General features: G+C 71.8%; 43 protein-coding genes (1 of these 43 cut by a window edge). 18 read left to right on the plus strand and 25 right to left on the minus strand.

Going from position 1 to position 51,227, the window contains the following annotated elements:
• The 3 genes from ACIBX3_RS15745 to ACIBX3_RS15755 form a co-directional block, all read right to left on the minus strand.
• Nucleotides 1-739 carry the start of a glycoside hydrolase family 6 protein gene (locus tag ACIBX3_RS15745; protein ID WP_397117300.1) on the minus strand. The gene continues 1,670 nt to the left of window position 1, outside the view, so 739 of the gene's 2,409 nt are visible here — the first part of the coding sequence; the start codon lies at nucleotides 737-739; the stop codon falls past the left edge of the window.
• A gap of 104 nt (nucleotides 740-843) precedes the next feature.
• A complete protein-coding gene (locus ACIBX3_RS15750) occupies nucleotides 844-1,938 on the minus strand; it encodes a TetR/AcrR family transcriptional regulator (RefSeq protein ID WP_397117302.1) in 1,095 nt (364 codons plus the stop codon).
• 33 nt (nucleotides 1,939-1,971) lie between these two features.
• Entirely contained in the window at nucleotides 1,972-3,765 is a 1,794-nt protein-coding gene (locus ACIBX3_RS15755; protein ID WP_397117304.1) for a prolyl oligopeptidase family serine peptidase, read from the minus strand.
• 168 nt (nucleotides 3,766-3,933) lie between these two features.
• On the opposite strand from ACIBX3_RS15755, the gene ACIBX3_RS15760 reads away from it, so the two are divergent.
• The 5 genes from ACIBX3_RS15760 (at nucleotide 3,934) to ACIBX3_RS15780 (ending at nucleotide 9,998) form a co-directional block, all read left to right on the plus strand.
• Nucleotides 3,934-4,668 (plus strand): GntR family transcriptional regulator, encoded by a 735-nt coding sequence (locus tag ACIBX3_RS15760; protein ID WP_397117306.1) that lies wholly within the window; start codon nucleotides 3,934-3,936, stop codon nucleotides 4,666-4,668.
• A gap of 195 nt (nucleotides 4,669-4,863) precedes the next feature.
• Nucleotides 4,864-7,218 (plus strand): aldehyde dehydrogenase family protein, encoded by a 2,355-nt coding sequence (locus ACIBX3_RS15765; protein WP_397117308.1) that lies wholly within the window; start codon nucleotides 4,864-4,866, stop codon nucleotides 7,216-7,218.
• A gap of 11 nt (nucleotides 7,219-7,229) precedes the next feature.
• Nucleotides 7,230-7,415, plus strand: coding sequence for a 4-oxalocrotonate tautomerase family protein (locus ACIBX3_RS15770; RefSeq protein WP_397117310.1), 186 nt, complete (start codon nucleotides 7,230-7,232; stop codon nucleotides 7,413-7,415).
• 118 nt (nucleotides 7,416-7,533) lie between these two features.
• On the plus strand, nucleotides 7,534-9,183 hold the full coding sequence (locus tag ACIBX3_RS15775; protein WP_397117312.1) for an L-lactate permease: 1,650 nt from the start codon (nucleotides 7,534-7,536) through the stop codon (nucleotides 9,181-9,183).
• A gap of 17 nt (nucleotides 9,184-9,200) precedes the next feature.
• Nucleotides 9,201-9,998 (plus strand): SDR family NAD(P)-dependent oxidoreductase, encoded by a 798-nt coding sequence (locus ACIBX3_RS15780; RefSeq protein WP_397117314.1) that lies wholly within the window; start codon nucleotides 9,201-9,203, stop codon nucleotides 9,996-9,998.
• Between the two features lie 101 nt (nucleotides 9,999-10,099).
• Here the strand turns inward: ACIBX3_RS15780 and ACIBX3_RS15785 are convergent, their stop codons facing one another.
• Nucleotides 10,100-10,558 (minus strand): MarR family winged helix-turn-helix transcriptional regulator, encoded by a 459-nt coding sequence (locus tag ACIBX3_RS15785; protein ID WP_397117316.1) that lies wholly within the window; start codon nucleotides 10,556-10,558, stop codon nucleotides 10,100-10,102.
• 158 nt (nucleotides 10,559-10,716) lie between these two features.
• Between ACIBX3_RS15785 and ACIBX3_RS15790 the strand changes: the two genes are divergently transcribed.
• The 4 genes from ACIBX3_RS15790 to ACIBX3_RS15805 all read left to right on the plus strand — a co-directional run bounded on the left by ACIBX3_RS15790 (nucleotide 10,717) and on the right by ACIBX3_RS15805 (nucleotide 14,953).
• The gene (locus tag ACIBX3_RS15790; protein ID WP_397117318.1) at nucleotides 10,717-11,682 is read left to right on the plus strand and encodes an alpha/beta hydrolase; all 966 of its coding nucleotides are present in this window, start codon (nucleotides 10,717-10,719) and stop codon (nucleotides 11,680-11,682) included.
• 199 nt (nucleotides 11,683-11,881) lie between these two features.
• Nucleotides 11,882-13,786, plus strand: a complete 1,905-nt coding sequence (locus ACIBX3_RS15795) for a cytochrome c oxidase assembly protein (protein WP_397117320.1) — start codon at nucleotides 11,882-11,884, stop codon at nucleotides 13,784-13,786.
• Between the two features lie 96 nt (nucleotides 13,787-13,882).
• On the plus strand, nucleotides 13,883-14,293 hold the full coding sequence (locus tag ACIBX3_RS15800; protein WP_397117322.1) for an ArsR/SmtB family transcription factor: 411 nt from the start codon (nucleotides 13,883-13,885) through the stop codon (nucleotides 14,291-14,293).
• Nucleotides 14,294-14,335: 42 nt separating this feature from the next.
• Nucleotides 14,336-14,953, plus strand: coding sequence for a copper resistance protein CopC (locus ACIBX3_RS15805; RefSeq protein WP_397117324.1), 618 nt, complete (start codon nucleotides 14,336-14,338; stop codon nucleotides 14,951-14,953).
• Between the two features lie 23 nt (nucleotides 14,954-14,976).
• On the opposite strand, the gene ACIBX3_RS15810 is transcribed toward ACIBX3_RS15805, so the two are convergent.
• The 4 genes from ACIBX3_RS15810 to ACIBX3_RS15825 form a co-directional block, all read right to left on the minus strand.
• Entirely contained in the window at nucleotides 14,977-15,840 is an 864-nt protein-coding gene (locus tag ACIBX3_RS15810; RefSeq protein WP_397117326.1) for a hypothetical protein, read from the minus strand.
• A gap of 16 nt (nucleotides 15,841-15,856) precedes the next feature.
• The gene (locus tag ACIBX3_RS15815; protein ID WP_397117328.1) at nucleotides 15,857-17,974 is read right to left on the minus strand and encodes a trypsin-like serine peptidase; all 2,118 of its coding nucleotides are present in this window, start codon (nucleotides 17,972-17,974) and stop codon (nucleotides 15,857-15,859) included.
• A gap of 139 nt (nucleotides 17,975-18,113) precedes the next feature.
• Nucleotides 18,114-18,443, minus strand: a complete 330-nt coding sequence (locus tag ACIBX3_RS15820; RefSeq protein WP_397117330.1) for a hypothetical protein — start codon at nucleotides 18,441-18,443, stop codon at nucleotides 18,114-18,116.
• Entirely contained in the window at nucleotides 18,440-19,528 is a 1,089-nt protein-coding gene (locus tag ACIBX3_RS15825) for a zinc metalloprotease (RefSeq protein ID WP_397117332.1), read from the minus strand. The genes ACIBX3_RS15820 and ACIBX3_RS15825 overlap by 4 nt, the downstream gene beginning before the upstream one ends.
• Nucleotides 19,529-19,746: 218 nt before the next feature.
• On the opposite strand from ACIBX3_RS15825, the gene ACIBX3_RS15830 reads away from it, so the two are divergent.
• The 3 genes from ACIBX3_RS15830 to ACIBX3_RS15840 all read left to right on the plus strand — a co-directional run bounded on the left by ACIBX3_RS15830 (nucleotide 19,747) and on the right by ACIBX3_RS15840 (nucleotide 21,664).
• Nucleotides 19,747-19,872 carry a hypothetical protein gene (locus ACIBX3_RS15830; protein WP_397117334.1) on the plus strand — a complete coding sequence of 42 codons (126 nt, stop codon included), beginning with the start codon at nucleotides 19,747-19,749 and terminating at the stop codon, nucleotides 19,870-19,872.
• A complete protein-coding gene (locus tag ACIBX3_RS15835) occupies nucleotides 19,859-21,247 on the plus strand; it encodes a YcaO-like family protein (protein ID WP_397117336.1) in 1,389 nt (462 codons plus the stop codon). Before ACIBX3_RS15830 ends, ACIBX3_RS15835 begins: the two co-directional genes overlap by 14 nt.
• Nucleotides 21,248-21,343: 96 nt before the next feature.
• Nucleotides 21,344-21,664, plus strand: coding sequence for a hypothetical protein (locus tag ACIBX3_RS15840; protein ID WP_397117338.1), 321 nt, complete (start codon nucleotides 21,344-21,346; stop codon nucleotides 21,662-21,664).
• A gap of 7 nt (nucleotides 21,665-21,671) precedes the next feature.
• On the opposite strand, the gene ACIBX3_RS15845 is transcribed toward ACIBX3_RS15840, so the two are convergent.
• Complete coding sequence (locus ACIBX3_RS15845; RefSeq protein WP_397117340.1) at nucleotides 21,672-22,268, minus strand: hypothetical protein; 597 nt, start codon at nucleotides 22,266-22,268, stop codon at nucleotides 21,672-21,674.
• Between the two features lie 284 nt (nucleotides 22,269-22,552).
• On the opposite strand from ACIBX3_RS15845, the gene ACIBX3_RS15850 reads away from it, so the two are divergent.
• Nucleotides 22,553-23,017 (plus strand): hypothetical protein, encoded by a 465-nt coding sequence (locus tag ACIBX3_RS15850; RefSeq protein ID WP_397117342.1) that lies wholly within the window; start codon nucleotides 22,553-22,555, stop codon nucleotides 23,015-23,017.
• Here the strand turns inward: ACIBX3_RS15850 and ACIBX3_RS15855 are convergent.
• The 5 genes from ACIBX3_RS15855 to ACIBX3_RS15875 form a co-directional block, all read right to left on the minus strand.
• Entirely contained in the window at nucleotides 23,007-24,761 is a 1,755-nt protein-coding gene (locus ACIBX3_RS15855) for a DJ-1/PfpI family protein (protein ID WP_397117344.1), read from the minus strand. The two genes, ACIBX3_RS15850 and ACIBX3_RS15855, sit on opposite strands and share 11 nt — an antisense overlap.
• Nucleotides 24,762-24,772: 11 nt before the next feature.
• A complete protein-coding gene (locus tag ACIBX3_RS15860; protein WP_397117346.1) occupies nucleotides 24,773-25,261 on the minus strand; it encodes a GNAT family N-acetyltransferase in 489 nt (162 codons plus the stop codon).
• A gap of 38 nt (nucleotides 25,262-25,299) precedes the next feature.
• Nucleotides 25,300-26,859: an MFS transporter gene (locus tag ACIBX3_RS15865; protein WP_397117348.1), complete on the minus strand. Its 1,560-nt coding sequence runs from the start codon at nucleotides 26,857-26,859 to the stop codon at nucleotides 25,300-25,302.
• A 228-nt stretch (nucleotides 26,860-27,087) separates the two neighbouring features.
• The gene (locus ACIBX3_RS15870; protein WP_397117350.1) at nucleotides 27,088-27,567 is read right to left on the minus strand and encodes a hypothetical protein; all 480 of its coding nucleotides are present in this window, start codon (nucleotides 27,565-27,567) and stop codon (nucleotides 27,088-27,090) included.
• A gap of 178 nt (nucleotides 27,568-27,745) precedes the next feature.
• Entirely contained in the window at nucleotides 27,746-29,860 is a 2,115-nt protein-coding gene (locus ACIBX3_RS15875; RefSeq protein ID WP_397117352.1) for a BTAD domain-containing putative transcriptional regulator, read from the minus strand.
• A 255-nt stretch (nucleotides 29,861-30,115) separates the two neighbouring features.
• Here ACIBX3_RS15875 and ACIBX3_RS15880 point away from each other — a divergent pair, with 255 nt between their 5' ends.
• Together ACIBX3_RS15880 and ACIBX3_RS15885 are read left to right on the plus strand one after the other, a co-directional pair.
• Nucleotides 30,116-30,721 carry a hypothetical protein gene (locus ACIBX3_RS15880; RefSeq protein ID WP_397117354.1) on the plus strand — a complete coding sequence of 202 codons (606 nt, stop codon included), beginning with the start codon at nucleotides 30,116-30,118 and terminating at the stop codon, nucleotides 30,719-30,721.
• 252 nt (nucleotides 30,722-30,973) lie between these two features.
• A complete protein-coding gene (locus tag ACIBX3_RS15885) occupies nucleotides 30,974-31,894 on the plus strand; it encodes a CHRD domain-containing protein (protein WP_397117356.1) in 921 nt (306 codons plus the stop codon).
• A gap of 117 nt (nucleotides 31,895-32,011) precedes the next feature.
• Here the strand turns inward: ACIBX3_RS15885 and ACIBX3_RS15890 are convergent, their stop codons facing one another.
• From ACIBX3_RS15890 to ACIBX3_RS15900, 3 genes are all read right to left on the minus strand, one after another.
• The gene (locus ACIBX3_RS15890; RefSeq protein ID WP_397117358.1) at nucleotides 32,012-33,178 is read right to left on the minus strand and encodes an acyl-CoA dehydrogenase family protein; all 1,167 of its coding nucleotides are present in this window, start codon (nucleotides 33,176-33,178) and stop codon (nucleotides 32,012-32,014) included.
• A gap of 105 nt (nucleotides 33,179-33,283) precedes the next feature.
• A complete protein-coding gene (locus ACIBX3_RS15895) occupies nucleotides 33,284-33,991 on the minus strand; it encodes a DUF4386 domain-containing protein (protein WP_397117360.1) in 708 nt (235 codons plus the stop codon).
• A 128-nt stretch (nucleotides 33,992-34,119) separates the two neighbouring features.
• Entirely contained in the window at nucleotides 34,120-35,322 is a 1,203-nt protein-coding gene (locus tag ACIBX3_RS15900; protein ID WP_397117362.1) for a cytochrome P450, read from the minus strand.
• A 150-nt stretch (nucleotides 35,323-35,472) separates the two neighbouring features.
• Here ACIBX3_RS15900 and ACIBX3_RS15905 point away from each other — a divergent pair, with 150 nt between their 5' ends.
• From ACIBX3_RS15905 to ACIBX3_RS15915, 3 genes are all read left to right on the plus strand, one after another.
• Nucleotides 35,473-36,696, plus strand: a complete 1,224-nt coding sequence (locus tag ACIBX3_RS15905; RefSeq protein ID WP_397117364.1) for a cytochrome P450 — start codon at nucleotides 35,473-35,475, stop codon at nucleotides 36,694-36,696.
• A gap of 82 nt (nucleotides 36,697-36,778) precedes the next feature.
• Nucleotides 36,779-37,450 (plus strand): TetR/AcrR family transcriptional regulator, encoded by a 672-nt coding sequence (locus tag ACIBX3_RS15910; protein ID WP_397117366.1) that lies wholly within the window; start codon nucleotides 36,779-36,781, stop codon nucleotides 37,448-37,450.
• Nucleotides 37,451-37,647: 197 nt separating this feature from the next.
• On the plus strand, nucleotides 37,648-39,033 hold the full coding sequence (locus ACIBX3_RS15915; RefSeq protein ID WP_397117368.1) for an RNA-guided endonuclease InsQ/TnpB family protein: 1,386 nt from the start codon (nucleotides 37,648-37,650) through the stop codon (nucleotides 39,031-39,033).
• Between the two features lie 144 nt (nucleotides 39,034-39,177).
• On the opposite strand, the gene ACIBX3_RS15920 is transcribed toward ACIBX3_RS15915, so the two are convergent.
• The 8 genes from ACIBX3_RS15920 to ACIBX3_RS15955 are packed head-to-tail and all read right to left on the minus strand — an operon-like array spanning nucleotide 39,178 to nucleotide 50,850.
• A complete protein-coding gene (locus ACIBX3_RS15920) occupies nucleotides 39,178-40,548 on the minus strand; it encodes a glutamine synthetase family protein (protein WP_397117370.1) in 1,371 nt (456 codons plus the stop codon).
• Between the two features lies 1 nt (nucleotide 40,549).
• Complete coding sequence (locus ACIBX3_RS15925; protein WP_397117372.1) at nucleotides 40,550-42,319, minus strand: IucA/IucC family protein; 1,770 nt, start codon at nucleotides 42,317-42,319, stop codon at nucleotides 40,550-40,552.
• A complete protein-coding gene (locus ACIBX3_RS15930; protein ID WP_397117374.1) occupies nucleotides 42,316-43,515 on the minus strand; it encodes a hypothetical protein in 1,200 nt (399 codons plus the stop codon). The genes ACIBX3_RS15925 and ACIBX3_RS15930 overlap by 4 nt, the downstream gene beginning before the upstream one ends.
• Nucleotides 43,512-44,882, minus strand: coding sequence for a lysine N(6)-hydroxylase/L-ornithine N(5)-oxygenase family protein (locus ACIBX3_RS15935; protein ID WP_397117376.1), 1,371 nt, complete (start codon nucleotides 44,880-44,882; stop codon nucleotides 43,512-43,514). Before ACIBX3_RS15935 ends, ACIBX3_RS15930 begins: the two co-directional genes overlap by 4 nt.
• A complete protein-coding gene (locus ACIBX3_RS15940; RefSeq protein ID WP_397117378.1) occupies nucleotides 44,879-46,711 on the minus strand; it encodes an IucA/IucC family protein in 1,833 nt (610 codons plus the stop codon). The genes ACIBX3_RS15935 and ACIBX3_RS15940 overlap by 4 nt, the downstream gene beginning before the upstream one ends.
• A complete protein-coding gene (locus tag ACIBX3_RS15945; protein ID WP_397117380.1) occupies nucleotides 46,708-48,183 on the minus strand; it encodes a pyridoxal phosphate-dependent decarboxylase family protein in 1,476 nt (491 codons plus the stop codon). The genes ACIBX3_RS15940 and ACIBX3_RS15945 overlap by 4 nt, the downstream gene beginning before the upstream one ends.
• On the minus strand, nucleotides 48,180-49,565 hold the full coding sequence (locus tag ACIBX3_RS15950) for a diaminobutyrate--2-oxoglutarate transaminase (protein WP_397117382.1): 1,386 nt from the start codon (nucleotides 49,563-49,565) through the stop codon (nucleotides 48,180-48,182). The genes ACIBX3_RS15945 and ACIBX3_RS15950 overlap by 4 nt, the downstream gene beginning before the upstream one ends.
• A gap of 55 nt (nucleotides 49,566-49,620) precedes the next feature.
• Nucleotides 49,621-50,850 (minus strand): alanine racemase, encoded by a 1,230-nt coding sequence (locus ACIBX3_RS15955; protein WP_397117384.1) that lies wholly within the window; start codon nucleotides 50,848-50,850, stop codon nucleotides 49,621-49,623.
• Nucleotides 50,851-51,227 lie beyond the last annotated feature (377 nt).

Here is a 51,227-nt window from a genome sequence, read left to right on the forward strand (position 1 = left end):
CGAGCACGCCGCCCAGCGGCGGCAGCACGGGATCGTCGTGGACCACCCGGTAGAGCACCTCGTGCCCCGCCCCCGAGCCGAACGGCGGCCGGCCGGTGGCCGCGAAGACCACGACCCCGCCCCACGCGAAGACGTCCGAGGCCGGCGAGAGCGTCAGCCCGCGCACCTGCTCCGGGGACATGTACGCCGGCGTGCCCATCCCGGTGACGGAGAGCGTGGTGGAGTCGGCCGCGAAGGCCAGGCCGAAGTCGATGACCTTCGGCCCCACAGGGGACAGCAGCACGTTCGACGGCTTGAGGTCCCGATGGACGACACCGGCCGCGTGGATCGCCCCCAGCGCGACCGCCGTGCTCATGGCGAGCCCTTCGAGCTCGGAGCCCGACATCGGACCCCACTCCTTGACCGCGCGGTACAACGTCGGCCCCGGCACGTACTCGGTGACCACGTACGCCGTGTCGCCGTCGAGATCGGCCTCGAGTACGGGAGCCGTGGAGAAACGGGCCACCCGCCGCGCGGTCGCGACCTCGCGCCGGAACCGCCGCCGGAACTCGGGGTCGCCGGCCAGGTGCCGGTGGATGACCTTGATCGCTACCAGTCGCCGAGAACGGCTCTCCGCGAGGTAGACGATGCCCATCCCGCCCGCCCCGAGCCGGCGGATGACGCGATGGCCGCCGATCTGCCGAGGATCGCCGCCGTTCTTCCTGTCCACCGCGTTGCCGTGCTTGGTGCCGTGTGCCATCGCCCGCCCATCTGAGACCTGAACGCAACAGGACTTCCTGCTCCGGACAGTCGCTTGGAGATACGGACGCGGCGGCGCCGGGGTTCAGACGGGGTGGCGTCCGATCAACCCGCCCCGTCCGATCGCGTCGCGGCCGGGTCGCCCGCGGTCGCGACGGCGTGGGCGGCCCCCCGTCCGGACGCGCGGGCGAAGATCTTGCCGCCCCGGATGCGCACCGCGGCCTCGGTGGCGTCATCCGGATCCGTGATCCCGACGGCCGAGGCTACGGCGGCGCGGTCGTCGAGGACGAGACGAAGGCCCGGCCAGGCGTCCGGCGCGAACACCCGTCGCAGGCACCCGGCGAGGTCCCTGACCCTCAGCCGTACGAGGCGCCCGATCTCGGCGGGATCGTTCGTCACCACGGCCACGGTGATCCGGTCGCCCGGCCGGGCGGCGCGGACGGCCTCCTCGGCCGCCTCCAGCCGGCCGGTGCCCAGAATCGCGATCACGCCGTCGGAGTCGAATCCCACCCGGTGGCCGGTGACCTGGTCCGGCGACTCCGCGGGCGGCTGCCAGGCGTCCTGGACGAGCTGGGCGGGGGAGACGTACGGCAGATGGGGTGGGTTCCACGTGTCGGCGAGGTCGAGGACGGCCAGGTGCCGGCAGGCGCGTGCCACGTCGAAGGGGTCGCCGAACCCGGGCGCCGCGTCAGCCAGGTGGCCGGCCCCGTTCAACAGCGTGAGGACCAGCTCGGCCAGCCGCACCTGCCGGGTGCGCCGCGGCACGCGTGATTCCAGCGTGAGCGCGAGCAGGAGGGCCTCCAGCCGGGTGACCTGCGCCAGCGCGGTGCGGCCCGGCTCGTCGTCGAACACCCCGGCCAGCGAGCGCAACTGCAGCTTCCCGCCGGTGGGCGTGTCGGCCGTCAGAGGCAGCCGGTCGAGCCAGACCCGCGCGAACGCGCCCAGCGCCTCGGCCAGGCCGGGCGGCGAGGGCGTCTCGGCCGCGTCCGCGTGCCCGATCGAGTCCACCAGGACCGCCAGGTAGAGCGCGCGCTTGCTCGGGAAGTTCGAGTACACCGCCCCACGGGTCAGCTCGGCCCGCTCCGCGATCCGGTCGACCTTGGCATCGGCGTATCCGCGCTCGGCGAACTCCTCCCTCGCCGCGGCCAGCACGGCCGCTCGGGTGCGTTCCTGCTGTTGAGCCCGGGTCAGCCTGACCATCGCGCCCCTCCAGACCTCATTCAGATGTTCACATCATCTGAATGATACAGGTGTCGAATTCCCGAGCTCGTCCATGACGAACGCCAGCCACTCCGCCTGCTGCCGCGCGGCGATCCGGGGATCGAGGCTGCCGTGGCCGACGTCCTCCCACACGCGCAGCCGCAGCGGACGGTCGCTGGTCGTGGCGTGCTGCAGCGCGGCGACGAACCGGCGTCCGGCCGACGGCGGGCAGCCGATGTCGTGCCGGCCGAAGATCGCGTAAACCGCCGGATAGGGGACGCCTTCGGCGACGTTGTGGCACGGCGAATAGGAGAACAGGACCGCGGCGTCGTCGCTGTCCTGGGGGTCGCCGTAGTCCTCGGCGTAGATGGCGCGGATGGCCTCGGCCCCCGGTCCCTCGGCCAGCGGCTCCAGAACGTCGAGGACGGGCACCTCCGGCACCACGACCCGCCAGAGGTCCGGCTGCTGGACGGCGGCGACCCCGGCCAGCAGCCCGCCGTTCGACCTGCCGTGGAAGGCGAGCGTCTGCGGCGCGGCGATGCCTCTGGCGATCAGGTCCTCGGCCACCGCGCGCAGGTCGTCGAAGACGTTCTGCTTGTGGTGCAGGCGGCCTGCGTCGTACCAGTCCCGCCCGTACTCGCTGCCGCCGCGCAGGTTCGCCTGCACGTAGACCCCTCCGGCCTGGACGAAGGGGGTGTTCCCGGCCAGGAAACCGGGCAGCCAGGGGATGTTGAAGCCGCCGTACGCGGTCACGAGGGTGGCTTGCGGCGCCGAGCGGTCGACGTCTTCCCGGGCGACGACGTAGTAGGGGATGCGGGTACCGTCCTTGGAGGTGGCGAAGAACTGTTCGGTGGTGATCCCGTCGAGGGAGTCGCCACGCTCCAGCTCCTGGAGGCCGGCGGTGGCCACGTCCAGCCGGTAGGTGATGTCGGACGTGGTGAACGTGCCGGCGGAGAAGACCAGCTCATCGGTCCTGGGTTTGACCCGGCCGGGGCCGGTCAGCCCCATGGAGGCGCTCGCGGGCGGCAGCGGCGCGGTCCCGATCGGGGTGCCGTCCGGCCGGTGGACCCGGACGTCCAAGGACACGTCGTTCAGCGTGGCGACGACGAGGAGTCCCCGGACGATCTGCAGGGACCGCAACACCAGCGGGCCCGCCGGTATGAGCTCCCGCCACGTCCGCGGATCCGCCGACGTGGCCGCGGGGATGGCGACGACGCGGCCGCGCGGTTCGTCGGTCGCGATCGCGACGTACGTGTCGTCGTCGAGCCAGTCGCCGTGCAACTCCCCCGTGAAACCCTCCGGCGCGAACCGCCGCCACCGCCCGTCCGGGAGCTCGGCGACCGCCGCGGCGACGTGCTCGTGCGGCACGGTGACGGCGACGACGTGACGGCCGCCCGGCGACACCTGCGGCGTCACGGCCAGCGCCGTCGCGGGAATCGTGTCCAGCACGTCCGCCGCGGGGGCCGCCGATCCGGCGGGCACGGGATGGAACCGGAGCTCGTGCTCGCCGGTGCTCGTGCGGCCGTGGAGATAGAAGCCGCTGCCGTCCGGCAGCCAGCCCGGGCGGAGCCAGAACCACCGGCCCGCGACGAACGCCTTGGCGCCCAGATATCCGGCGAACGCGTCCCGCATCCGGGGCTCGATCGCCTCGACCAGCGACTCGTAGCGCGGCGATCGCCGCGCCGTCTCCTGCGCCAGCGCGTCCTGCCGCCGCTCCCACGCCAGCACCTCGTCGGTGTCCTGCCCCAGCCACGCGTACGGGTCCGCGAACTCGACCCCGCCGACGGACTTGGCCACCGGCCGCCTCGGCGTCTGAATGGGCTTCATGACACTGCTTCCTCTCGGCCGGCCCTATTTCGGATGACGATAGCATCCGAATGATAGTGACATTTGAGATTGCGGGCTCGCGGCGCTGAGGGCTGATTTCTTGATCTGACCCCATACTGGAAGAATCTCGACAGGAGATGCCTGGTACGCCGACGGACCGGAGGACTGATGGCCGAACGACTCGGCAGGGCCCACGCGGACGATCCTGCGGCCAAGCGCAGACGTCCCCGCGCGGGCAGCGGTGAGTCGTTGGGCGATCAGGCGTACGCGCACATCCGGGCCGCGATCCTGGAGGGGAAATACCGCCCCAACCAGCGGCTGCCGGAGGACGAGGTGGCGGCGCAGCTCAACAGCAGCCGCACTCCGGTGCGCGTGGCCTTGATGCGCCTGGTCGATCAGGGCCTGGTCGTGCGCGAGCGGTCGGGCTGGGTGGTGCGCGAGCACACGCCGGACGAGATCCGTGAGATCTACGAGGTGCGCTGCGCCCTCGAGTCCATGGCCACGGGGCTGGCCGCCGTGCGGGCGTCCGAGGAGGAGCTGGCGCGGATCGCCGCCTTCTACGAGGGCGCGATCGAGGAATACGTCCGCCGCCCGCGCGCCGAGCTCGGCCGCATGAACCGCGAGTTCCACCAGGCCATCGTGCAGGCCTCGGGCAACGGGCGGCTGGTGGCCGAGTGGCTGCGCAACCGCGACTTCGGCATCACGTACAACATGGCCGTGGTCTTCACCAGGGACGAGGTCGTGACCTGCGTGGAGGGCCACCATCGCATCATCGAGGCGCTCCTGCGCCGCGACCGCGAGGGCGCTGAGCGACAGGCGCGCATCCACGTCGAGGACGTCCAGGCCGCGGCCAGCCGCCGCCTCGACGCCCTGCACGCCTCCGCGGGGCTCTACCTCTCCTGAGCCTCACCCCGCTCCTCACCTCTCGCCCGGCCTGACGTCTCACCGGCCTGACGTCTCACCGGCCTGACGTCTCACCGGCCTGACGTCTCACCGGCCTGACGTCTCACCGGCGCGGACAGCCAAGGGCGGCAGATGCGAAACAGTGATGAAACACACTCTTGAAGCTCTTGGATCCAACTTTGTATCCTACGTTGCATGCAACATTCGAAGAGCTTCTCGTCGATCGACCCGCGGACCGGGGCCGAGCGGCGTCGTTTCCCGGGCGCCACGCCTGCCGACCTGGACAGGGCCCTCGCGGGCGCGGCGGCGGCGTTCCCGGACTGGAGCGGCTTCGACCCGGCCCCGCGCGTGGCGTTGCTGCGCCGGATCGCCGAGGAGCTGACCGCCCGGCGGGGTGAGCTCGTCGCGGTCGCCGAGGCGGAGACCGGGCTGCCGGAGCCGCGGCTCGGCGGGGAGGTGGACCGGACGGCGCTCCAGCTCGCCCAGTTCGCTCGGATGATCGAGCGGGGTGATCACTTCGACGCGGTGATCGACCCGGAGACCCCCGTCGCGCCGGACGTCCGGCGCGTCAACGTCCCGCTCGGGCCGGTCGCGGTGTTCGCCGCCGGGAACTTCCCGTTCGCGTTCAGCGTGGCGGGCACCGACACCGCCGCGGCGCTGGCGGCCGGCTGTCCGGTGATCGTGAAGGGGCATCCGTCGCATCCGGAGACCGCCGAGCTCGTGGCCTCGCTGGTGCGCTCCGCGGTCGCCGCGACCGGGGCGCCGAGCGGCGTGTTCCACCTGCTGCAGATGAGCGATCTGGATGTCGCGCGGAAGCTGGTCTACGCCCCGGAGATCACGGCCGTGGCCTTCACCGGCTCACCGGCGGCGGGGCGGGCGATCTTCGATCTGGCCGCCGCGCGCCCGCGCCCGATCCCCGTGTACGCCGAGATGGGCAGTCTCAACCCCGTCTTCGTGCTCCCCGGATCGCTCGCCACGGCCCCGGAGAGCCTGGCGGACGGCTACACGGACTCGCTGACCAGCTCGAACGGCCAGCTCTGCACCAAGCCGGGCGTGATCTTCGTGCCGATCGGCGAGGCGGGCGACCGCTTCGTGGCGCGGGCCGCGGAGCGCCTCGACGGCCGGCCGCCCGGGATCATGCTCAACGCCTCCATGCGGGACCGGCTGGCGGCCGGCGCCGCGGAGGTGGCCGCGCGGCCCGGCGTGCACCTGCTCGCGGGCGGCACCGCACCGGACGGCACAGGGTTCTCCTTCCCGGCGAGCCTGGTGGAGGCCGACCTGAGCACGTTCCTGGCCGACCCTGTGCTGAGTGAGGAGCGGTTCGGCCCGTTCGGCGTCGTCGTCCGGTACGGCGACCCCGCCGAGCTGACGGCCACGGCGTTCGACGGGCACCTCACCGGGACGATCCACTGCGGAGCCGGCGACGGCGAGACCGCGCGGCGGCTGGCCGGCGAGCTGACGGCCAAAGCCGGGCGCGTCGTGTGGAACGGCTGGCCGACCGGGGTCGCCGTCACCGACGCCATGCATCACGGAGGCCCGTACCCGGCGACCACGAACGCGGCCGCCACCTCGGTCGGGACGAACGGCATCGCCAGGTTCCTGCGTCCGGTGGCGTACCAGAACAGCCCGCAGGACCAGCTTCCCCCGCCTCTGAGCGACGCCAACCCCCTGCGCATCCGCCGGAAGGTGGCCGGGGAGACCACCGCGGAGGCGATCATCACGACGGAGCGGGCCGACGCCGCCCGCGGGGCCGTGCTGCTGCCGGCGCTGCCCGGCACGCCCGAGCCGACCCCAGAGACGGCGCGGGTGCTCGAAGAAGTGCCCGGCTACCTCGGCGTCCCGTTCGTCAGCCCCATCTTCCAGGCGCTGGCCGGCTATCCCGACTACCTGGCCCCGGCCTGGGAACGGTTCAAGCCGGTCATCGGCTCGCCCGAGTTCAGGAAGGCCGCGGCGGGGCTGGGCGTGCCGGTCGGGCTGCTGCCCAGACGGGAGGAGTCCCTGGCGGACGCCGGCGCCGACCTCCGGATCTACACGGCGACGTTCCACCGGTTGCTGCCCGAGCTGCTGCTGCTCGCCTCGTGCTGGTACCGGGGGCTCACCGTGGGGGCGGGCGCCGCCGCCGAACCCGCCGCCGACCCGGGGCCGCGCGGGATCCCGCCCGAGGCGCTCACCATCACCCCGGACGGCGGCACGCCGGACGACGAGCTGGCCCGGGTCTACGAGGAGATCCGCACCCTGCACGACCACCCCCGGGTGCTGAGCTACTACCGCGCGATCGGGACCCGGCCCGGCTTCCTCCCCCAGGTGTGGAAGCGGCTGGAGCCGATCGCCCGCAGCGCGGAATACTCCCTGGCCTACCAGCAGGTGCTGGCCAAGGCCGCCGCCGCGGCCGCCGGCCTGCCCGTCCCCGTGGTCGGCACGGCGCACGCGGACGACGTGCGGGCGATCCTCGCGCTGTTCCGGCTCCGTCTGATCCCCTCGCTGCTGTTCGACACGGCCGTGGTCCTCGCGCTGGTGGGCGAGGACGCGGCGATCGTCACCGCCTCCTAGGAGCCCCGCCCATGCCCAACATCACCGTCGAGCTCCTCACCGGCCGGACCGCCGCCCAGCGGGCCGAGTTCGCCCGGGTGGTCACCGACGCCGTCGTGGACGTCCTCGGCGCGCCGCGCCACCTCGTCCGCATCCAGTTCACCGAGATCGAACCCGACCGGCTCGCCCTCGGCGGCGAGCTCGTGTCCGGCACGTAACCGCGTTCGCGGCATCGGGGGATCGCCGCTTCACCCTCCATCCCACCCTCCCCGGCGAGCCCGGGGGCGCATCGCGCCGCCCCCGGGCGATCCCGGCATCCCTTTTGAGGGGTTGCACATGTACCAGCAGATCTTCGACCCTGTCCTCGGGCAGCTCGGGCTGTCCGCCCTCGTCGCCGCGATCCCGCTCCTCGTCCTGTTCGCGTTGCTCGGCCTCTTCCGCTGGAAGGCCCACTGGGCGGGCCTGACCGCGCTGGCCGCGGCGATCGTGATCGCGGTCGCCGTCTACTGCATGCCGATCGGCCAGACCCTGGGCGCCGCCGGGTACGGTGCGGCGTCGAGCTTCCTCACCGTCATCTGGATCCTCCTCAACGCCCTGTGGATCTTCAAGCTGACCGAGTCCACCGGGCACTTCGCCGTGCTGCGCAGGTCGTTCGCCGGGGTCAGCGACGACCAGCGGATCCAGGTCATCATCATCGCCTTCGCCTTCGGCGCGCTGCTGGAGGCGCTGGCCGGGGCAGGCACGCCGGTGGCGATCAGCGCGGTCATGCTCATCGCGCTGGGCCTGCCGCCGTTCCGCGCCGCCGTCGCCGCCCTGGTGGCCAACACCGCCCCGGTCGCGTTCGGCGCGCTGTCCGTGCCCATCACCACCCTGTCCAAGGTGACCGGGCTGGACTTCGCCACGCTGGGCGCGATCGCCGGCCGGCAGACCTCCGTCGTCGCGGTGATCGTCCCGCTGGTGCTGGTGTTCCTGGTGGACGGCCGCCGCGGCGTGCGGGCCGTCTGGCCGGCCGCGATCGTCGCGGGCCTGGCCTTCGGCGGCGGTCAATTCGTCTTCTCCAACTACATCTCCGTCGAGCTGGCCGACATCGGCGCCGCGCTCTCCTGCGCGATCTTCCTGGTGGCGTTCCTGCGCGTGTGGCGGCCCCGCGAGGCGCTGACCGCCTCCGCCGTGCCCGTGGTGGCGGGCGGCTCGGGGACCGGCAGCGCCGAGGAGGAGGCCGCCATGCTGGAGCGGGCGCAGCGGGACAGCAGGAAGAACGTGGTCCTGGCCTACCTGCCGTACGCCATCGTGATCGCGATCTTCGTCGTCGCCCAGTTCCCGGCGATCAAGGCCGTGCTGGGCTCGGCCGCGATCGAGTTCGCCTGGCCCGGCCTGTCCATCACCGGCCCGACCGGCAACCCCGTCGCCACCGTCTTCTCCTTCAACTTCCTCCCGGCCGCGGGCACGCTCCTGTTCGTCTCCGGCGTGATCACCACCCTGCTGCTGAAGGTTGCGCCGGGCGCCGCCGCCCGCATCTACGGCGCCACGGTCAGGCAACTCACCTGGACCATCGTGTGCGTGCTCGGCGTGCTCGCGCTCGCGTACGTCATGAACCTGTCCGGCCAGACCGGCTCACTCGGCCGCGGCCTGGCCGCCCTGGGCGGGGTGTTCGCCTTCTTCTCCCCGGTCATCGGCTGGATCGGGGTGGCGATCACCGGCTCGGACAACTCCTCCAACGCCCTGTTCGGCGCCGTCCAGGTCACCGCCGCCCAGCAGACCGGGCTGTCGCCCGAGCTCATGGCCGCGGCGAACTCCTCCGGCGGCGTCGTCGGCAAGATGATCTCCCCGCAGAGCCTGGCCATCGCGGCCGCCGTGGTCGGGCTCCAGGGCCGCGAGGGAGACATCTTCCGCAAGGTCATCGGCTACAGCCTCGCCCTGCTGGCGCTGATCGCGCTGCTCGTCCTCCTGCAGTCCACACCCATCCTGGGCTGGATGCTTCCCTAGTTTCGGAGAATAGACAGATGACCAACCGCTACCGCGCACTGTTCGACCTCACCGGCAAGCCGGCTCTCGTGATGGGGGCGGCCTCCGGCATCGGCCAGGCCACCGCCCAGATGCTGGCCGGTCTCGGCGCGCACGTCGTCTGCGCCGACCTCGACGGCGAGGGCGCCGCCGAGACGGCCAAGACCATCGTGTCCGAGGGCGGCACCGCCCAGGGGCTCGCCGCCGACCTGGGCGACCAGGAGCAGGTCGCGCAGGCCGTACGGACGACCGTGGACGCCTACGGCAGGCTGGACATCGGCGTGTCCACGCCGGGCATCAACATCCGCAAGCGGCTGTCGGCGTACACCGAGGAGGAGTTCGACCGCATCATCGGCCTCAACCTCAAGGGCACGTTCTTCTTCCTGCAGCAGGCCAGCGCGGTGATGGCGGCGCAGGGCGGCGGCAGCCTCATCGCGTGCTCGTCCATGCGGGCGCTGATGGTCGAGCCCGGCCTGGGCGTGTACGCCTCGACGAAGGCGGCCATCCTGCAGATGGTGCGCGGGCTGGCCACCGAGGTCGGCCCCCAGGGGGTCCGGGTCAACACGATCGCCCCCGGCGTCATCGACACGCCGCTCACCCGGCCGCTGTGGGACGACGTCAAGGCCAGGGAGGCCTACAGCGCGCACACGGTCTTCGGCAGGTGGGGGAGCGCCGACGAGGTGGCCTCCGCGGTGGCGTTCCTGGCCAGTGACGCGGCGTCGTACGTCACCGGGGCCAACCTCGTGGTCGACGCCGGCTGGACCATCATGGACGGCCGCTTCGACCCCGGCCGCTGAGCTCGACCGGACGCTGTTCCAGGCGCCGGCCGGGACCAGGCTGGTGGCCGTGCTCGTGATCAGCCGCTGCACGACCGCCTCTCGTGGTCCCGGCGCCGCCGTCAGGCGCGGGCGAGGTTGGCGGTGAGCTGACGGAGCAGGTGCTTGACGGTGGCGTGCTGCTCGGGGGTCAGGCCCATGGCGTCGCCGATGGCGAGCGGCACGCCGCGCGCGCGTTCGCGAAGTTTCGCGCCGCTCTCGGTGAGGCGGATGGCGACCGAGCGTTCGTCGTCGGTACGCCGTTCGCGTCGGATCAGGTCACCGGCCTCGAGACGCTTGAGGAGGGGGGACAGGGTGCTGGACTCCAGCTGGAGTGCGGTGCCCAGGTCTCGTACCGAGGCCGAGCCCTGCTCCCACAGCACCAGCATGACCAGGTATTGAGGGTAGGTGAGCCCGAGTTCGTCCAGCAGGGGCCGGTAGCGGGCGGTGACCGACCGCGAGGCGGCGTAGAGGGCGAAGCAGAGCTGGTCGTCCAGCAGGAGGGAGCCCTCTTGGACGTGGTCGTGGACGGCGGGGTCCATGTGGTTCGTTTCCTTGCTTGGGGTGAGCGCTGAGACGACTCCATTCTAACTTCCAATGACGTGCACGACAAAGTTTTGTCCAACTAAGTTGTGCACGACTAAATAGGGCGCTACTGTTTGCGGTGTCGGCACTCACCCGTCATCACAAGGAGCACGCCATGTCAGAACACAGCACCGAGCCCCTGCTGGAGACCGCCGCCGCCGCGTTCGCCGAAGCCACCGCCAACCCGCCGTACCTGTTCGATCTCGGCCCGTACGAGGGGCGCAAGGTCGTGGACGAGGTGCAGTCCGGTGAGATCGCCATGCCGGCGGTCGCCGAGGAGTGGGTGACCGTCCAGGGCGGGCCCACCGGTTCGGTCCGTGCCCGCATCGTCCGTCCCGTCGCCGAGCCTGGACCGCTGCCGGTGATCGTCTACATCCACGGCGCCGGCTGGGTGTTCGGCAACGCCCACACCCATGACCGGCTGGTGCGCGAGCTGGCCGTCGGCGCCCGGGCCGCGGTCGTCTTCCCCGAGTACGACCTGTCGCCCGAGGTCCGCTACCCGGTCGCCATCGAGCAGAACTACGCCGTCGCCCGCTGGGTCGTCACCGACGGCGCCGACCACCTCCTGGACGCCACCCGCATCGCCGTGGCCGGCGACTCCGTGGGCGGCAACATGTCCGCCGCGCTCACCCTCATGGCCAAGCAGCGCGGCGACGTCCCCCTGGTGCAGCAGGTGTTGTTCTACCCGGTCACCGACGCCAGCTTCGACACCGGCTCCTACCACCAGTTCGCCAGCGGCTACTTCCTGCGCCGCGACGCCATGCAGTGGTTCTGGGACCAGTACACGACCGACCCCGCCCAGCGCGCCGAGATCACCGCCTCCCCGCTGCGCGCGTCCTTGGAGGAGCTCGCCGGTCTGCCGCCGGCCCTGGTCATCACCGCCGAGGCCGACGTTCTGCGCGACGAGGGCGAAGCGTACGCCGACAAGCTGCGCGCCGCCGGCGTCCCCGTCACCGCCGTCCGCTACCAGGGCATCATCCACGACTTCGTCATGCTCAATGCGCTGCGCGGCACCCAGGCCGCGGACGCCGCCATCAACCAGGCCATAGGCACCCTGCGCACCGCCCTCGGCACCGCATGACCGAGGGGCGCCACCGGCTGTGCGCCGGTCCGGCCCGGCGTCACCGGGGCGACGCCGCACGCTCCACGTCCTGACGCCGGGGATCTCGGTCCCCTGACGAACGGCCGCGGACAGAACGGGCGAACCGGTCGGCGCAATGCCGCGTATCCCCCTATATGCGGTGGAGTGTGGCAGGCCGACCATGACGAGGGTCTATCCGATGCACAAGCGCGCCCGGTTCGCGTGGCCGGTCGCCGGCGGCGCGCGCGGCCGTCGGATCTACGCCGGTTCGGCGTTGATCGCCGCAGGGCTCGTGGTGCTGGCCATCGCCCTGGGGTTCGGCGGCGCCGCGGAGCCGGAGATCGCCGGGCTGCCCACCGCGGGGCCGCTCACCGACTGGGGCCTGCCCCTGGTCCGGTTCTGCTACCACCTCTGCGCGGTCGCCACAGTGGGAACGCTGCTGGCGGCCGCCGTCCTGGCCCCGGCCGGCTCGCCCGAGAAGACGGCCTGCGTACGCGCGGCCGGCCGGTGGGCGCTCGGCTGGGCCGTCACCATTCTCCTCAGCTACCTGCTGACCGTGTCGGACGTCACCGCGCTGCCCGCCACGAACCTGATTCTTTCCCCTGACCTGCTCGAGTTCGGCATGTCGATCCCGCAGGCGCGCGTCCTGCTGCTGGTTCTGGCCGCGGCCGTCGTGGCAGGCCTGGCCACCCGCCTGCGGCGCCTGCCCCAGGGCATCCCGCTGGTGATCGCCGCCTTCGGGCTGCTGCCACCCACCTACGTCGGGCACGCGGCCTCCGCCTCCGACCACGACATCGCACTCTCCGCCCTGATGGCGCACCTGCTCGGGGTGTCGCTGTGGGTCGGCGGGCTGGGGGCGGTGCTCATCCACTTCCGCCGTTCCAGCGATCTCCGGGTGGTGCTGCCCCGGTTCAGCACGATCGCCCTGTGCGCCTTCGCGGCGGTGACCGTCTCCGGCCTGGCCGCCGCCTGGGTACGGCTGAACGCCGTGTCGGACCTCTGGCGGAGCGAATACGGCTGGTTCCTGCTGGCCAAGACCGTCGCGCTCGTGATCCTCGCCCTGTTCGGCCGGACCCACCGGCGACGTACGGTCGCGCACGTCGCCGACCGGACCGTACGCAACGTCTTCGTCCGGCTGGCGGCAGGCGAGATGATCGTGATGGCGGCGGCGATGGCCCTGGCCGTCGGCTTGGCCCGTACCCCGCCACCGGTCCCTGCGAGCGGTGGCGGGCACGATATGCGCGTGCTGGAGTACGACCTGGCGCCCTTCTCGCCCACCGCGTTGCTCACCGAGTTCCGCCTGGACCCGATGATCCTGCTGCTCCTGGCCTTGCCGGCGGTCGGTTACCTGGTCGGCCTGCGCAGGGTGGGCTCCTGGCCGCTCGGCCGCACGCTCGCCTGGTACGGCGGCCTGCAGCTGTTGGCCCTGGTCCTGATCGGCGGCGTGGGCGGGTACGCGCGGGCGATGGTGTCGATCCACGCGCTGCAGCAGACCGTGCTCGCCGTCGTCGCCCCGCTCCTGCTCTGCCTGGGCGCCCCGCTCACCCTGGCCGCCCGGGCCACCACGGCCTCCTCCCAGTACGGCGACCTCGGCTCCCGGCTCCCGGTCCGGCGGCCGGCGCTGCTGGCCTTGCTGCCGGTCGCGTACATGCTGGCCTTTCCGCTCCTGTATCGCACCTCCTGGCTGCCGTGGTCGGTGTCCGGGCACGCTCCCCACCTGGTCACCGAGTTCCTGTTCTTCGGCGCCGGGCTGCTGGTGTTCTGGTTGCTGACGGGCGCGGACCCGCTGCCGTCCCAGGTCTCCTGGCGCGTCCGCGCCGGGCTGCTGGGTGCCGTGGCGGCGGTGCACCTGGCCGTGGGCGCCTTCCTGCTGACCGGACCGCCGGTCGCGATCGACTGGTTCTTCCTGGCGATGCCGTCCGGTGCGCCGGATCCCCTCACCGATCAGCGGATGGCCGGCGCCGTGTACCTGCTCGTCCCGCTGCTCCCGCTCGCGCTGCTGGCGGTACGGCTGGCGCGGTCCCGGCAGGGGCCGGCGCCGGCCGGCGCCCCGCCGACGCCCGAACCGGCGTCACCCCGTACCGTCGGGACCGCCGCGGGATGATCCGGCAGCACTCCGGCGGAGTTCGGCAGACGATCGCGGCGCCTGGCGGTGTGCCGGGAGGGGACCCGTCGCAGGGTTCCCGCGTAGGGTTGACACATGAAGAGCTCGTCAATCGGCCAGGTGACCGACATCGAAGGCTGTGCCACCAAGGTCGTCGACCCCGACCGCGTCGCGGCCGTCCGTTCGCGGATGCCGGCCGAGGCGGATCTCGTCGACACCGCCGATGTGTTCGGGCTCCTGGCCGATCCCGGCAGGCTCCGCTTGCTGCTCGCCTTGCTCGAAGGAGAGCTGTGCGTCTGCGACCTGGCCGTGGTGAGCGGGCTGAGCGAGTCCGCGGCCTCGCATGCGCTGCGCCTGCTGCGGGCTCATCGCGTCGTCACGGTGCGGCGAGCCGGTCGCATGGCCTACTACCAGCTCGACGACGCGCACGTACGCATGCTGCTGGATCTCGCCGTAGCGCATACCGCGCACACCGACGCCCTGCACCCGGAGCGAGAGCAGGGATGACCGGCGTCGCGCCACATCACCTGACCTTCTTCGGAGTGCGCATTGACTCATTTGCCCACGTTGCTGCGCCGTGCTGTGGCGTCGGCAGCCGGCGCCGCCCTGCTGGTGATGCTGACGGCTCCGGCCGCGCTGGCACATGATCGGCTCAAGGCGAGCTCACCGGCCGACAACGCCAAGCTGGAACGCGTGGAGACGATCGAGCTCGAATTCACCTCCCGCATGACCATGCCCACGATCTTGCTGGAGGGTCCGGGCGGCACGTCCGTACCCGTCGGCAAAGCTCGCGCGCAGGGCGCCAAGGTCTCCGCCCGGCCCGAGGAGGAACTGGCGGCGGGCCGGTACCGGATCGCCTGGCGCGTGGTCTCCTCCGACGGCCACCCCATCCAAGGGGAGCTGGGCTTCACCATCATCGCCCCGCCCGCCACGGCGACCCCCGGCCCCAGCACGGCGGAACCCGCACCCGCGGCCTCCGAGGCACCTTCGTCCGCGCCGCCGCCGGCGGCGGCCGCACCTCCGCCTTCCTCGGTCGCCGCGGCGCCCGCCGCCGGGGAGAGCGCCGGCGTGCCCGGCTGGCTGTGGCTCGCCGCCGGGGTGCTCGTCCTCGGAGGCGTGGCGGTCTTCTTCGGCGGGCGGCGCAGGACCGATTCCGGCAGCGGCTAGCCGCCGCACCGGAGCCGCGCTGCTCAGCGTTCGTCGAAGACGAGGTCTTCGGGCGGCCGGGTCAGGCGTACGGTCCCGTCGATGACGTCCACCAAGGTGTCGAACCCGGTCCACTGGCCCCGGGACAGTACGAACAGGCGGTCGTCTCGCGCGTCCAGGTAGTCCTTGAACCCGCCGAGCGAGGGCGCCCCGTCTCCCAGCGCGAGATAGTCGGCCAGCCGGCGGAACAACTTGGGCATGATCGTCACATCGTCGGTGAGCGAGTCCATCCCCTGGATCTTCGCGCCGGTCTGGGTGACGTCCTGCGGCCACAGCCCCGCTCCCCTGGACCGCGCCTGTGCGGTGACCGCGGTCAACTCGTCGCGGAGGTCGATGTAGAGCTTGCGGTAGAAGGTGGGATACGCCGCCCCTTCCAGCAGCAGATGGTGATTGGCGGTGGTCCGCAGCAGGTTCACGTCCACGTCGATGGATCCGCCGCTCTCCCCGGGAGCGGGCCCGCGGCCGGCGATCGCCACGCATCGTCCATGGATGTCGGCTCCGCGGGTGAGGATGTATCCCGGCACCTTCGCCGGCTCGGCGCTCGTGACGGTCTCGCGCGGGTCCCGGCTGACGCTGGTGAAGCCCAGCCAGGCGAGCAGTTCCTGCGCCGCCGCCTGCCCCTGCTCCAGCGGCTGGTGCACCTCGCCGTCCTCGGTGGAGTAGTGCGTCTCGAGGCTGTCGATCCCGTCCAGGCGCAACTGGGCGCCGCCGGCGGCGTTGAGGCGTACCCGGTGGGGTCCGCCGACCAGATTCCAGTGGTCGGGCCGGTTGGCGTAGAAACGCACGGAGTCCCCGTCCGGCCTGGCTCCGACCACCTTGTACGTGCCTTCGATCACCAGCATGGGCATGGCGCTCTCCTTCCGCTCACGAGACGGGCGCCAGGACACTGATCACCTGGGCGACCTCGGGATGGGCGAGGTACTCCTCGATGTCGTGGGCGCCGCCGACGGGGTTGGCGACGGGAGCCTCGGTCAGCTCCCCCTGCCAGTGGTCGCCCAGCGGGCAGCCGACGGAGACCGGGTCGGTCGGGCACCACGCGTTGAACCACCGGACCACCCGGTCGGGACGCTTGGGGCCGCCGCAGAGCAGCCGCTGGAAGACGCTGTCCAGGCCGAGCGGGCTGCCCGCGGTGACGAGGAGGCCGACGTTGACGCCCGGGTCGAGCCGGGTGAGCACGTCCATCGCGACGACCGTGCCCAGGCTGTGGCTCACCAGCGTCAATCGGCCGCTCTGCGGCAGCGTCTCCATCACGCAGTCCAGGACGGACTCCCGGATCGGCTGGTCGTCGAGGTAGGCGGCGACGTCTCCGAAGACGGCGGCGATGACCAGCCTGTCCAGGCCGGTGGTCGCGGCCAGCCAGCCCAGCCCCTGGTGTACGGCATCGTCCAGCCCCTCCTGCGGGACCGCTCGCCCGGCGGGCATGCCGGTCCGGCCGGCCGCCTCGACGATCAGCTGTTCGTACAGCCGCCGGGTGGTGCCGGCGCGCGGGGCGGCGGCCTCGGCCGGGTCGGCGACGATCTCCTCGCGGGTGCGGGGGATGGCCTCCCGGCCCTGCAGGGCCTGCGCGAGCCGATCCCCGTAGAAGGGGAACCAGACGTCGGCCGGCTCGATCGTGGGCAGCCCGGCGCGGGTGAGCCCGCCGTTCAGCCCGGCGGTCCAGTACCGGCGCAGTTGCTCGGGGTCGCGTCCCTGCTGGCTTCGGCCGTGCAGGAAGACGAGGTGCCGGTCGCCGCCGAACGCGCCGGGGTTCGCGGCCAGGCCGCGGCGGGCCGGGGCCGCCGCGCGTACGGCGGTTCCGCCGGGCGGCGCGCCGGCGCGAGCGGCGGCGGTGGCCACGGCCGCCTCGCCCGGCAAGCCGGGAGGAGTCGCGCCGGTCTGGGGCATCGCGCCCGGCAGGCCGACGGGGGGTGTGGTGGGCTCGGTGGACGGCTGCGGGGTCAGGCCGTCCCCGAGCCCGGACTCCGGGCCCATCTCCGCCAGGAGCGCACGGCGCACGCCGTCGAGCCGCAACGTGGCCAGATGCTTGAGGATGACGCTGATGCGCACGCCCTCGTTGGAGATCCAGTCGACGTCGTCGTCATCGTCCCCTGCCTGCCAGATCGCGCCGTCGCGCCGCAGGATCCGGCCCTGGCCGTCGGTTCTGGGCACGCCGCTGTGGTGGAGCGCGGTCACCTCCCACTGGTCGTTGAAGACCGGAGAGCCGGAGCTGCCGGGCTCGGTGTCGGTCTGGTACTGGATGAAGTGGTCCAGCCGGGCCTCCAGCCGGTTCTCGCGGATGGAGATCTCCTTCAACCGGCCGCTGGGATGACCGATGATGTTGACCGGCTCCCCGATGACCAGCTTGCCCAGCTGGACGCTGAGCCTGTTCCACCCGAAGGTCTGGCCGGCGGGCCGGCCGTAGGCGTCGGCGCTCACCAGGACCAGGGCGAAGTCGAGGCCTTCGTCGGCGACGAAGAAGACATCGGGCTCCAGGGTGAACCGCCTGGGCAGGTCGAGCATGTTGTCGACGGTGACCTGGGCGTCGAACTCCACGAACGCCTGCCGCGCCGCCTCCGGATGCGGAAACACGTGGTGGTTGGTCAGCAACAACCGCGGCGAGACCAGGAAACCCGTGCCGATGGGCGGTTCGTGGCCGTTCTCCCTGACCGAGATCCGCGCGACGGTCCGCGCCGCCCGCGCGCCACGCGGCAGGAAGCTCCATGCCTGCAGGTCCTTGGCCACTCCGAGGATGCGCTCGTGCATGGCGGGCCGGTCCAGGCAGTCGCCCCTGGTGGTGTCCATCACCGCCTCGACCGGCACCCCGTGGCGCTGGATGAGGCGGGCGGTACGGGCCGCGAGCATGTCGGGCGCGTCGGGGAAGGCTTCGCCGTGCTCGCGCCGCCGCCTGGCGTCTTCGCGATCGGCGTCGCTGCGGCGGTATCGATCGGCCGCGGCCTGGGCGTGCCGCAGGGCGCTTTCCCGTACTTCTACCGATATGTCCACAGCCATTCCCTGCCCTGGTGACGTGCGGTGTCCTGGGGGCTGGAGGGAATTTGCCGCTGACGTCCCTTTTCTTAGGGTTCCGTGGCCGGGTCGGCGGAGGTTGTTGGGAAGACCGAGGCGACGCCGTGGTTGCCCACGTTCATGACGTCTCACTCTTCGCGATGGTGAGCACGCCGCCCGCACAGGAGACGACGGTGAGCTCGAACGGCGTGCCGCCTCCCTGGGGAAAGGCGACCTCGATGCGCCCGGGCTCCGGGGATCGCCAGCGGCCGGTCACCGCTCGCGGACGGTCGTCCGGGCCGGGGCGGAGCTCGGCGAAAGTGCCGTCCGCCCGGAACTCCAGCCCGCGCCGTACCCGCCGCGAGGGGCGGAACGTGTGGTCGGCGGGCCGGTACACCGCCGTGGTCTCGGTGTCCTCCTCGAAGGAGTGGAGCCAGGAACCGATGATGTCCGGCGGCGTGCCGCTCATCCGTTCGAACGGCCGGTGACCAGGCCGAGCGCCGAGCGGATGTCGTTCAGGATCTCCGTGGTCAAGCGCTCGCTGTCGTGGAGCAGCCGCTCCACCTCCCCGTTGAGCACGTACGGCGCCCCTGCGGGAACCGCCGCGGCGGGCGCCCGCACGCCCTGCGCGACCAGGAACGAGGCGCGGATCCCCTCCAGGCAGGCGTTCATCCTCCTCGCCTGGCCCTGCGTGAACATGAACATCGCCACGTCGTCGGTGTAGTCCATGTAGTTCATGAACATGTCGCCGTTCGGCCCGTTCTCGCAGGTGACGCGGGGGAAGGTGGGGGTCCCCACGTTCGCGCCCCCCTGGTTCGGCGTGTCGGCGACCTTGTCGTCACTGGTGCAGGCGCCGTCGTCGTCGCCCCAGATGTGGTAGAGGTCCAGCCAGTGGCCGACCTCGTGCGTCGTGGTACGACCGCCGTCGAACGGCGCCGCCGCCGTGCCCATGGTCCCGAAGGCCGAGTGCAGGATGACGACGCCGTCGGTCTGCGGCGGGCCGCCGGGGAACTGGGCGTAGCCCAGGAGGCCGCCTCCCAGCTGGCAGACCCACACGTTGAGGTACTGGTCGCTCGGCCAGGCGTCGGAGCCGCCGGTGGCGCCGGCCTTGACGGCGTCGTCCCAGGTGAAGCCGCGCTTGTCGGTCTCGACGCGGAGGATCCCGCCGGTCGGCTCGCCGTTCGGGTCCCGCGTCGCGAGCTCGAACTCGATCCGCGTGTCCGCCACGAGCGGCTTCCACACCTCGGGCACGTTCGCCACGTCGGGGTTGGCCGCGCGGAAGTCCTGGTTGAGCACGGTGATCTGGCTGCGGATCTGCTCCTCGCCGATGTTCTGCTCCGGGGCGTCCGGGTTGTGGACCACGTGGACGACGACCGGCAAGGTCACCACGTCGGTACGGGTGGACGTACGCCGTCCCCGCTCGTACTGCAGCGCCCGGTTCTCGATCGTCGCGCGCCGGGCACGGTAGGTCATGCTCTCGTTGAGCAGCCGGCGATGGACGAGCATGGTGCCGCAGAGATCACGGGTGGGCTGTGGGGATCCATATTCGGACATGGAGATCCTCCCAGGATTGAAACGCTATGCGGCGGACGTACCCGCGCCCGGATCCCCACGAAGCTCATAAAGCGGCAAAAACCCTCCTCTGGGCGCAGACTGGTCGCTCCTTGGTCGAGCCCTTAAATACGCAAATATGTCATCAAATCGGCGTGCTCTTGCTTTTCTAGTAGTTTGTCGAGGCGGAGCTACAATTGGAGGGAAAAGGGGGGATTGTCATGGGAAATGTCGTGGACTATCTCTCGGCCGATTCGCTCGACAGAGCGGCGCAGCACCTGACCCAGGCCGAGCTCGACCTGCTGGAGAAGCTGCTGTCCGCGACGACCGAGGATGGCGACCGGTAGGCAGCTGAGCGTGCCGCGCCGTCCGGCAGAGGACCGGGCGTTCTGCGAAGTGGAGCGGGCGGTGCCCCTGGACGAGGCCGGGAGGCGGGCCGCGACGGCGCTGGCCGTCCTGCGCCTGCGGGCCGAGCTCGCCGACGCCGGCCGCGGCCGCGATCCGACCGCCTGGTGGTGCCGGCTGTTCGACGGGGACGCCGCGCCTGTCTCGCGAGGGCCTGTCTCGCGAGGGCCTGTCTCGTGTCGGCCTGTCTCGTGCGGACCGGTCTCGTGCGGAATGGGGAAGGGCCGCCCGGAGGAGGCCCGCGTAGGCGCGCTCTTCGAGGCCGTCGAGCACTACCTCACCGGCCCGGCGGGCTTCGACCCCGCCACCGTGGAACCGGCCGCGCCCGCCGGGATCGCCGCAGGTCTCCTGCGAGCGGACGCCTGCGCGCCGCTGCTGGCCCGGATGCCCGGCCGGCGGATGGCCTGCCTGCGCTACCGCCTGATCGGCGGGGGCGGTGCGGCGCTGGTCCCGCTGTTCCTCTCCGCACCCTGGTACGTCGAGACCGGAGCCGGGCGCCTGCGCGAGCCGATCGGCGACGACTGCGACTACGCCGACCTGGCGCGCTACAGCTGCAACAGCGGCTCGGCCGTCGGCGTCACGACCGCCGAGGCGCTGCTGCACGCACTCAACGAGGCGATCGAGCGGGACGCCCTGTCCCTGCTGCTGGTCAGGGCCTTCCTGAGCGGAGGCGGTTTCCGTCCCCGGGTGATCGATCCTGCGACGCTGCCCCACGGTCCCGCGCGGGCGTACGCGGTGGCCGAGGACCTGACCGGTGCACCGGTGCACCTGCTGGACATCACCAGCGACATCGGGGTGCCCACCATGCTGGCGTACACGGCCCCCACCTCCCGCCACCCGCACCGGCGCGGCGCCGGCACGTCGCTCAGCCCGGCCTACGCCGCCTGGCGCGCCCTGACCGAGCTCGTCCAGACCACCCTCGGTGAGAGCCTGTCGCACACCGCCGCCCCGGCGCACGGTGACCTGGCCGGGCTGGCGGCGCACCCCGCGTTGTACGCGTGCGGCCGCTTCGACCTCACCGGCCCGCTGCGCGACGCGCGAGCGGTCGCCTTTCCGCGGGCCGCCGAGGCGGCCGGGCCGCCCGGAGCCCAGGTGCGGGAAGTGACCGCGATGCTGGCCGCGCGGGGCCACCCGGCCTTTCACCGCAGGGTGTGCGCCCTTCCCGGCGGTGTCAGCGCCGTGCACGTGATCGTGCCCGGCCTGGAGCGGTTCATGTTGATCACCGACGGGAATCTCGTCCTCCCCGGCCGCAGAGGACAGGCGGCGGCCGGGAGGGTTTCCGAATCGATTCCGCACAATTGGCGGAAATATCAATGAGGTCGCTGGTTTTTCCGGTTAATCAAGCTTGCGCAGGAATTTTCCGTCCCGTTCTGAGGAGGAATTGGCGCACGATGGTGTTATGGCTACTGGATATTGGCGGCAGAATCGTCAGGCCAGGTCGCCTGGATCGCCGCGCTGGAAATCGGCCTGCTGGCCGGCATCGGGTTCGTTCTCGTGCTCGGCCTGATCCGCTGGGTAGAACATCCCACCACCGACGCGACCGCGAGATCCCCGCGTTCGACCTGGCGGGCCGACAGGAACCTGATCGTCATCAGGATCGTCAGCGGAATCCTGGTCGGGATCATGGGCGGCGCCATCGTCTGGCACGCGAAGCTCCCAGCTGACGGTCCCTTCCCCCCGGAGCTCATGGACGGCGCTCCACGCGTCCGCGCGCAACCGGCTCCTGCGCCATGACCTGCGGTCAGGTCGTCAGATGCAGGATGATGATGGCGGCACCCAGGGAGAAGTCGAGGACGGCGCAGAACTCGGCGAGCGAGCGGGTCACGACCTTGTTGGCCCGCCAGACGATCACGTCAAGCGTGGCGTGGCCCATGAGCGCGGCGGCGACGAGGTACGCGCCGAGGTCGGGAGACAACGACAGGGCGATGAACACGGCCGCGCCGAAGATCAGCATGAGGGGGATCTGCAGGGCGGCGAGCCCTGACCGGCGGGGCAGGTCGCTCACCAGGCTCAGGATGACGATGGAGACGGCGCCGGCGAAGAGCGCGGGCCAATGATCGATGTCGAGCCGTCCCAGCACGCCCACCGCCGCAACAGAGACGGCGAACAGGATCCAGACGACGCCTGGCCTGCCGACCACCGCGGTGGACAGATAGATGAGGGCGGCGAGGAACACGACGTGGGCCTGGCTGCGGCCGTCCGGCCTGTCCAGGATGCAAAAGGCCATGAACAGCAGGCCCAACACGGTGGGCCATCGGTGTGCGATGAATTTGGGCACCCGGCTCGCCCAGGACCGGTCGGCGGGCGAGGCCACGTGGATGGAGGAGAGGTCTGCCATGACTCCGACTTTCGCTGACGGGCCGGGTTGACCGGCTTCGGATGCCGTAGCGCAACGATGATGCTCCGAGCGGGCGCGTTCCAGGGCACCAGGCGGTCATTGACCGGACATCGGCCGGGCTGGGGCACGACGAGGGGGCGCCCGGGCCTGCCGGGCGGCGCGTGGAGCGGTCTCATGGCCTGCGCTTATGTCCGGTCAATGACCGGCTGATGACCTGGTCTGGCGTTCTTCGATGGTCCAAGCTCTTTCGAGCACGGACCGCCACGCGGCCGGCACGGAGCGACATGAGCGACATGAGCGACATGGAGCGACACGGCAATGAGATCGGAGACAGCATGCGGAAAACCTGGCGGAAGCCAGCGCGCCTCGTCGTATCGACGCTGATCAGCCTCGGGCTGGCGGGCGGCCTGGTGGCCGCGATGAGCTCACCCGCGGCGGCGGCGGGAAGGTGGTGCGACGGCGACGTGTGCCTCAAGACGTACGACGTCGGCACCTGGCACGGCCGGGTCGAAGTGCAGATCTGGGCGCGCCCGAACATGACGGTCCACGGGCGGGTGTGGAACTCCCGGGCGGGCTGGGGCGTGAACACGCAGGTCGAGAGCTTCACCGGCTACCGCACCTACATCGGATACACCTACCCGAAGCGGAACTTCCCCGCAGGATCGCAGCTCTGTGCCCAAGGCTGGTGGCACCGCGGCGGGAGCCACTACACGAGCCTCGGCCTGCGGTGCGTAACCGTCACTCGCTGACCTGACGTCTCCCGCGGATGCGGCGGAACACGACGCCGATGATGATCGCGGCGGTGGCGCCGAGGAGCGCGAGCGTGATGGGGATGACGGTGGCCGGCCACGGCCAGGCGCTGCCGGTCAGCTTGACGTCCATCACCGGGTATTCGAGGGTTTTGGCGGTCCAGCGGGCGGTTTGCACGTCGTAGGTGCGGGCGATGTCGCGCATCACCGGGTCGAAGGCGAACTCGGGGGTGCGGTGGAGGTACTCGGGCTGGATGCCCCCGCTGCTTGCTGCGGAGCGGCGGGCGGTGTCCAGCCCGGGCACCAGCAGCCGGTCGAGTTCGGCGGCGGCGAGCGTGGTGCGGGGGACGAAGGTCAGCCCGTGGCGGGAGCGGACGGGGCCGTCACCGACGGCGATGGTGCGGCCGACCATGGCGTGTTCGGTGTAGGAGATGAAGGGGGAGGCGAGTTCCACCTCGCCGATGCCGTCGGTGAGGTGCACGCCGATGCTGGACGGCCCCGGGTGGTAGGACGCGTTGAGGCCGACGACCACGTCCGCCGCCTCCAAAGCGGAGGTGGGGATGGGCGCGGCGGCGCCGGGGGAGTAGTGCCGCCAGTGCGCCGTCCGGGCCGCCTGGCGGGCGGTGCCGGCGTCGATCAGCCGCTCGACGATGCGCAGGCCGCCGTCGATGCCGGACAGCACGCCCGCGGTGGTGATGATGTCGCCGTCGTCGACGTAGCGGTGGCCGCTGATCCAGTTGACGGCCGGGAAATCGGCGCGCAGCCCGGCCAGCCGCAGCCAGTGGGAGGTCCCCGGCCGGCCGTCCAGCAGGCCGCTCGCCGCGAGCATCCGTGCCCCGCGGCAGACGCTGACGGTCAGCGCGCCGGCGGCCGACTGCCGGCGCAACCACGCGGTGATCGTGTTGAGCTCGGCGGGTTCCGGTTCCTGCAGGGCCGGGACGACGACGGCGTCGAGGCGGTCGCGCCGCTCGCTCAGCAGCCGGTCCAATTCGTCGAAGGTGTGGTCGGGGACGAGATCCAGGCCGCCGGTGAGGGGCACCAGGCGAGCACCGGCCGAGACGACGTAGGTGTTGATCCGGCCGGTGCTCGCCAGCACCTCGTACGGGCCGAGGAGGTCGGCGACGTTGGTGCCGTTGTCGCTGGTCACGAAGGCGACGGTGGGCTTGGCCGGATCGTGGCCGGCGGACTTCCGCACCGGCTCGACGGCCACCGTGTCCGCGCGTGCCCGGTACAGGTCGCCGAACTTGCCGATGGTGTTCACCGCGGAGACCGCGCCCGGGACCAGCAGCGCGATCAGGACGACGGTCGTGCGCCAGAGCCATTTGGGCCGGATGCGGAGCCGGTGCCGATCGTCGAGGTATTCATGGCGCCGCCGGAGCATGACCACGGCCATCAGGACGAACATGAGCGCATGTCCCACCGACATCACCAGGTGGCCCGGGAGCACGCCGAACCAGTAGGGGACGAGGAGAAGGAGGAAGGGCGCGACGATGGCCAGGCTCATCTCGGCGATGCCGGCCTGGCTGTGGCGGCGGACGAGCATCCAGACGACGACGGCGATGGCCATGTCGGCGGTCATGATCAGGGTGCTGACGTCGAACCGGACGCCCTTGGGCAGGACCGCGCCCCACAGCATGCCGAGCAGGAACATGCCGAGGCTCAGCGCGATGACCAGCTCGATGTAGTACCAGACGAATCGGCCGACCACGCGCGCCTTGCCGGGACGTGGCTGGGGGGTTGTCATCGCGGGACTCCTCAGTCTTCGGCCACCTGCCAGCGGCAGATCTTCTTGGAGTAGACGGCGGCGCCGATGCGCTGGTAGAAGCGCTGTGCCGGCACATTGGCCTCGGCGACCTCCCACCGGATCACCCGGCCCTCGGCCACCTCCGCGAGGGCGTGCATCAGGTGCTCGCCGACCCTCGCGCCGCGCTCGCCGGAGCACACGTAAAGGTCGTCCAGCGCGAGATAGTCCTGGCCGGTCCACAGGCTGACCCGCTCGACCCAGGACACGTACCCGATGGCCGTACCGTCCCGCTCGGCGACCAGGTAGCCGATGCCGGGGCGGGCCAGCAGCTCGGCCAGGCGGCCGGTGCTCACCGTCACCTCCGCCGCCTGGTTCTGATACGCCGCCAGCTCACCCATCAGCGCGCGCAGGGTGGAGGCGTCGTCGATGGTCGCGCGGCGGATGGCGGGCATCGCGCGCCCGCGTGCCTCGTCGTCGTGATCCTGCGTGGTCGCGGTCATGGCGGGCCTCCGTTCCTCGTCGTCGTGGTCCGGCGTCCTCATGACGCGGGCTGTTCGGCCGTGGCCGCAGGCCGCCCGGTCGGCGGGACGTGCCGGAGCCGGAGCGCCGCCAGGATGGCCGCGGCAGCGGCGATCGCCGCGGAGGTGCCGGCGGCGACGTTGAGCGCGCTGGTGAAGGCCTCACGTGCCGGGGCCAGCAGCGCGGCGCTCAGATCGGCCGGCAACTGCCGCGCGGCGGCCGCCGCGCCGTCCAGGCTGTCGCGGCCGGCCGCGACAGCCTCGGCCGGCAGGCCGGCTGGCAACGCCGCGGCGACCTGGGCGCGGTAGACGGCCGCGCCGATGCTGCCGATGATCGCGATCCCGAGGGAGATGCCCAGATCGCTGCAGGTGGTGGCCAGCCCGGAGGCCGCGCCTGCCTTCTGCGGCGGTGCCGAGCCGACGACCAGGTCGGTGGTCAGCGCCATGGACGGCGCCACCGCCGGATACAGCACCATGAACCCGGCCACCAGCAGCGGCAGGGCGCCGACGCCGGCCTGGGTGAGCATCAGGTAGCCGAGCACCTGGACGGCCAGCCCGGCCGCGATCAGCACCCCCGGGCGGATGCGGCGTACCAGGATGGGGGAGAGCGTGGAGACGACCACCAGCAGGGCCGCCGCCGGCAGCACCCACAGGCCGGCCTGCAGCGGGGACAGCCCCTCCACCAGTTGAAGGTGCTGGGTGAACAGCAGGTAGGTGCCGCCGAGCGCGATCGCGGCGAGCAGGAACACGCCCAGCGCGCCGCTGATGGTCGGGTTGGCGAACAGCCGCACGTCCAGCAGCGGCTCGGCCAGGCGCAACTGGCGGACCGCGAACCAGGCACCGAACGCCAGCCCGATCGCGATGCCGGCCAGCGGCAGCACCAGGGGTTGGTTCTTGGCCAGCTCCTTGACGCCGTAGACGATGGGCAGCAGGGTGGCCAGCGACAGCAGCACGCTGATCAGGTCGAGCCGGCCGGCGGCGGGGTTGCGGTTCTCCGGCAGCAGCAGCGGCGCGCCGATCAGCACCACGACCATGACCGGCACCGCGACCAGGAACGCCGCTCGCCAGGAGAAGGCCTCCAGCAGCGCGCCGCCGATCAGCGGGCCGACGGCGGTGCCGACGGAGATGCCGCCCGCCCAGACGCCGACGGCGACGCCGCGCCGGCGGGGATCGGTGAACGTGGCGAAGATCAGGCCCAGCGTGGCGGGCATCTGGGTGGCGGCCGCGACGCCGAGCACGGCCCGCCAGAGGATCATCAGGCCGGGGTCGGTGGTGTTGGCGGCGATCACCGACACGACGGCGAAGACGGCCGCGCCCGCCATCAGCAGCCGGCGATGGCCGATCCTGTCGCCGAGGGTGCCCATGGTGACCAGCAGCCCGGCCATCAGGAAGCCGTAGATGTCGATGATCCACAAGGTTTGGGTGCTGGTCGGTTGAAGGTCCGCGGCCAGTTGCGGGATGGCCAGGAACAAGATGGTGAGCATCATGAACAGCAACATCGCCGGTAGCGCCAGCACGACCAGGGCGAGCCACAGCGTGGGGCCGGTGCGCCCGCCGGAGCCGATCGTCTCGGATGACATGAGACTGTCCCTTCATTCGGGCCGCGTTCGAGGGCCCCGGCTTGTCCCCCGGACTGCCCGCTGCGCGCTTCGCCTCGTGTTCTCGCGCATAGCTTCTCCTTGGCGCAGGCGACCCACCAGGCAATAAGCAGGACATTGACCGGACATTTCGCAGGTGGGTGTCGCGGGTTCGGTGGTGCCGGCGCGGCGACCGTCGGCACGGCCGCCGCGCCGTCTTTCACGTATGGATCACGTGGGGAAGTAACCGAGCACGAATTCCGCCTTCACCGGGGACGTCGGCGGATTCGCCTCGCAGTCGGACTTGACGGAGAAGAAGTGGCTCCTGGTGTGCGGGACGTAACAGCGATAGATGGGCTTCCTGTTCGGCCCTGGCTGGCTGTACAGATAGCCTTCGAGTCCGAGAAGGACGTTGTCGCCCGTGTCGCTCACGCTGTTCTCGCAATCGGTGAAGTGCGAGAGGTACTGGTCGCGGGGCTGGCTGCCGCTCATGCAGCTGTAGACGGCCCGGGTGCCGGGCGCCCGCGTGGTGAGGATCGGCACCCTTCCTTCCTCGCGATATTTGGCGTTGGGCTTCGATTCGGTGGTGCTCCAGTGCTTCCGCCCGTCGAAGTACCGCACCAAAGGCACGCTCGCGCTTGCCGTGGCGCCGGCCTCGGCAGCCCCCGCGGAAATGCCGAGAACGGGCGCGACGAGAAGGAGGGCGGCCACACCGGTAAGAGTGCTTTTCGCTCGCTTGCTTTGTGAAGACATTACCTTCCAACTTACGTTTCTTGTGAAGGGGACATGGGCCCGAGAACCCCGTCGGGCCGTTCCTCGCGTTTTCTGTTTCCGGGTGAATGAACAACCCAGGGCCAGCATGCTATTGAGCGGCTGTTTCAGATCGGCTTCACGGACAGGGCCGGACGTCTTGCTGCGCTTCCCGGACCAGTGCGGAGAACGAATCGGGAAAGCGGGCGCCGGTCATTTGCCGGTCGGACCGGATCGCCATGGCGGACGCGAGGCCGTCGACATCGCCGTGGAGGCCGTCGGCCATCGCCTGGCGCAGGACGGCGAGCAGGACGGCATGCTCGGCTCGGAACCAGGCCAGGGCTTCGGCGCGGTGCTTGAGGCGCTCCGGCCGCACTCCCGGCGCCGGCGCTTCCGGGGCGCGCGGGTGAGCGGCCGGCTCGAGCAGGAGCGCGGCGTGGTGCGCGGTGTGCAGGTAGTGGTCGATCACGCGACGTACCGCCTGCCGATTGGACAGGGGATCGGCGGCGCGGGCGAGTTCCCGCGCGTACGTACGCAGCAGATCGTGGAAGGCGAACCTGCCGGGCACGACCTCGGTCAGCAGGTGGGCGTCGAGCAGGGCGTCGAGCGACCGGCCGGCCCGCGGCGGGTCGAGGGCCGCCAGGCTGGCGACCGCGGCGCGGGTGATGTCCGGCCCGGGGTGGACGGCCAGCAGCCGGAACAGCCGGGCGGCGTCGGCGGGCAGGATGGCGTAGGAGCGCGACAGCACGGCACGCAGGTCGGTGCGGCCGTCCGCGGTGGCGAGCGCGCCGATGTCGTCGCGGACGCGGCGCAGGTCCGCGGCCGGTGCCGCGAGCGGGAAGGACGGGCTGGCGGCCGCGCGGCCCGCGGCTATGGCCAGGGCGAGGGGAAGCCGCGCGCACAGGCGGATGATCTCGTCGGTGGCCGCCGTGTCGGTTTCGACGCGCTCCCGGCCCAGGCGGCGGGCCAGCAGATCCCGGGCCTCCTCCGGTGCGAGCACGTCCAGGGTGAGCAGCGCGGCGCCTTCCGCGCTGACCAGGCTGCTCAGCCCCCGGCGGCTGGTGATCAGCACCGTGCACTCGGCGCCGCCGGGCAGCAGCCGGCGCACCTGCTCGGCGTCACGGGCGTTGTCGAGGACGACCAGCATGCGCTTACCGGCCAGCATCGTCCGGTAGAGCGCGGACACGGCCTCCGGCCCCTCCGGGATCCGCTGTGGCGGCACGCCCATGGCCTGCAGGAGCGCCGACTGCGCGGCTTGTGGGCGCAGCGGGGCGTCGCGTGGCCCGAAGCCCTGGAGATCGACGTGGAGCTGGCCGTCAGGAAAGCGTTCGGCGGACCGGTGTGCCCAGTGCAGAGCCAGCGCGGTCTTGCCGACGCCGGCCGTGCCGGTGATGACGCAGATCCTCGTACCCTCGCTGACCAGCCGGTCCAGCTCCTTCAGCGCGTCGTCGCGGCCGGCGAGCTCGGCCATGCCGGGCGGCAGCTGGCGCGGCGCCATCGGCTCGGCCGGCCACGTGTCGCCCACGAGCAGGGCCGAGTGAAGGCGCTGCAGCTCGGGGGTGGGATCGGCGCCCAGGTCCTCGACGAGGCGGCGCCTGAGCTGCTCGTACACGGCCAGCGCCTCGGCCTGCCTGCCGCAGCGGTCGAGGACGACGATCAGGCGTCCCCACAGCGGTTCCCGCAGCGGGTGACGGGCCGCCAGTTCCCGCACCTCGGCGACCAGCTCGCCCTGGCGCCCATCGGCCAAGCCCAGATCGATCCATCGCTCCACGGCGGAGAGATGGAGCTCCACCCAGTGCGATGCCGTGGGGCCGCGCAGTGCGTCGGAGCCGACCCCGTCGAACGGCCTTCCCCGCCACAGGGCGAGTGCCTGCCGCAGCAGCTCGCGCTCCGCCTCGGTGCCCCGCGCCAGCGCGGCCTCGGCCAGCAGCCGGCGGAACCGCAGAGCGTCGACCCGGTCCTGGTCCACCTCCAGCCGGTAGCCCACCGGCATGGTACGGATGACCTCAGGGCCCAGCTCGTTGCGTAACCGGGCGATGTAGGTCTGCACGCTGCGCCGCTCGTTGGCCGGCCGGTCCTCGGCCCATAACGCGGCGGCCAGCTGATCCACGGACACGGTTTCGCCCGCGGACATGGCCAGGACGGAGAGCAGCGTCCGCAGCCGGTTGGAGCTCAACTCGACCGGGGTCTCGCCCCGCCAGATCTCCAGCGGCCCCAGGAGGGCGACGCGGACCGTCCGACTTGTTGATCCCATATTCAACAACTCTCCTCAGCCGGAGGGGGTCGGGCCAGGTCCTCAGCAGGGCATTCGCCGGACATAGAGCGGTCTTTCCCGCGGACGACCGACGAGCACGGTCCCGTCGCGGTGCCGTCCCACCGGTGGCTCGCGTACAGGGTCAAACGGGGACAGCAAGTTTTGACCCGGGAGAGGAATACCGGCGTCTCGACCCCGGTGACAGGGCGCCCATAGCGTGGAATTGAGGCGACGGCGCAGGGAAAGGGGGGCACGATGTTCATCCAGGTCATTCAGGGACACGTGACCGACGCGGGGGAGATGCGGGAGTCGCTGGACCGATGGGTCGACGACCTCGCGCCGGGCGCGGACGGCTGGCTCGGCTCGACGGCGGGGGTGACCGACGACGGCATGTTCCTGTGCGTGGTCCGATTCGAGTCGCGGGAGGCGGCGCGGCGCAACAGCGACCGGCCCGAGCAGGGGCAGTGGTGGGTCGAGACCGCCAAGCTCTTCGGCGGAGAGGTGATCTTCCACGACTGCGCCCAGGTGTACGAGTACCTGCGGGGAGGCTCGGACGAGGCGGGGTTCGTGCAGGTCATGCAGGGACGCGTGCGCGATCCCGAGCGCCTGCCCGATGTCCTCGCCCGCGGCCAGGACAGGCTGGCGGAGCTCCGGCCCGAGCTCATCGGCGGGACCGCCGCCCTGCACGGGGACGGCGGCTACACCGAGACCGCCTACTTCACGTCCGAGCGCGAGGCCAGGGAGGGCGAGAGCAAGGTGACACCCGAGCTCCAGGAGGTCTTCCAGGCGTGGCTGGACCTGTTCGAGGGCGACCTGACCTACTTCGACCTCCGGGAGCCCTGGTTGTACTCGCCGCGCTGAGGCGATGTCCGGCCGGCCGCCTCATGCCGGCCTGGACGCGAACAGCGGCCTGGGGGCCTTCGCGCACTGCCCCGGAGCGGGTCCGGTGCGGGTGGGCGACCGGACAGGATAACCCGGGCGGGCGGAATTTGACGCGCCCGTGCAGTGCGTATTTTTACGGATCTTCTATGAGGCCTCTTCGACATCCGGTGCGGCGTGGCGATCGAAAGACCGCATGACAACCACAACACGCACCCTCACCGAGAGGTCATCATGTTCAAGCGCACCCTCACGCTGTCCGGTCTCGCCCTCGCCACCGGCATGATCGCCGCCAGCCTGGCCCCCACCGTCGCCCAGGCCGACGTCGCCGGCGCGGACGCGTACTTCGTCGCCCGCCTGGCCGGCGAGAACGAGGTGCCCGTCAAGGGCGGCCCGGCCGTCGGGGACAAGGACGGCAGCGCCTACGCCGTGTTCCGGATCAGCGGCGACAAGGTCTCCTACGCCGTCCGGTGGAACAAGACCGCCGCTCCCACCGCGTTCCACATCCACCAGGGCAAGGCCGGCGTGAACGGCGACGTCAAGATCGGCTTCTTCGGCCAGGCCCTGCCGGGCGGCGCCACGGCCGTGACCGGCACCGTCAAGGTGGGCGAGCGCGGCCTGCTGGCCGGGATCACGAAGAACCCCAAGAACTGGTACGCCAACCTGCACACCGGCGAGTTCCCCGGCGGGGCGGTCCGCGCCCAGCTCCACCGGATCAACCGCCCGGTGAACCTGGCCGCGGTCCTGGCCTCCGGCACCCACGCCACCCTGGCGAGCCTGGCGGACGGGCGGCAGGAGGTGCCCGCGGCGGGCAAGAAGGTCGGCCACCGCGACGGCCGGGCCGAGTGGCTGGTCGGCATCAAGGGGAACAAGCTGCACTACGCCACGGTGTGGAGCAAACTCGACCCGATCACCAACGGGCACATCCACCGGGGCAAGAAGGGCACGAACGGCCCGGTCGTGGTCGACCTGTTCGCCGACGCCAAGGGCCTGGACAAGTCGATCACCGGCATCGCCGGCACCGCGCCGGTCAAGCCCGGCATCGCCAAGGGCCTGCTGACGAACCCGAAGAACTGGTACACCAACCTGCACACCACCGTCTTCGGCGGCGGCGCCGTCCGAGGCCAGCTCCACAAGGCCCACGGCTCGTGGTAGTCCAGCGCGCGTAGATCCACCGCGACCCACCGCGACCCACCACGCCCGCCCGTACGGCCAGTCCGTACGGGCGGGCGCGGCTTTCGACCTGCTGACCGCCTTCGGCGATCGCGGGCCTCAGGGCTGGAGGCTGACGAGCATCCAGGATTCGCCCGGAGCCAGGCCGGCCAGCTCACGGCCGCACTCCGCGAGCACCAGCGGGCTCGAGGTGATGTGCTGGGTGCCGGTGTGGACGTCTCTGAACAGCCGCTGGATCAGCCCGTCGCGCAACGCCGAGGTGCCGCCCGACGCGTAGACGAACCCGGCCACGTCGGCGACCGTCCACGTGACGTGGTTGAGCGCGAGCCGCACCATCGTCTCCTGCCGCACGTCGAGCCACCGGCCCGCGTCCAGGGTGCGCTCCGTGCCGGTCCACGTCTCATGGACCAGGGCCTTGGCCGCGCGGAACTTCGCCTCGGCACGGGCGAAGTCGGTGTGGAAGGCGTCTCTGCCGGCGAGCTGGCCGGGTCGCCCGGCCCGCGCCCCGGCATACCCGGCCAGCTCGTCGAGCAGCCGGCGGCCGACCCCGAGCGCCCAGGCGGAGTGGCAGATCAGCGCCTGGTCGACCAGACCGAGCCGGTAGAGCGCGCCCCCGCGCAGCGGCTCGTTCTGGTCGAAGACGTGCGTGTGAGACTCCGGTACGAAGGCGCCGTCGATGGCGTAGTCGATGCTGCCCGTCGCGCGCAGCCCCAGGACGTCCCAGTTGCCGAGCATCTTGACGTCCTCCATCGGGGTGATGAAGATCCGGACGTCGTCGGTGCCCTCGACGTGGCCCAGGCTGTGGGCGTACTGGGAGTGCAGCATGCCCGAGGCGAAGCTCCACTGCCCGCTGAGGCGGAAACCGTCGCCCTCGCGTACGGCGGTGCCCGGCCGGGTGCCCTGACCGGCGATGAGCGGCATGCGGGGACCCTTGAACATCCGCTCGACGGCCTCGGCGCCCAGGTAGGCGCCGGCCGTGCCGTTCTCCAGTGAGGTGGCCATGACCACCCAGCCGGTCGAGGGGTCGGCATAAGAGAGCTCCTCCAGGACGGCGATCAGTTCCATGGGGGAAAGCTCGGCGCCGCCGAGCGGCGCGGGCACCCATATACCGAAAAGTCCTGCCTCGTGCAGGGCATCCACGACGGGGGTGGTCAGCTTGCCCTGCGCCTCGGCGGCGGCCGCCTGGGACTCGATCAGCGGGCGCAGCTCGCGGGCCCGGTCCAGCAGGGTGGTGCCGCCGGTGTGCAGTCGCGGCGTATCGCTCATGTCCAGGTGCTCCTGTTCGTGATCGTCGACGCTCTTACTCCGTCAGATCACGTAAGTGGCACATTGTCCAGAGTCGGCGGCCGTCTGCCGGTTTCGGTCCGTCCGTCAGCCCTGTTGCAGCCATCCGGCGGCGGCGGGGGCGGGCCGCACGATGCTGCTCCTGCCTTTCACCAGGAGCCAGATCATCAGCACCGGCTCACCCACGAAGGTCAAGGTGGCGACTTCGAACGAGTAGCCCTGGACGAGAACCAGGCCGAGGCTGTCCACGAGATAGCCGAGCCCGGCGATCGCGAGCAGCGCGCCCACGAACTTCGGCGCGTACTCCGCCTTGTATGCCAGATATCCGAGCAGGAGCAGGTGAAGACCGAAGAGGCTGAGGCCGGCGTGCCAGATGTCCTGGAAGGCGTTGATTTTCTGCAGCGTCTCGGCGGGTGACCCGGTCTCATCGGCGTGCGGCAGCGCTCCGGCGAGCTGGGCGATCGCGACGATGAACACTCCCGTGTACACCGCCCTGAGCCAGCCCGCGAGCGTGGCGACGCCTTCGTGCACCGGTTTGAAGAAGGCCATGAGCGCCCAGGCCGTGACCGCGTCAAGAACGGCGGCCAGGAGCAGACCGGCCACACCGTAGCGGAACAATCCCGCCGAGTCGCGTATGTCTTGCGCCGTCTTCTCCGCGTCCCCTTCGGTGACGAGGTTGTCCACGACGCCGAACTTGGCCAGGCCTGCCAGCACGGCGATCGCCAGAAGCGTGATGCCCCCGACCAGGGCGGCGCTGCGAAGGGGCTGATGGGGTGTTTCCGAAATGGTGGTCACGAGCTCTCCTGCCGGCTCACCGGATGTATAGAATCTTTGACATCGTCAATGTAACGAATCTTTGACGCGATGTCTAGAATCTTTTACATCCCCGGACAGGTGGAAGCGGGGCGACGGGTCTTCCGTGATCAGCTACGTCCGCGGCCGGCGGTCACCATCAGCCCGCGGACCTCGTATCCGCCGACGTCGTTGTTGAAGCTCACCCGGGGCTCGGCGGCCATCCGCACGCCTTCCACGGCGAACAGGCGGCTGAGGAAGACGTCGGTCTCCAGGATCGCGATGCCCGCTCCGGGACAGCGGTGCGGGCCGTCGCCGAAGGACAGGGCCGCGGCTCCCGTGGCGCCCGCGTCGATGGGACGGCCGGGGTGCACCGACAGCGGTTCGGGGCCCACGGCCCGCGGGTCGGTGTTGGCCACGTCGACGAGCACGTCGATCAGCGCGCCCGGCGGCACCTTGACGGGCCCGTCGGCGCCGGCCAGTTCGAGTGCGGCCGTCGTGCGGCGGCGCAGCCGGGCCACCACCGGTTCCAGCCGCAGGATCTCGTGCAGGACGGCGAGGCGCCCTGGCTCGTCCGCCGCGCGATAGCGCTCCAGCAACGCGTCGTCGGTGAACAGATGCCAGGCGGCGACGCACATGAACTCGCGCGTGGTGACCATGCCGGCGGCGGCGAAGGTCAGGCACTCGCCGAGGATCTCGGCGTCCGTGCAACCGTCGGAGATCAGGTGCGAGATGAGGTCGTCGCGTGGCTCGCGGCGGTGGTCGCGGATCGCCGGGCGCACGTCGGCCAGGTAGACGCGCAGCCAGTTGACGTTCTGCCGGACGAGCCAGTAGATCCCGTGCGGGCTGGTCAGCCCGGGCTTGCCGAACTTCTCCGGGAAGAAGCGCTCCAGCCGGAGCCGGATGCCCGGTCTGCTGGAGGTCAGGCCGATGACCGCGCTCGCCACCTCGATCGCCATGCCGAAGCTGAGCTCCGAAAGCTGCGCCTCGCCCGCGGCCCGCAGCTCGGCGAGCTGACGCTCGGCGACCTCCGCCATCAGGCCGCGATAGTGCTCGTCCACGCGGCGGGGCGTGAAGAACCTCGCGGTCTGCCGCCGGTCCTCGCGATGCTCGGGCCCGTCCCGGTAGAGGACGGGCCGCCGGACCTTGGCGGGCAGCTTCTCCACGGTCTCGATGCCCAGCCCGGCCTGGACGGTGGCGTCGCTGCGGAGCACGGCGCGGGCCTGCGCGTAACCGCGTACCTGCCACGTGCCGTCGCCGCTGCGGCTGACCGGGCAAGTGTCCTGGGTGTTCGGGCGCTTGATCTTACGATCGTCGCCGCTGTGGTCGTTCACGCCGGTGCGTCTCCCGTCCTCGGCTGCCCCTGACCATGCTCGTGCGCGCGCGGTGGCGGATCAAGGGGATCCGGCGTGTGCCGTTCAACGCGGTTGCCCTAATAAGGCGGTCGACTTATATTCCGGAGACGGGCTTCATCTGGAGGACATATGACTGCTGACGCGATCCCCGATTTCCCGTTCGACCGCCCCATGGCCCTGGAGCCGCCGCCACAGCTGGCCGAGATGCGGGAGCGGTGCCCGGTGGCGCACGTGCGGCTGCCGAGCGGCGACGTGGCCACGCTCGTGACCAGGTACGACGACGCGCGGGCGGTCTTAGCGGACCCGCGCTTCAGCCGCAACCTCGCCAGAGCGGGAGCCGCCCGGCTGTCCACCACCGAAGACGGCGGCCTGTTCAACCGCACCAAGGACGGCACCGCGGACATCAGGGAAGGGCAGGGCCACATGCGGTGGCGGCGGCTGCTCAGCCGATGGTTCACGGCGCGCAAGATGGAGGTGTGGCGGCCTCGCGTCCAGGCCATGACCGACGACCTGCTGGACGCCATGCTGGCCAAGGGCTCCCCGGGCAACCTGTCGGCCGGGCTGAGCCTGCCGCTTCCGGTGCGGGTCATCTGCGCGCTGGTCGGCGCGCCGAGCTCGGACCAGGACAAGTTCGCCCACTGGTCGCACACCATGCTGACGCTGACGCGCAACACCCAGGAAGAGGTCGACCAGGCCTACCGGGAGTTCAACGCGTACGTGTCGGACCTGGTCGACCGCAACCGCGCCGACCCCGGCGACGACCTGCTCAGCGAGCTGACCCAGATCTCCGACGCCGAGGACGGCCGGCTCAGCCAGGAAGAGCTCATCACCACCGTGCGCGGACTGCTGCTGGCCGGCCACGAGACGACCTCCAACATGATCGCGATCATGGTGGCGATGCTGCTCTCGGACCGGGAGCGCTTCCAGGCCGTGATCGACGACCCCGACCTGGTCCCGGGCACCGTCGAGGAGGTCCTGCGCCTGGACAGCACGCTGTCGGCGATCGGCGGGGTGCCCAGGTTCATCACCGAGGACGTCGAGCTCAGCGAGGTCAAGGTGCCCGCCGGCAGCACGTTGATCCCCAACATCCCCGCCGCCAACCGCGACCCGGCGAAGTTCTCCGATCCGGACCGGTTCGATCCGCGCCGGCAGAACAGCAACCAGCACCTCACCTTCGGCGCGGGACCCCATTACTGCCTCGGGCAGCCTCTGGCCAGGCTAGAGCTCCAGGTCGTGCTGGACACCCTCACACGGAGGCTGCCGGGCCTCCAGCTCCGGGACTCCCCGGCCGACCTGCGGCTGCGCACCGGTGGCATGACCGGCGGGCTCCAGGACGTATGGGTCACATGGTGACCTCCTGAACACGGCGAAACGGGGATGACGGCGGCGGCGATCCATCGGCGACGGCACGGAGAGACAAGATCAAGGAACGGCCATGAAAGTCAGCACGGCGGTCGTCACGCCGTCCCCCCGCTCGATGCGCGCCAGAGACAAGCTCATGCACACCGCGGAGCGGCTCTACGCCGAACACGGGTTCGCGAACGTGTCGATCAGAATGATCCGCGAGGCGGCCGGCCAGCGGAACAAGTCCGCTGTGCAGTACCACTTCAGCACCCGCGACGAGCTGATCCAGTCGATACTGACCCGCCACGCGGCCGCGATCGACGAGCACCGCATCCCGATGGTGGCCGCGCTGGAGGCGTCGGGCGAGGTGTCGCCGCGGGACTGGATCACCTGCGTCATCGCGCCGAGCATCGAGCACCACATCGAGCTGGGCACGCCCTCCTGGTACGGACGGTTCCTCGCCCAGGCCGTCGTGGAGCCCTCCGTACGCGAGTACGCGGCCCAGGCGCATCTGAGCACGCCCTCGTTCCGCCGCCTGGAGCAACTTCGCCCCCCGCGCCGGCAGGACCACGACCGCGAGCTGTCCGCACGGCACGCGGCCATGATCCGCCTGCTCATCGTGCACATGGGCGCCGAACTGGAAGCCGAACTGGCCGACGGACGGGCCGGCCCGGCCACCGCCGAGCAGTCGTGGCGGCGGCTGGGGGAAACCCTGATCACGGCCGTCTGCGGGCTCAGCTCGGCCCTGCTGGAGGGCCCGTAGGGCCGATTAGACGGGCGTATGACCCGGTGGGCTCACTTTTCACTCCAACCCAAGAACTTCATTCGCATTGCGGCGTGGAGGCCCGGTCCCTCGGGACAGGGGGAGCAACCCACTCTCTTTCGAAAACAGTGTGGAAAAGATTGGTAACAACGAGTAACATGTGCGGTGAGTGATGGCCATGTGACAGGAGGTGTGCGATGGTGACCCGCCGCTCCCCCACCAACGGGCACGACCTGCCCCCGCAGCTGCAACCGCGGCTCACACCCGCCCCGGTCCAGAAAGCCGGCCTGGACAAGCGGCAGGCCGGGCACCGTGCCCGGCTGGCCCTGACACCCGCGCAGGCCCGGCTCATCGACGCCCAGGCGCACGCGGCCCGCGCGCTGTGGAACCTGCTGCACGACTGGTGGACAATGCTGGCCAAGCACCAGCGCACGCTGGCCGCGGCAGACGCCGCGATCCGGCAGGCCCGCCAAGAGATCGACTGGCTCGCCGTGATGCCCGCCCAGGCCGCGCAGGCCGTCCTGAAGACCTATTTCCAGGCGTGGAAGAACTGCTGGCAGGGCCGCGCTGACCCGCCGACCTTCAAGGCCCGCTTCCGCGCGGTGATGTCTGTGGACATTCCGCAGGGCCGCGACCTGCAGATTACCCGCGTGCACCGCCGCTGGGGCATGGTCAACATCCCCAAAGTCGGCCGGGTTCGCTTCCGCTGGACCAAAGATCTGCCCATCGGCAAGAAGGCCACCGACGGCAACCGGATCACCGGGGCGCGACTGGTCAAAGACGCGCTGGGCTGGCACATCGCCTTCCGAGTCCAGACACTGGAGGCCAAGCCCGAACCCCACCCGGGTCCCGAGGTCGGCATCGATGTTGGCGTGGCCGTGCCGCTCGCCCTGTCCAACGGCGAGACCTACGAGCACGACGAGTGGACCTCCTCCCCAGACAAGCCGAACGCCTGGCTGACCAAGAAGGAACAGGCCACTCTGCTCGCGTTGGAGCGGCGGGCCGCCCACCGCAAGAGCTTCCGCAAGCCTGGCGAAAGCACCTCCAACCGACTGCAAACGACCTACGACCAGATCCGGCGGCTTCGCGCGAGAGCCAAGCGCAGGCACCAGGACTGGCAGCACCAGACCACCACCGAGATCGCCCGCACCTACGGCGTGATCGTGGTGGAAGACCTCACCATCACGAACATGGTCAAAAGCGCCAAGGGCACCGTCGAGAACCCAGGCAAGAACGTCGCGCAAAAGTCCGGCCTGAACCGCTCGGTCAACCAGGAGGCCTGGAACCGGACCGTGACCATGCTGACGTACAAGGCCGCACGCCATGGCGGCACCGTGTACAAGGTTCCCGCCCCAGGTACCTCCCAGCGCTGCTCGGCCTGCGGCTTCACCGCCCCGGGCAGCCGGGAGAGCCAGGCCGTGTTCGCCTGCAAGAACGCAGGCTGCGGCTGGTCCGGCAACGCCGACCACAACGCCGCCCGCAACATCTTGCACCTGTACCGGACCGGCCTCGTGCTCGTCCCGGCTGCCGGGAGGGCAGTCGTCAGGCGCGCTCGCCGCGTCAAGCCCGCCACCGCAAGGTAGGAGGGAATCTCCTTCGTCCGCGGAGGAGAGCACTTCAACAGGAGGGCTTCGGGAACTTCCTGATCTTCCAGCGGCGCATCACCGAGGGCATCTCGACCTCGGGACTCAAGGGCTGAGCGCACGACGCCAGCGCGGTGGCCCGGTCTACAGCCGTTCGAAACCGCGTACCCGCTCCCAGTCCGTGACCGCGGTCTCGAAGGCCGCCAGCTCCGTCCGCGCGGCGCGGGCGTAGTGGCCGAGCACCGCGTCGCCGAAGGCCTTGGCCGCGATCTCGCTGGTCTCCCAGCGGCGCAGCGCCTCGGTCAGCGTCGTGGGCAGCCGCGGCACCGAGGGGTCGGCCAGCGCGTTGGCGGCGTGCGGCGCGGGCAGGGGCAGCCGGTTCTCGATGCCGTGCAGTCCCGCCGCCAGGACGGCGGCGACGGCGAGGTAGGGGTTGGCGTCCCCACCGGGGACGCGGTGCTCGATGCGCAGCGACGCGCCGGAGCCGACCACGCGGATCGGGCAGGTGCGGTTGTCCCTGCCCCAGGTGATGCCTGTGGGGGCGAACGCGCCCGGCTGGAGCCGCTTGTAGGAGTTGACGTTCGGGGCCATGAGCAGCGCGAGGTCGGGCAGGCAGGCGAGTTGCCCGGCCACGAAGTGGCGCATCAGCTCGGACATGCCGTCCCCGTCACCGTCCCCGTCACTTTCGCCGGCGAACGCGTACGAGCCGTCGATGCCGCGCAGCGACAGGTGGATGTGGCAGGAGTTGCCCTCGCCCTCGTCGAACTTGGGCATGAAGGTGAGGGCAACGCCTTCCTGGGCGGCGATCTGCTTGGCGCCGTTCTTGAAGAACACGTGCTTGTCACAGGTCGCCATGGCCTCGTCGTAGCGGAAGACGATCTCGTACTGGCCGGCGTGGCACTCGGCGCGGGCGGTCTCCATGGTGAGCCCGGCGCGGACCATCTCGCGGCGGACGCGGCGCACGACGGGTTCGATCTCGGCCAGCCCCTGGAGGGAGTAGTCGACGTTGTAGCGGGTGCCCGTGCGCAGGCCGTGGTACTGGCGCTCCCAGGCGTCCCCGTAGCTGTCGCGGAAGACCAGGAACTCCAGCTCGGTCCCGGCGTACGCGGCCAGCCCGCGCTCGGCCAGCCTGTCGAGCTGCGTCCGCAGCACCTGGCGCGGCGCCACGTCCACCGGCTCGCCGGAGCTCGCGCCCGGCCACACGGCGTCGGCGATGACGAGCGCCGTGCCCGGGTCCCAGGGGAGCGGCCGCACCGTGGCGAGGTCGGGGCGCAGGATGAAGTCGCCGAAGCCGGTGTTCCACGCGTCGATGGCGTAGCCGGGCCCGGTGTCCATCTCGACGTCGGTGGCCAGCAGGTACACGCAGGCGCCGAAGCCCTGCCGGGCCACCTCGTCCAGGAAGTACGGCACCGCCAGGCGGCTTCCCTGCAGGCGGCCCTGGAGGTCGGGAAGGCTGACGATCACCTCCTCGATCCGCCCTGCCTCGGCCTCGGCACGCAGCCATTCGTAGGTCATCTCACATTTCCTTCGCATCGGCGAGCGGGTTGGGGACGGTGCCGTGGACCACGTCGAAGCCCTCGTCGCGTTCGGCGCGGTCGTGGAAGCCGCCGCCGAGCAGTTGCTCCCGGTTGAGCGCCACCCGGTCGAACTCGGGCGCGAACAGGCCGAACTCCTCGAACCTGTCGGCCAGCTCGTGGAAGCGGTCGTGGTACCGCTCGATCTCGGCGCGGACCAGGCCCCAGAACTCCGCCTCGGGCACGCCCAGGTGCTGCTCGGCCAGCGGGGCGAAGAACCGGAAATGGCCCGCGAAGACGGCGCTGAGCAGCGAGTGCGCCAGCTCGCCCGCCGGCCAGCGCAGCAGCACCGCGTCGGCGCGCGGGGACAGGGTCTTGTACTCGGGGCAGCGTCGAGCTCCGTCGGGCAGCAGGTTGACGTCCTCGGCGAAGTCCTTGAGCGCGACGCCCACGGGGACGTCGGCGGCGTCGTAGAGGATCACGGTGTTCTCGCCGTGCGGGCAGTACGCGACGCCGTACCGGTAGAGATAGTGCAGCAGGCCGGGCAGCAGCGCGGCGAAGAACCTGGCCAGCCACGTCCGGGGATCGAGCCCGGAGCGCTCGACGAGCTCGGCCGCCAGCGCGCGCCCGTCCGAGCCGACCTTCAGCAGGGCCGCCATGGTCCTGGCCCGCTCGCCGTCGCGCAGCAGCGCCGCCACCGGCTCGCGCCACACCGCGCCGAGCAGCTCGTGGTAGCGGTAGGGGGCGTCGCGCACCGCTTCGTACAGCGGGTGGCGCACGGCGACGGAGGCCACCTCGCCGAGCGGGTGGAACCGCAGCTCGTCCCGCAGGTACGCGTCCCCGTCGCGGAGCGCGTGCAGCCAGGCGGTCACGTCGGGCGCGGCCCGGGTCGGTTCGGTGGACAGCCCGCGCCACACCAGCGTGTTGCGGATGGCGAGTGGCACCTTGACGTTCCTGCGGCCGGGATCGTCCAGGTTGGCCAGGGTGCGGATGGACTGCAGCGGCCGGTAGCGGTCAGGGCCCTCGCCGAGGAGGACGATGCGGCCGTCGGCCAGGTAGGGGGCGAAGAGGGTCTCGACGGCCTCGTCCCAGTGGAAGGGGTGGACGGGCAGCCAGACGTACGCGGCCGGTTCCGCCAGCAAGTCCGCGAACCGCTTGCGGGTCTCCTCGTCGAGCTCCTCGGCCAGCAGCGTCTCCGCGTCCAGCCCGGGGACGCCGGAGTACTCGGCCAGCGAGGTGTGCACGGCCGCCCACAGCAGCCGCACGGCGCCGGCGGACTCGGGGGCGTAGGCCGCCGCGTCGGAGGCGGCGAAGCCCAGCCTGCCCTTGTTGAGCAGCATGCAGGGGTGGCCGTCCTGGTACGCCTCCAGCTCCAGGTGGTCCAGATCCGCGAGCTCGGCGGCGGTCAGGGCGCGGGAGATGAGCTCGGCCTCCGCCCGCCGGGTCGCGGTGAGCTCGCGCAGCACCTCGGCGGTGGTGGGGCCGTCCCAGCCGAGGACCGCCCTCGCGTCGAGCAGCAGCCGCTCGGGCCCGGCCTCGTCGCCGGGATGCCGCCGCAGCGTGCCGTCCACGAGCCGCCAGGTCTCGAACGTGCCGCGGGTCGCGCGGAACGTCCAGCGGACGCCGTCGCCCAGCTCCAGCCGGTAGGCGTCGGGCCCGGACGCGGGGTCGGGCTCCGGGCGCAGCAGTTCCTCGTAGGCGAACTCCTCGACGGCCTTGGTGAGCAGCCGGCGCCCGGCCTGCTGCCAGGCGTCGCGGGTAGGGCGGTTCATCGGGGGATCTCCTCGGAGTAGGTGAGGGCGGGTCGCGGCCGGGGGAGGGGGACGCGCCGCAGGGACAGGCCCGTCGCGAGCAGCTGCACGGCCGCCGCGACGGCGATGGGCAGCGCGAGGTCGTACGAGACCGCGGCCGCGGCGGCCACCGGCGCGGCGAGCAGGCCCGCGGACCGGGCGGTCTCCACGGCGGTGAACGCCGGCCCCCCGGTGCCGGTGGCCCGGAACGCCCACAGCTCCACGGCCACCTGACCGACGCCGAGCCCGACGCCGAACAACAACCGTCCCCCGGCCAGGCCCACCGGCGAGGACGACAGCGCCTGCCAGGCGAGCCCGGCGGCGCCGACGGCCAGGGCGAGCGGCAGCAACCGGTCGCCGAGCAGGTCGTGACAGCGGCGCACGGCGGGCAGCACGGCCAGCGCGGCCACGCTGGGCAGGAAGAACAGCACCGCGGAGCCGGCGGATCCGCTTCCCAGGTCGTCGGCGAGCTCGGTGAAGAAGGGCCGCGCCACGTTGACGGAGAAGTCGAATGCCACCCCGATCAGCGCCGCCTGGACCAGCACCGCCGGCCCCGCGAAACGCCTGCCCGCACCGCGGTCGCCTTCCGCCGTGCCGGCCTCGGCGGCAGGAGCGCGTTTGCCCAGCACCCGGTAGGTGAGCACGGCGAGCAGCACGTCGAGCACGGCGAACGCGGAGATCCCGACCCGCGGCTCGGGCAGCGCCAGCACCCCGGCCCCCACCATCGTCGCCACCACGACCGACAGGTGGAACACCACCACGATCGAGCAGATCCCGGCCAGCCGGGCCCGCTCCCCGTCCGCCGGACCGGCGTCGTGCTCGGCGATGAACGCCGGGTAGGCCAGCAGCAGCGCGCTGTTGGTGGTCACCACGGCCGCCGAAAGCACCGTGTAGGCGGCGAAGCTGGGCGCGAGCCCGAGGAGCAGGTCGAGCACGGCGGAGCCGCACAGCCCGGCCAGGACCAGCCGGTGCAGCGGCCACCGCCGTGCGGCCAGCCCCCACAGCGGCAGCGCGGCCAGCCCGACGACGCGGCAGATCCACAGGTAGAGGCCGGTCGCGCCGGGCTCGTCGACGGCGTAGAGCCGGTCGAAGAGCTGCGGCAGGAAGGGGGTGAGCGCGGTCTCGGCGACCAGATGCAGCCCGATCACCGAGATCAGCACGGTCTTGGCGCGGCTCACCGCAGCGAGCCCACCGAGCGTGGCGCGTCCAGGCCGGCGGCCTCGGGAACGCGCGGCGCGCCGAAGGTCGTCCAGGCCGCCCGCTCGGGAACGCGCAGTACCGTGCGCCCGGCGACCGCGTTGAGTATGGTCGCGGCCCGCCACGCGCCGAGCGTGAGGTCGGGGGCGCCGACGCCGTGCGTGTGGAGCTCGGCGTTCTGGACGAAGATCTCCCCGGACACCCGAGGGTCGAGCGCGACCCGGTAAGAGCCGTCGATCTGGTAACGGCCCTTGTCGTCCCAGTCGACCAGGTCAGACAGCGGCTCCAGGAAGGCGGGGCGGGCCGCCGCGTAGCCCGTGGCCGCCACCACGCCCGAGGTGCGGAGCTGGAAGACCGCGTCCTGCGGGCTGTGCCGGCAGGTCAGCGTGTAGCCGCCGGCGTCGCCGGTGTTGGTGACGGTGTTGGTGACAGTGGCGGCCAAGACCTCCGCTCCCGGGTGCAGCGCGGCCGGCGGCTCGGCGCCGCCGATCGTCCGCTCGTACAGCTCGTCGTGGATGTCGGCCAGCGTCTCCGCGCTGACCCCCTTGTACAGCTGCCACTGCTCGCGTACGAGCCGTTCCCGCTCGGCCTCGGGAAGCCCGCGGAAGTACCGGATGTAGTCGGGGGTGAAGTGCTCGAGGCCGATCTTCGAGTACTCCATGGGCGCGAATGCCGGCGTACGGGCCAGCCAGCGCACGTACGGCCCGCCCGCCCGCAGCAGGTCGAGCACCACCTCCGCGCCCGACTGCCCGGCGCCGATCACCGTGACGTCGGGCATGGCGGCCAGCCGGTCGCGGTGCGTGCGGTAGTCGGCGCTGTGTAACACCCGACCGGCGTGCGCCTCGGTCATCAGCGGGCGCAGCGGTTCGGGGACGACCGGTTCCGTCCCGACGCCCAGCACCACCCGGCGAGCCAGGACGCGGGAGTCCGCGCCGGCGGAGGACCGGTACGTCACCGCGAAGGCCGCGGCCGCCTCGTCCCACTCCAGCGCGGTCACCTTCGCGTCGAACCGGCAGGAGGGAAGCCGCTCGGCGACCCAGCGGCAATAGTGGTCGTACTCGCGGCGCGGGATGTGAAACCGCTCGGAGAAGAAGAACGGGAACATCCGGTCGTGGGTGCGCAGGTAGTTCAGGTACGACCAGGGACTGGTCGGATCCGCCATGGTGACCAGGTCGGCGAGGAACGGCACCTGCAGGACGGTTCCCTCCATCAGCAGGCCGGGGTGCCAGGAGAAGGCCCGCTTGCCGTCGAGGAAGAGCGAGCGCAGCTCCGGCACGCCGTCGCCGAGCGCGGCCAGGGACAGGTTGAACGGGCCGATGCCCACTCCCACCAGGTCGTACGTGGTCACCGCGATACCTCCGTGAGAGGGTTGGGAAGATCGATGTAGACGGACTGGGCGCGCACGTCACCGACGAGCTCGTCGCGGCCGTCCACGCAGGTCAGGAAGTTGCCCTTGCAGCGCAGCGCCGGCGCGTCGAGCAGCAGGTCGAGCAGGCCCTTCGCCCCGGGCTCCGTAGTCCGCAGCCGCTCCAGGGCGGCCCGCAGCACGCGCAGCAGGTCGCCCTCGTCGGTGAGTCCCAGCGCACCGAACGCGCCCACCAGGCCGAGCAGGTTGTTGATCCCGAGGTAGTAGGCGACCCGCTCGTCCACGAAGTCGTCGTCGAAGACCAGCTCCAGGCCGTCGGCCAGCTCGGGCAGCAGGCGCTCCAGCTCGCCCGCCCGGGAGGCGGCCACGTAGTAGCCCTGGCTGTCCCGGTACCAGCCCGCGCGGGGCAGGCCGTCGCCGTCCAGCGCCACCAGGGTGTTCTGGTGGTGCGGCTCCAGCGCGATGCCGTACCGCGCGTACAGCCTGATCAGGGGTGCGGCCAGCACGTCGAGATAGCGGGTCAGCCAGCGGGCGGACGCCTCGGCGAGTGAGACGCCGTGCGCCCGGGCGGCGCGGGCCGTGGCGGCGGACAGCAGGGCGCGGTGCCCGGGCGGCGTGCCGTCGCCCGGCCCCGTGCGCTCGGCCAGCAGCCCGGCCACGCACTGCCCGTCATCGGGCCCGTCACCGGCGCCGCCGCGGAAGGGGTTGTCGCGGATCGCGGTCTCCAGGCCGGTCTCCGGGCCGTCGGCGCCCGCCGAGATCCAGGCGAAGTCACGCAGGATCCCGAACTCCGGGTGTTCGGCGCGCAGCCAGTCTCCCGGGCCCGCGGCCAGCAGGCGGGCGGCACGGACGCCGAGGCGCAGCTCGCCGCGCAGGTTGTTCCTGCGGGAGTTGGTGATCCGCATGCCGAGGGAGAGCTTGAGCATCACCTCGGCGTCCGGCCGGTGCACGGTGCGCACGGAGGAGGTCGGATGCCAGACCGGCCCCGCCGGCCCGAGCGGGCGCAGCAGCCCCGCCTCGACCAGCGCCGCCACCTCGGGACGGCGCAGCACCTCACGGGCCTGCCACGGATGGGCGGGAACGGGGATCATGCCCGCGGGCGGCTCCACCCCGGCGGCCCCGCCGATCGCCAGGCCCCGCAGCAGTTCGGCGGGGCTCCGCCCGTCCGCGCTTTCCCCCACGACGACGGCGGGATCGGCGGCGAACCAGTGCAGCTGGAACGAGCCGCGCAGCTCGGGGGAGTACGCGTCGAGTTCTCCGTCGGACGCCTCCTGCCGGCTCTTGGGCGCGGGGTGGAACGGATGCCCCAGCAACAGCGCCTGCTCGGCCTCCAGGAACGGCGTCGCCTTCGATTCTCCTTCGGCGCGCCGCCGCGCGAGATGCGTCCCGGTACGGCGGGCCGAGTCCAGCACCCGGGCGACGGCGTCGGACCCGAGATGATGGGACAACCGCCGCCGTACGACGGACTCGCGTATCGCGACCGCGGCCACCAGCGCCGCACCGGCCGGCCCGGAGGCGGCCCGCGGCTCGCCGAAGCGGTGCCAGCCGGTCGCCGACCGGTACCGCACCGGGACGCTCAGCCGGACGCCGCTGGCGGGGAAGTCGAGCAGCAATTCCTCACCGGCGGCCGGGACCGGGGTCGCCGTCTCGCGTACATAGGCGCGCAGCAGCGTCTCCACCGCCGCGGCCTCTCCCGCGCCGAAGGGGTCGGGATCGTCGAGGGGGTCCGGCCCGCGGGACGCGAACGCGCCGGCCAGGTCCGGCTCGACGGGTGCGAGTGCGGCGGACGGATCCGGACGGTGTCCGTTCACAGCGTTTCCTCCTCGGCCTCGCCGGCGGCGGCGACCAGGTGGACGAGCCGCTCCACATCGGCCGCTGTCGTGTGCGGGTTGAGCAGGGTGAGCTTGAGCCGGACCCGGCCCGGACCCTCTCCCGGGAGCTCGGTGCGGCCCACGACGGCGCGTCCCTCGCGCAGCAGGCGGCGCCGCAGCCCGGCGTTCACCCGGTCCGCCGCGGCGGGATCCGCGGGGAGATACCGGAAGAGGAACGCCGTCAGCACCGGGTCGGCGTGGAGTTCCAGCCGCGGATGGGCGCGGACCGCCGCCGCTCCGGCGCGGGCCAGGTCGTGGCAGGCGTCGACGAGGCGGCCCAGGCCGTCCCTGCCGAGGGTGGCGAGCGTGACGGCGATCTTGAATGCGTCGGGGCGGCGGGTGGTGCGCAGGGAGTTCCCCAGCAGGCTGAAGTAGCCGGCCTCCTCGTCGTCGGCCGGGTTGAGGTAGGCCGCGCGCCGGGTCAGCGACGCGTACGACTCCGCCTGCCGGACCAGGAAGACGCCCGCGGCGGCGGGCTGCCAGCCCAGCTTGTGCCAGTCCAGCGACACCGAGTCGGCTCGCTCGAGGCCGGCCAGCAGCGGCGCCAGGCGGTCGGAGAGCAGGGCGCCGCCGCCGTACGCGGCGTCCACGTGCGACCAGGCCCCATGCTCGGCGGCCAGGTCGGCGCAGGCGCCCAGCGGATCGATCGCCCCCGTGTCGGTGGTGCCGGCCGTGGCGACCACGGCCATCGGCAGCTCGCCCCGCCGGGTGCGTTCGCGCAGCGCACGGGCCAGTTCTTCCGGCTTCATCCGCAGCTCGCGGTCCACGGGGACGGCCACGACCGCGTCCTCTCCCAGACCCAGGAGGGCGGCGGCGCGGCGTACCGAGAAGTGCGCGGCGGCGGAGGCGAAGATCCGCACCTGCGGCAGGCTTTCCGGCAGGCCGCTGCGTTCGATCCTGTGCCCGCTCACGCGCCCCAGCACCCGGTCCCTGGCCAGCATCAGGCCCATGAGGTTGGACTCGGTGCCGCCGGAGGTGAGCACCCCGGCGGCGGTGGACGGGTATCCCACCTGTCCGGCCAGCTCGCCGAGCAGCAGGGTCTCCAGGGCGGTGGTGGCGGGGGCCTGGTCCCAGGAGTCCTGCGACGGGTTGAGCGCGGAGATCGCCAGGTCGGCGGCGACGGCCACGGCGAGCGGCGGGCAGTGCAGATGCCCGGCGCAGGCCGGGTCGGCCGGGTCGGCGCTGCCGGAGGCCGCCAGCGTGGTCAGCCGGCGCAGCGCGTCGTCGCCGTCCGGCTCGGAGAGAGCCCGGGCGACCCGCGTGAAGAGCTCCCCGGGCGTGCCGGCGGGGATCGGCCCGCCACGCCGTGCCGCGCCCTCGGCGAGGGCGTCCAGCACTGTACGCAACATCGGCTCCAGGACGGCGGCGCCGGAGACACCACCGGACAGGCCGTACACGGCTGTGCCGGTCATGCCCGTGGTCCTGTGAGGCGGGGCGCCGTGACCTCGGCGATCGCGTCGGCCAGGCGGTCGAGGACGGTTTCCGCCTGCTCGTCCGTGATGATCAACGGGGGCAGCAGGCGGACGGTGGAGTCGTGGCGGCCGCCCAGCTCCACGATGAGGCCGCGGTCCAGGCACGCGGCGCGAACCGCGGCCGCCGTCCGCGGGGCCACCGGGCGGGCGCCGCAGGAATCGGGCTCGCCCTCGGGATCGACGAGCTCGACGCCGATCATCAGGCCGCGCCCGCGGACGTCACCGATCACGGGCAGCTCGCCGCGCAGCCCGTCCAGCCGGGCCGTCATCCGGGCGCCGACCGTGGCGGCCCGCTCGGCCAGCCCCTCGCGGGCGACGTGCCGCAGAGTCGCGGTCCCCGCCGCCATGGCCAGGGTGTTGCCCCGGAACGTGCCGGTGTGCGCGCCGGGCCGCCAGGCGTCGTAGTCCTCGTGGTAGACCACCACGGCCAGGGGCAGGCTCCCGCCGATGGCCTTGGACATCACCATCGCGTCGGGCACGATCCCGCTGTGCTCCACCGCCCAGAACGCGCCGGTCCGCCCCACGCCGGTCTGCACCTCGTCCACGATCAGCGGGATGCCGCGCTCGGCGGTGATCCGGCGCATCTGGCGCAGCCAGGAGTCCGGGGCGGGCACCGCGCCGCCCTCGCCCTGCACCGCCTCGAGGATCATCGCGGCCGGCGGCACCACACCCCCCGAGGGGTCGTCGAGCAGCCGCTCGGTGTAGGCCGCCGACAGCTCCGCGCCCCACTCCCCGCCGATGCCGAACGGGCAGCGGTAGGAGTACGGGTACGGCAGGCGGGTCACGTCCGCGGCGATCCCGGCCACCGGTTCCTTGACCGCGACGCTGCCGGTCGCGGCCAGGGCGCCCGCGGTCATGCCGTGGTAGGCGCCGGTGAAGGCGAGCAGCCCGCGCCGGCCTGTGGCGGTCTGCATGAGCTTCAGCGCCGCCTCCACCGCGTCGGTTCCCGCGGGCCCGCAGAAGTGGACGCGGGCGCGATCGGCGAAGGCGGGGGGCAGGGTGGCGAACAGTGCCTCGGTGAACTCGTCCTTCTCCGGTGTGGCCAGGTCGAGCACGTGCAGCGGGGCCCCGCTGTCCACGGTGCGCCTGATGGCCTCGATCACCACCGGGTGGTTGTGGCCGAGCGCCAGGGTGCCCGCGCCGGAGAGGCAGTCGAGGTAGCGGCTGCCGTCGGCGCCCTCGATCGTCATCCCCTGCGCGCGTACCGGGACGACCGGGAACGTACGGGCATAGGTCCGCGCCGAGGACTCCCGGTCGCGTTGCCGCCGCAGCACGGCGTCCATGCGGGTGGCGGGGTCGAGGTCGGTCGGATGCAGAGTCATTCAGGCTCCGGATGGCATAGGAGGACAACGGGACGGCCCTGCGGGCCGGTTGGGCTCAGAGCAGATGGCGTTCGGCGATCGGGTGGCCGAGGAACGAGTGCATGGCGAACTCCCAGCCGTAGGAGCCCGCGTTGGGGAAGACGACCAGATCCCCGGCGCGTACGCGGTCGACCCTGACGTCGCGCAGCAAGGTGTCCTCCGGCGTGCAAAGCTCGCCGACGACCGTCACCTCGGCGTCCTCGGCGGCGGGCCGCGGGCAGCCGTCAGGCCAGCGTTCGACCGGCAGCACCGCGATGTTGTGCACGATGTCCCAGGACGTGGGGAGCTGGAAGTGGTTGATGCCGCCGCGCAGGATGACGAACCGCCGGCCGTACGAGGTCTTGACGTCGGTCACTTCGGCGGCGTACCAGCCGCAGTCGGCGACCAGGAACCGGCCGGGCTCCAGCAGCACCCGCACGCCCGGCGGCGGCTCCGCCTGGCCGGCCAGCTCACCGAACCGGGCGACGTCGAAGGGCTTCTCGTCCTCGAACGCGACGCCGATGCCGCCGCCGATGTCGACGTGGCGCAGCTCGACGCCGTTGTCCCGGGCGGTCCGCACGCTCCAGTCCAGGCACCAGCGCAGATAGGCGGCGTGGGCCTCGGCGTCCAGGTTGCCGGAGGCGGCGTGGACGTGGAAGCCGACCAGGTCCAGGCCGGGCAGCCGGGCGGCCTCGCGCAGCACCTCCGGCACGTCGGGCTCGGCCACGCCGAACTGGGAGGGGACGCCGCCCATGTGCAGGGACCCCGTGACGGGGATCTCGGCCGGGTTCACCCGCAGCGCCACCCTGGCCGTGACGCCCTCGACGACCGCGATCCGGCTGATCCGGTGGAGCTCGAGCGGGCTCTCGGCGTTGATCGCCTCTACCCCGGCCCTGACCAGTGCGGTCAGGAGGGGGACCGACTTGGCGGGTCCCGCGGCCACGACGCGTGCCGTGCCGATGAGGCGCCCGGCGAGGTCCAGCTCGGACCTGGACGCCACCTCGAACCCGTCCACGTACGGCGCCAGGGCCGCGACGACGCCGGGGAAGGAGTTGGCCTTGACCGCGTAGTAGACGGCCGCCCACTCGGGCAGCGCCGCGCGGAGCTCGCGGGCCCGCTCGGCGGCGACCGCGCCGTCGTACAGGTAGGCGGAGACCGGCGTCTGGGCGCGTGCCAGCTCGAGGAGGCGGGCACGGACGGGAAAGGGAAGTACGTCGGCCGGGTAAGTGGAGCGCGGGGCGGCGGACGGCGGAAGCTGGATGGACATGGCTTCTTCCTCTGAGGGAACAGCGAGAAGGGGCATGCCCCCAACACCAGATTGTATTAGGTAAGCCTAACCTAAACTTTCTTCTCGCCTGACGCAAGACGCCTGCTCAGCGGGCGCGCAGGTGTGCCCGCCGAGCTCGTCGGCGCGACCGGTCTCACCCTGCCCATGAGGGCGCCGCCGGCCGAAGGACGCGGTTGAGTCCGGAGCGTGGACGCTGCGCGGGATCCACGAGGCGCTGCGGCCTGGCGGGGCGACTGGACGAGGGGGCGCGGGACTAGTCGCCCAGCAGGTCGTACAGGTCCAGGCCGCTGGGCTCGGTGAGCAGGGCGGACGCCGCGGGCTTCAGAGGTTGTTCGGTCCAGATGCATTTGCCCGTG

Origin of the sequence: Nonomuraea sp. NPDC049480 (assembly GCF_044465905.1) — a bacterium.
GTDB lineage: Bacteria > Actinomycetota > Actinomycetes > Streptosporangiales > Streptosporangiaceae > Nonomuraea.

What these genes read in the sequence shown, in the direction of transcription:
- ACIBX3_RS15750 (WP_397117302.1), bottom strand. Translation starts at nt 1,938, where the DNA reads ATGGTCAGGCTGACCCGGGCTCAACAGCAGGAACGCACCCGAGCGGCC.
- ACIBX3_RS15755 (WP_397117304.1), bottom strand. Translation starts at nt 3,765, where the DNA reads ATGAAGCCCATTCAGACGCCGAGGCGGCCGGTGGCCAAGTCCGTCGGC.
- ACIBX3_RS15760 (WP_397117306.1), top strand. Translation starts at nt 3,934, where the DNA reads ATGGCCGAACGACTCGGCAGGGCCCACGCGGACGATCCTGCGGCCAAG.
- ACIBX3_RS15765 (WP_397117308.1), top strand. Translation starts at nt 4,864, where the DNA reads ATGCAACATTCGAAGAGCTTCTCGTCGATCGACCCGCGGACCGGGGCC.
- ACIBX3_RS15770 (WP_397117310.1), top strand. Translation starts at nt 7,230, where the DNA reads ATGCCCAACATCACCGTCGAGCTCCTCACCGGCCGGACCGCCGCCCAG.
- ACIBX3_RS15775 (WP_397117312.1), top strand. Translation starts at nt 7,534, where the DNA reads ATGTACCAGCAGATCTTCGACCCTGTCCTCGGGCAGCTCGGGCTGTCC.
- ACIBX3_RS15780 (WP_397117314.1), top strand. Translation starts at nt 9,201, where the DNA reads ATGACCAACCGCTACCGCGCACTGTTCGACCTCACCGGCAAGCCGGCT.
- ACIBX3_RS15785 (WP_397117316.1), bottom strand. Translation starts at nt 10,558, where the DNA reads ATGGACCCCGCCGTCCACGACCACGTCCAAGAGGGCTCCCTCCTGCTG.
- ACIBX3_RS15790 (WP_397117318.1), top strand. Translation starts at nt 10,717, where the DNA reads ATGTCAGAACACAGCACCGAGCCCCTGCTGGAGACCGCCGCCGCCGCG.
- ACIBX3_RS15795 (WP_397117320.1), top strand. Translation starts at nt 11,882, where the DNA reads ATGCACAAGCGCGCCCGGTTCGCGTGGCCGGTCGCCGGCGGCGCGCGC.
- ACIBX3_RS15800 (WP_397117322.1), top strand. Translation starts at nt 13,883, where the DNA reads ATGAAGAGCTCGTCAATCGGCCAGGTGACCGACATCGAAGGCTGTGCC.
- ACIBX3_RS15810 (WP_397117326.1), bottom strand. Translation starts at nt 15,840, where the DNA reads ATGCCCATGCTGGTGATCGAAGGCACGTACAAGGTGGTCGGAGCCAGG.
- ACIBX3_RS15820 (WP_397117330.1), bottom strand. Translation starts at nt 18,443, where the DNA reads ATGAGCGGCACGCCGCCGGACATCATCGGTTCCTGGCTCCACTCCTTC.
- ACIBX3_RS15825 (WP_397117332.1), bottom strand. Translation starts at nt 19,528, where the DNA reads ATGTCCGAATATGGATCCCCACAGCCCACCCGTGATCTCTGCGGCACC.
- ACIBX3_RS15830 (WP_397117334.1), top strand. Translation starts at nt 19,747, where the DNA reads ATGGGAAATGTCGTGGACTATCTCTCGGCCGATTCGCTCGACAGAGCG.
- ACIBX3_RS15835 (WP_397117336.1), top strand. Translation starts at nt 19,859, where the DNA reads ATGGCGACCGGTAGGCAGCTGAGCGTGCCGCGCCGTCCGGCAGAGGAC.
- ACIBX3_RS15845 (WP_397117340.1), bottom strand. Translation starts at nt 22,268, where the DNA reads ATGGCAGACCTCTCCTCCATCCACGTGGCCTCGCCCGCCGACCGGTCC.
- ACIBX3_RS15850 (WP_397117342.1), top strand. Translation starts at nt 22,553, where the DNA reads ATGAGCGACATGAGCGACATGGAGCGACACGGCAATGAGATCGGAGAC.
- ACIBX3_RS15855 (WP_397117344.1), bottom strand. Translation starts at nt 24,761, where the DNA reads ATGACAACCCCCCAGCCACGTCCCGGCAAGGCGCGCGTGGTCGGCCGA.
- ACIBX3_RS15860 (WP_397117346.1), bottom strand. Translation starts at nt 25,261, where the DNA reads ATGACCGCGACCACGCAGGATCACGACGACGAGGCACGCGGGCGCGCG.
- ACIBX3_RS15865 (WP_397117348.1), bottom strand. Translation starts at nt 26,859, where the DNA reads ATGTCATCCGAGACGATCGGCTCCGGCGGGCGCACCGGCCCCACGCTG.
- ACIBX3_RS15875 (WP_397117352.1), bottom strand. Translation starts at nt 29,860, where the DNA reads ATGGGATCAACAAGTCGGACGGTCCGCGTCGCCCTCCTGGGGCCGCTG.
- ACIBX3_RS15880 (WP_397117354.1), top strand. Translation starts at nt 30,116, where the DNA reads ATGTTCATCCAGGTCATTCAGGGACACGTGACCGACGCGGGGGAGATG.
- ACIBX3_RS15885 (WP_397117356.1), top strand. Translation starts at nt 30,974, where the DNA reads ATGTTCAAGCGCACCCTCACGCTGTCCGGTCTCGCCCTCGCCACCGGC.
- ACIBX3_RS15890 (WP_397117358.1), bottom strand. Translation starts at nt 33,178, where the DNA reads ATGAGCGATACGCCGCGACTGCACACCGGCGGCACCACCCTGCTGGAC.
- ACIBX3_RS15905 (WP_397117364.1), top strand. Translation starts at nt 35,473, where the DNA reads ATGACTGCTGACGCGATCCCCGATTTCCCGTTCGACCGCCCCATGGCC.
- ACIBX3_RS15910 (WP_397117366.1), top strand. Translation starts at nt 36,779, where the DNA reads ATGAAAGTCAGCACGGCGGTCGTCACGCCGTCCCCCCGCTCGATGCGC.
- ACIBX3_RS15915 (WP_397117368.1), top strand. Translation starts at nt 37,648, where the DNA reads ATGGTGACCCGCCGCTCCCCCACCAACGGGCACGACCTGCCCCCGCAG.
- ACIBX3_RS15920 (WP_397117370.1), bottom strand. Translation starts at nt 40,548, where the DNA reads ATGACCTACGAATGGCTGCGTGCCGAGGCCGAGGCAGGGCGGATCGAG.
- ACIBX3_RS15925 (WP_397117372.1), bottom strand. Translation starts at nt 42,319, where the DNA reads ATGAACCGCCCTACCCGCGACGCCTGGCAGCAGGCCGGGCGCCGGCTG.
- ACIBX3_RS15945 (WP_397117380.1), bottom strand. Translation starts at nt 48,183, where the DNA reads ATGACCGGCACAGCCGTGTACGGCCTGTCCGGTGGTGTCTCCGGCGCC.
- ACIBX3_RS15950 (WP_397117382.1), bottom strand. Translation starts at nt 49,565, where the DNA reads ATGACTCTGCATCCGACCGACCTCGACCCCGCCACCCGCATGGACGCC.
- ACIBX3_RS15955 (WP_397117384.1), bottom strand. Translation starts at nt 50,850, where the DNA reads ATGTCCATCCAGCTTCCGCCGTCCGCCGCCCCGCGCTCCACTTACCCG.